The following is a 57671-nucleotide window of genomic DNA, read 5'->3' as shown; positions in this document are numbered from 1 at the left end:
ATGGGCCGGCGTAATTTTAACCGCGCCGCTTCCGAACTCTTTATCCACATACTCGTCTCCGACGATCGGGATTTCCCGTCCGATAATCGGCAGCACCAGCGTCTTGCCGATCAGATGCCGGTACCGCTCATCCTCCGGATGGACGGCTACAGCCGTATCGCCAAGCATCGTCTCGGGACGGGTCGTAGCGACGACGATAAACTCCCCGCTGTCCTTTACCGGATAGCGAAGATGGTATAGCGCGCCTTGCACTTCTTTATATTCAACCTCGATATCGGAGAGCGCCGTCCGGGCCGCAGGGTCCCAGTTGATGATGCGTTTCCCCCGATAAATAAGTCCTTTCTCATACAGACGGACGAAAATCTCGCGCACAGCCTTGGAGAGCCCTTCATCCAGCGTAAAGCGTTCGCGGGAATAATCGAGCGACAGTCCCATCTTCGCCCACTGGCCACGGATGGTGTCCGCATAATGCTCCTTCCACTCCCACACCTTCTCGAGAAACTTCTCCCGGCCGAGGTCGTAGCGGGTTAGTCCTTCTTCCCGCAGCTTCTGCTCAACGCGACTTTGCGTAGCAATCCCGGCGTGGTCGGTGCCCGGCAGCCAAAGCGCATCATAACCCTGCATCCGCTTGAAGCGGATCATGATGTCCTGCAGCGTATTATCGAGCGCATGACCGATATGCAGCATGCCTGTTACGTTCGGAGGAGGAATGACGATACTGTAGGGCTCCGCATCCGGCCTTTTGCCTGCCTGGAAGTATTGGCCCTCCAGCCAGAAATCATACCATTTTTTCTCGCTTTCCTTCGGGTTGTAGGTAGTGGGCATCGAGATTTCCGGTGCCGCTTGTTTGTTCTCTTCCATCTGTTTCACTCCTCGGGTAAGGTATAAAGGGACAAACGTGAAAAAAGCCTGTCGCCGCAAAGGACGAAGGCTTACGCATCCGTGGTACCACCTTTATTCCGCATGCAAAGCTGGCGTCGGGCGTCTCCCGCCGGCCCGCGTGCATACGGCTCTTATACAGATAACGGCTGCGACCGGCCGAATCTAAGCAAAGGCTTCAATCCGGCAACTCCAGGGCGACTTCAACAGGTACGTCCTGCAGAACCTCTCAGCTTGGGGCCGGTTCCGCTCTCTGAAGGATTCGCTGCTTACTACTCCCTTTCCACGTTATTACAGCATCTCATGCGTTCTATGATAAACAATCCCAGGGTGAGAGTCAATATGCGCGGGCAAAACCCGCATGGAGGCGGACTCGGATTCGGAGGCAGACCCGGACGGGCGGGACACCTTCAAGACCTGCATGTAAAGGACAAGAGACCTTGCTGCTCAATTCCCTTGCCTGCTGCCGTCCCTGGCTTCAGTATAGCCAAAAAAAGCCCGGAACAGCCCCATTGCGGGGCCGGCCGGACTTCTTTTTTTTCCAGATGAGTCTCAACGATTCAGCGAGGAATATATACGACCTGTCCTACCGCGAGCTCATTGTCCCCCAGCCGGTTGTACAGGACAAGCTCCCTCGGGTTCAGCTCGTATTTTTTGGCGATGGTTTCCAGCGTGTCCTCCTTTTGCACAATAACGAGCCGGACCCTCTTAAATTCATGCTGCTCCCCGCGCCGCGAAAGCAGCAGATTTCGCCACTCCACCTTCTGGGCGGACGCGGCTTCGGCCGCAGCCTGCGCTTGCGCGGCTTCCTCCGCCGCCCGAGCCTCCGACTTGGATGCGCTGTAATTGATCAAGGAAGCCAGTCCGTAGGCTCCCGACTTAGCAGGAGCCGATCCTGCAGCGGAAGGCGCTTCTTCTGCCGCAGTCTGCTTGCTCCCGTAGCCTACCCTCGGCCCTTTCTTCTCTTCTTCAGGAGGGGGTACGGCTGAAGAGATCTCCTCGTTCGCAGGCTCTGCTGGCGGCACATTCGTTGCAGGCTCGGACTCCTGTTTTACCTCCGCATTCTCCACCGGCTGCGGTTCCTCCAGACGGCCGCCAATCAAGCTCGCCGGGGCCGCCGCCGGCACTTGAAAAGCCGTTTGCTCCTCTTCGCGCTGCCTGACTTGCGCATCGGCGATATATTCCTCAAGACGAGTAGACGCAGCCTCATGAACGAAAACAATCTCTTCTTCCGTTTCCCTCCAGGAGGGCTCCTGTTCGTCTCGGGCAGCCTGCACCTCCAGGCCGTTTAGCGATAATACGCCAGTTATATTCAGGCTTCTCGGCGAAAGCAGATCCACGTCGAAATTTTCGATCTCGACGGCAATTTCCTCGACGCTGGCTATCCGGTTCATCGGCAGCGTAATTTCAACTGGAATCAGATGCTCCAATCTTTGCTCCTCGCGATCCTGTTCGTCCACATAGCTGCCGGTAAGCAGCAGATTGCCTCGCAGTACAGCTTGTTCTCCCTGGGAAAGCACTTGAATATGAGGGACCAGCTCGACCCCCTCCAGCTGCTTGATGCCGAGCACCTCGTCCCCGATATGCACCCGCTCATAAATATCGAACCGCAAACCGTTTGATGGTGTTGTCAATGTCATGTCCTCCCTTTCGTCTTCCTGGAGCCCCATTGTCCTATCCCATTTATATGGCTCTGCCGGAAGGAGCATGACACCTATTTTTCCAGCCGTACTTTCAGCGCTTTCAAATCCTGCGGCCAGGGCGCCGCTACAGTGATTCGCTCGCCGGTAAACGGATGCGGGAACACAAGCTGTTCCCCATGAAGCGCCTGCCGCCCGATCGGGTCCACTGGGCCGCCATACAGCGTATCGCCGAGCAGAGGATGGCCGAGATGGCTCAGATGAACGCGTATCTGATGGGTGCGCCCGGTCTCCAAGGATAGCCTGACAAGCGTAGCCCCTTTATAGGTTTGCAGCCGCTCGTAGCGCGTCACCGCACGGTCTCCTGTGGGCGATACCCGACGACGCGTGGGGTGATGCCTGTCCCGGCCTATGCTTCCGTCGATACGGCCCTTCGGCCGGACGACCTGACCCTGTACGAACGCTACATACGTACGGTCGATTCGCTTCTCGCTCATCCATACGTCCAGCCGGCTTTGCACCCAGGCGTATTTGGCAAAAAGCACCGGTCCCGTCGTATCCTCGTCCAGCCGGTGAATATGCCGGGGAAGGCACGGCCGCCCCTCCGCCTCAAGCCTCCGGGCTACGGCCTGCAGCAAGGTCCCGCTTTCTCCCGGCTCAGTGGGATGCACCTTCATCCCGGCTGGCTTGCCCGCAACGAGGCAAAAATCATCCTCGTACAGCAGCTCCACGGCTTCAGCCGTCTCCACTGCCGTCATGCTCGAATCCGCAGTTTCGAGCGGAAACAACCGCAGTCGCAGCCTGCTGCCATTCCATACCAGCTCCTCCCGATGAAGCAGGGTCCGGCTCCATTTGTCGCCAATCAGCCCGCCTGCGAGCTCTCTCGCCTGCTCCCGGCTGTCGATAGCCTCGCTATGCCGCCATTCCAGCCACTCGCCTTTTCTCTGCCAATTCATGCCGGGTCCCTCCCCTCTCTCGAAGACGTGCGGCCTGGTTTCCGCTGCCTTCTATGCTCGAAGTACGCATAGCCCACAATCATCACGAGCGCAAGCGCAAAGCCTCCGAAAACTAGCAGCATCTCAAGAGTCAAGCCAAAAAAACTGTATCGTTGCAGCACATGCCCCGCTCCATTCATTCATATAGATTGACTACCTGCTATTTTACCAAAGCTTCGGCGCTTGTCCAAACGATGCCAGCCTCTAATTTCCTTCATCTTACTCTAGCATTTCCTGTTAAATACAGACGATTTATGATAGAATAGCGTGTGGATTCATAGATACAATAGGCCATTCGGCCTCTAATGGGAGAGGAATGCATTTGAAAGGCAGTATGCAAGCGATTCGTCAGTGGAGCATCTTCAAAAGGACGTTGTTTGTCGTGGCGCTGCTTACCTTTGTCACATCCAGCTTCTTATACTTGACCCCACCCGGCGACAAGATCCGTCAGTGGCTCGCAGAGACCGTCATTACGACGCAGCACCGCAGCTGGGCGTGGATTTTCGTCGGTGCCGAACGCCGCGATCTGATGGTTAAGAAGATGCAGGAGGATATTGAGCTCGCCGCCAAGGAAAAGCAGGATCTGCAGCTCGTATCGGTACGTGCCAATCTGGAGAAGCACCGTTCCCTAGATGAATTGATCAAGGTCGAGGATATTTCGTCGCAATTCTATAAAGGCAAGAAAATGTATGTGTACGACCCGACGACCATTAAGATAATGACGCCGAGCAAAGTCGGCGAGGGCGAGCGTATCAGCTCGATGGTAACCCGGACCGGCGCCGTGGCGGGTCTCAATGGCGGTGCCTTCAACGACCCTGAAGGGCTTGGCAACGGCTTTGCCGCGCTGGGCATGATCATCTCGGAGGGGGACATTATTTTTACCGACCAGGACGGTTCCATTCCTCAGCATATTGTAGGCTTTACCAAGGAAGGCCGACTTGTCGTCGGCAAGTATGATGCGTTCGAGCTGAGAGACATGGGCGTCACCGAGGCCGTATCGTTCTACCCCCGCCTGATCGCCAATGGCAAGCCGCTCATTACTAGCGGCGACGGAGGCTGGGGCCGCGCGCCCCGCACTGTTGTAGGACAGCGCGCAGACGGAACGGTCATCTTCATCGTCGTCGACGGCCGGCAGTCGCATAGTGTCGGCGCTACGCTCAAGGAAATGCAGGATCTGCTGCTGGAGGAGGGCTGCGTGATTGCAGGCAATCTGGATGGCGGCGCCTCCTCGGAGCTTGTCGTGGATGGAGAGCTCGTCACGAAGCCATCCAGCCGGTACGGAGAGCGCAGGCTGCCTTCGGCCTTCCTGATCTACGATAACCCGGACACGGTCCATGCTCCGCGCATCTGGGACGGCGTGGATAAGATCGATGCCGGCGGCTCGTATGACCACCCGGATTTCCTGCGCGAGCAGGCCGAGAAGAAGGCGAAGCAGAAGCAAATCCCGCCGGCGTCAACGTCCACGCCAGCGTCTACGGTCAAGCCTTCCGGCGACGAGACGGATAAGACAAAATCCTCAGATGCCAAGCAAGACTCCTCCGTCCGACAGGACAAGGATAAGACGCCAAGCGGCGGGACCAAAACCACCGACGGCAATCGGGCGACCCCTGCGACCCCTGCGACTCCTTCGGCCCCTGCGGGAAGCAAGAATGCACCGCCGACCGGAGCTGCAGGCAACAGCAATGGCAACGGAAACGGCAATGTCAATGGGAACGCAGGCTCGACAGGAGCCGCACCCGGCAATAACCATGCGGAAGAAACCGGTACGAACAATAACACACGTTCAGGCGGAAATACGAATGGCACCGATCCGCATAAAGAAGGCAATGCCCAGGAAAGCAAGCCGGAATCGGGCAATACCCAAATTCCGGTCCAATCGGAATCGAACGGCCGGGTCCCCGCCGGAGCAGATCCAGGCCATCCGGCTTCCAAAGAAAGCGCGAGCGGAACGAATGCAGCAGGAACAGGAGCCGCCGGCTCCTCTTCCGTCCCTGCAGGAAGCAGCCAAGCACCGGCGGGTAATCCCCCGAAAGCTGCAGACAATGAACCGAGCGCGCCCGCAACCGGTGCTTCGCCGTACATAGCTCCCGGGACAAGCAGCCCGGCCGCACCCTCCGCAGAAAAGATCACCGATACGTCCTCCGCCTCTTCCGGCAGCAAGGACCGGTAGGCGGCCGGCGTGCACAACATATCCGTGTCATCAGTCAAGAGCCTGCCGGGAGATGGATTCCGCAGGCTCTTTTTGTTGAATGAACAGGCTGCTGGCCTACAAGGAAGCCCCTCAGGAGAATCGATTCTCCTGAGGGGCTTCCTGCTTGGCTCAAGGACTACAAAGACCCCAGCGCCTCGCGATGCGCGGCGATCGTGGCCTCGATATCCTCTTCGCTGTGCGCTGTCGATATAAACAGTCCCTCAAACTGGGACGGCGGTATGCTTACCCCTTGGTCCAGCAGCTTGGCGAATACTTGGTTAAACCGATTCAGGTCGGAGGTTTTGGCCGATTCATAATCGGTAACCGGCCGGTCCGTGAAGAACGGGCATACCATAGAGCCGACGCGGTTGATCGTCAGCGGGATCCCCCGCTCAGCCGCATTGGCCAGGAAGCCCTCCTCCAAGCGGGCGCCCATGCGCTCTAGCTGCTCATAAACTCCCGGCTCGCCAAGCAGCTTCAACGTCGTATAGCCTGCCGCCATCGCCAAGGGGTTCCCCGACAAGGTGCCCGCTTGATAGATCGGGCCTGCCGGCGCTATCTGCTCCATGATATCCCGTCTGCCGCCGTAGGCGCCGACCGGCAAGCCGCCGCCGATCACCTTGCCAAGACAGGTCAAATCCGGCGTGATGCCGTACTTTCCTTGCGCACAAGTCAACCCCACCCGGAAGCCTGTCATAACCTCGTCAAAAATAAGCAGACTGCCGGCTGCCTTCGTCAGATCGCGCAGCCCTTGCAAAAATCCGGGCTGTGGCGGTACGACTCCCATATTCCCCGCAACCGGCTCAACAATCACGGCTGCAATCTCTTCGCCGAACTTATCGAAAGCGGTACGTACCGCAACCAAATCGTTATACGGCACCGTGATGGTATTGACGGCCACGCTCTCGGGTACGCCCGGACTATCGGGAAGTCCCAGGGTAGCCACCCCCGACCCGGCTTTGATAAGCAGCGAATCGGCATGGCCGTGGTAGCAGCCCTCGAATTTCACAATTTTGTTTCTTCCCGTGTAGCCGCGAGCCAAGCGGAGAGCGCTCATCGTCGCCTCCGTCCCTGAGCTGACCATCCGCACCAGCTCGAGGGAAGGCACCCGCTCAATGACCAGCTTGGCCATCTCCGTCTCAAGCTCAGTAGGGGCGCCGAAGCTTGTCCCATGCTCGGCCGTGCTTTTTACAGCTTCAATAACTTCCGGACGGGCATGACCGAGGATCAACGGTCCCCAGGAGCCGATATAATCGATAAACTCGTTGCCATCGATATCGAAGACGCGTGAGCCTGCTCCTCTTTTCATGAACATGGGGGTCAAGCCAACCGATTTGAAGGCGCGTACGGGGCTGTTGACTCCTCCCGGGATAACCTGCTTCGCTTCTTGAAAAGCTGCTGCGGATCGGGCTTCCGACCGCTCACGGCGTTCATTCATTCCTTCCACACCTTTCCCATAAATTAACTTGAAAACAAAATTCAACCGCTATATAATAAACCGGAAATTAGGTCTTTAGATCGAACTAGTACGGCAGCCTCTATTCCGATTGAAAGGAACATCCTTAAAGTAGGTATATGGATAGAATCATTGGATAGAAACGAGGAGAAATCATGATTGATTTTCTAAAGAAGGTTCCCCTGTTCAGCAATCTGAATGCCCATCAGCTCGAAAGCATCGCCGCCATCTGCAGTAAAAAAACGTTCCCCGCCGGGGTCGTTCTGTTCGAGGAAAAGGAGCCTGGCTCGGTGTTCTACATCGTATTCAGCGGCTCGGTCAAAATTTATAACCGTTCGCTAAGCGGCGAGGAGAAGATCTTGTCCGTCTTCAAGCCAGGCGAGAGCTTCGGCGAATTATCTCTGATCGACGGAAAACCCCGCTCCACCTCTGCTCAAACGCTGGAAAGCTGCGTTCTGATTACGTTAACCGCCTCGAGCTTCCTCGATCTGCTCCGGATGAATTTCGATATTTGCCTGCTGATCATGCAAGAGCTATGCGGTCGTCTACGCGAAACCAACCAGCATGTCTATGATCTGACCTTCCTGGATGCGCGCTCCCGCGTCATCAAAAGCTTGATCAAGCTCGCCAATAAAAACGGCATTCGTCAAGGCAATACGGTAACGATCCGCACGATGCTGGATTATAATGAAATCTCCCAGCTCGCCGGCGTCGAGAAGCTTGCCCTGATGCAGGTCATGAGAGATCTGCAGGAGAAGCAGATCCTGGCCTTCAACGGACAGGAAATGATGCTGAATCTCGGCAATCTGGCCAACTAGCCGTTCTCTATCCGCCGGACGTGCTGGAAGCCTTTAGTTTCTTCGCCAGCTCCAGCCCTGTCTCCTTGCCTTGTCTGATGCAGTCCGGCAGTCCTACCCCGTAGAAGGCGGCTCCGGTCGCCAAGACGCCGGGCAGGCCCGAAGCCAGCTCGGCGCGCACACGCTTTATCCGTTCCAGGTGACCGACCGGATATTGCGGCATAGACCGCATCAGCGGCGTCATCTCGGTAAAGAGCGGTTCTGCCGAGAGCCCCATCGTTTCCTTCAGATCTTTGCGAACGGCCCGAATGACCTCATCCTCGGTCATATGCATCCACCGGTCATCCCCCGAACGGCCTACATAGCAGCGCAGCAGCACTTTGCCGTGGGGAGCGGTATGCAGCCATTTGACCGAGGTCCAGGTACATGCCGTAATAAATCTTTCTTCCCCTCTCGACACGACGAAGCCGCTCCCATCAAGCTTCTCCTTCAGATCGCTTTCATCGAAAGCCAATACGACATTGGCCACGGACACATGCTCAATGGCTCTAAGCTCGGCCGCAGCCTCGGAAGCCGCGTCTTCCAGCACTCCGGCCATCGCGTAGGCCGGCAGCGTTACGATCACGCCGTCCGTCTCATCGGCCTCACCGTCCTCCCGGACAAGCCGGTAGCCCTCCCTTGAAGGCGTCACGGAAGAGATGCCGCAGCCTTTCACGAAACGCACATTGTCCAAGGCATCGATCAGGCCGTGTACGATCGTCTCCAGACCGTCCTTGAACGTCAAGAAGGTCGTGTTTTTGGCCGCCTCCGGCAGCGTACGGCTCTCCTCGCCGCCTTCCTTGCGGTTTTTCATCATGCCCAGAATCAGACTGCGATGCTTTTGCTCGATGCTATGAAACTGAGGAAAGGTCCCCTTCAAGCTAAGCGCATACGTATCCCCTGCATAAATGCCGGCCAGCAGCGGCTCGGCAATCTGGGACAGCACCTCTCGGCCAAGCCTACGCTCCAGAAAGGAGCCCAGCGACTCGTCTTCCGGTGAAGTCCGCTTGGGCAGCACCAGATCGAGAGCCGCTCTCGCCTTGCCTTTCGCCGACAGCAGGCCTGTCCGCATAAACGGCCCCAGCTGAGTAGGTATGCCGAGCATCAGCCCGGGGGGCATGCGATGCAGCTTCCCTCCGGACAGGATATACGTTTTCTTCGCATTCGGATTCGTCCCTGTCAGGCAATCCTCAAGTCCGAGCTCCCGGGCAAGCTCCACTATAGCCGGCTTTCGGGCCAGGAACGAATCCGGTCCCCGTTCGATAACGAAGCCGTCCCGGTGAAGCGTCTTGATCTTGCCTCCGAAGGAGTCGCTTTTCTCATATATCGTAATTTGGTAAGGAACGCCATCGGCTTCCATCTGCTTTTTCAGATAGTAAGCAGCGCTAAGACCGGTAATGCCTCCTCCGATAATGGCTGCTCGCCTAGGAGTCGTTTCCATAGTCGTCATCTCTCTTCGGCGAACGCCTGCGCATAGACAACGTCGCTCAAGGTCTCCATGTAGAGCGGGTCCGTGTTGAGCGAGCGCGTGCGTTCCAGATGAATGCCCAGCTCCCTTGCTGTATGCTGCGCTTCAATATCCAGATCGTACAGCACTTCCAGATGATCCGATACGAAGCCTACCGGACAGACGAGCACATGCTCGGCCCGGTTTTCCTGCTTCACCGTTCTCAGCACGTCCAGCAGATCCGGTCCAAGCCACGGCACTCCCGTTTGGCCGGCGCTCTGCCAGCCGAACTGCCAGCGCGCGATGCCTGCACGTTCGGCGACTGCCCGGGATGTCTCGAGCAGTTGCTCCGGATAAGGGTCCTTCATCTCCAGAATCTTCTCCGGGAGACTATGAGCGGTAAACAGGACCAGCACCTTATCCTTGTCTGCCCCTTCGAAGCGGGACAGCGCTTCCTCCACCCGGATCGCCAACGCTTCGATCAGCTTAGGATGCAGGTGGTAGCTTCGCACAAAGCTCATCTTCAAGCCCAGCTCGCTTGCTTTCTCCTGAGCCCTCTTGATGTATCCGCCAACGCTCATGATCGAATAATGTGGCGCGAGTACGACGCCTACCGCTTCCGTGATGCCGTCCGCCGCCATGCGTTCGACGCCGTCCTCGATGAAGGGGGACGCATGCTTAAGTCCTTGGTAGCAGACAAACGAAGCATGCGGGTAGGTCTCATTCAGCTTGGTTTCCAGCGCCTTGACCTGCTTATCCGTATTTTCCCGGAGCGGAAATACGCCTCCGACAATCGCCTCATACCGGTCCGTCAAGTCCTTCAGCTGCTCAGGCGACGGGGGATTGCCCCGCCTTATATGGGTATAGTAAGCTTCGACTTGCTCGATACTCTCCGGCGTACCGTAGGACATGACCAGCACGCCGACTTTCCGCCCGCTCGTTCGATGGATCGACTGATCGCTCATATTAAGCGCCGCTCCCTTGGTTGATAGTAGCCTGCTCCTTCAGCGCTTGCCTGGAGTAGTCGTGCACAAAGTCCGTCAGTTCCTTGAGCTTATCCAGCGAGGCCTCAGGGAACAGGCCGTGTCCCAGGTTGAACACGTAGCCGGGCTCTTGGACCCCCTGGTCGATAATCGCTTTCGCCTGTTCCTTGATGAAGGACATCGGCGCGGTCAGCACGAACGGATCGAGATTGCCCTGTACCGCATAGTTGTGGCCCAGGCGGCGTCTGCCCTCGGCAATCGATACGCGCCAGTCCAGACCGATCACGTCAGCTTGAAGGCCTTGCAGCTCAGGGAGCAGCTCCCCGGAGGCCACGCCCGGAAAATAAATTTTCGGCACGTCCAGGTGGCTCAGCTCGCTGAAGATGCGGCGCATCGTCGGCAGCACGAACACCCGGAAGTCTGCCGGCGACAGGGCGCCTACCCAACTGTCGAACACCTGGAACGCTTTCGCGCCCGAGGCGACATGGGCTTTCAAATACGTGATGACCATATCGCCAAGCTTATCCATCAACTGAAACCATACCTTCGGTTCGCCGTACATCAGCGACTTGGTCCGAATATAGCTCTTGGACGGTCTTCCTTCGATCAGATAGCTCGCGATGGTGAACGGCGCTCCCGCAAACGTAATCAACGGCACCTTCAGATCGGCCGCCAGCAGCTCGATCGTACGGATCACATGAGACAGATCGGCCTCTACCTGGATCGGACGAAGCCGCTCCACATCAGCCGCCGTACGGATCGGATTATCGATCACCGGCCCGACGTTCTGCACGATATCGAAGTCAATGCCTATCGAGGCTACCGGATTCATAATATCGGAATACAGAATCGCTGCATCCACTCCGAGCTTCTTCACCGGCATCAGCGTAACTTCGGCCGCCAGCTCAGGCTGCTTACAGATTTCGAGCAGGCTGTATTTTTCCTTAATTTTCCTGTAGTCCGGATCGTACCTTCCCGCCTGCCGCATGTACCAGACCGGCAGTTCAGAGACAGGCTCACGTTTACAAGCACGAATAAACAGATCATTATAACTCATAGATGCATCCTCTTTTCCGCATACTTCCAAGCTATACCTACCATTATGCCCTATTTGGAATCGGGTAACAACGCGTGGAGGCCTTTGTTTCCGACAAAAGTTTGACATCGCCTCCCGGCAAGGTCTAAAGTCCCCCGTCCGGAACGGGAAAAAGGCATCCTGTCTCCTCGAAGGGGGCAGAATGCCTGAGCGAAAGCGTCTAGGCTTGCAGCCAACGGACGATATCTTTGGCAAAATACGTAATGATTAAATCCGCCCCCGCACGCTTGAAGCCAACCATCGTTTCGAGCACAATCGATCTTTCATCGATCCAGCCCTGGGCGGCAGCTGCCTTCACCATGGAGTACTCGGCGCTTACGTTATACGCGACAAGAGGCAGGTCATACCGGTCGCGAAGCATGCGCAGCACATCCATGTAAGCCAGCGCGGGCTTCACCATCAGGAAGTCAGCGCCTTCCGCTATGTCGCTCTCCGCTTCGCGAAGAGCTTCCCGGGCGTTGGCCGGGTCCATCTGGTACGTCCTGCGGTCACCGAACTGCGGCGTCGAATGAGCGGCGTCGCGGAAGGGCCCGTAGAAGGACGACGCGTACTTCACCGAATAGGACATGATCGGCACATGCTCATAGCCGGCAGCGTCCAGCCCTTGACGGATAGCATATACGAAGCCGTCCATCATGTTGGAAGGCGCGATAATATCCGCCCCCGCCTCTGCTTGCGACACGGCCGCTTTGGTCAACAGCTCCAGCGAAGGATCGTTCCGGACGTCGGCGGTACCCTTAGCCTGATCAACATGAACCACTCCGCAATGGCCGTGGTCGGTAAACTGGCACAGGCACGTATCCGCCACGACTAGCAGGTCGGGAGCCCATTGCTTAATCCGCCTCGTCGCTTGCTGCACGATTCCGTTAGGATCATACGCGGAGCTGCCATGGGCATCCTTCTCGTGAGGAACCCCGAACAACAGCACGGCCTGGATCCCTAGCGACACGACCTCGCGGATCTCTTCCTCCAGCCGATCAAGCGAATAGTGATACACCCCCGGCATCGAGGGGATTTCATTCAGAACGTTCGCGCCATGCGTGACGAAGATCGGGTAGATCAAGTCATTCACCGATACGGCATGCTCGCGAACCAGATTGCGCATAGCAGCCGATGCACGCAGCCGGCGGTTTCTTACGATGGGAAAACTCATGATCCTTCTCCTCCTAGCCTATCCATTCTGCTTATCGTCAGGATTGCTCCCCGAGCATGCTGAGTACCAGCGAGTCCACCGTCGCTTCCTCAGCCATATAATCAACCCTTAGCCCTAGCTTCTCGGCCGTCTGAGCCGTCAGCGGCCCGATACAGGCGATCTGGCAGCCCTGCAGCAGCTCCAGCGGCTCCTCCACTCCGAGACGCTTCAACGCCTGCACCAGATTGGTGACGGTCGAGGAGCTGGTGAACGTAATAATATGAATCATGCCCTGGCGCAGCAGGCCAAGCACTTCATCCCCGCCGTCTGTCTCCAGCACATTCTCGTAGATATCGATTTTGACGACATCCATCCCGTGCTCCTTGAGCTTGTCAGGCAGCGTCGTACGAGCGATGTCGGCCGTAGCCAGCAGCACACGCTCCCCTGGCTGCAGTCGGGGCGCCAGCGTCTCGAACAGCGCCTCCCCTTGATATACCGGCGGGATGGCTTCGACGAACAGCCCTCTTGCCTCCAGCGCAGCGGCTGTCTTGGGTCCTACTGCCATGAGCCTAGCCCCGGCGAGGGAACGGATATCCCGGCGCAGCTCCTTCAACCGGTCGAAGAAAGCCTCTACGCCATTCACGCTGGTAAAGATGACCCAGTCAAAGGTGTGCAAATTCTCCAGCGCTTGATCCCGGGCCTCCTGAGCCTCCTGCCCGGTCGGAGGCTGCGTACGGATCACCGGAAACTCGACAGCCTCCCCGCCGCGTTCCTCGATCTGGCCGACCAGCACGCTTGCCTGGCTGCGCGCCCTTGTCACTAGGATACGCCGCCCGAACAGCGGCTTCTTCTCGAACCAGGCGAGCTTGCTGCGCAGCTTGACGACCTCGCCGACGATGGTGACAGCCGGCGATTGGAAGCCCGCCGTCCTGACCTTCTCTACGATATCGGTCAAGGTGCCGGTCAGCGTCTCCTGCTCCATCCAGGTTCCCCAGCGGATCAGGGCGACCGGAGTATCGGGAGATTTGCCTCCCTCCACCAGTTGGGCGCAGATTGTCTCCAGATTGGCGACTCCCATCAGAAAAATCAGCGTGCCGGAAGCTTGCGCTACATTAGGCCAATTGACGCTCGAATAGGTTTTGTTCTTGTATTCATGTCCGGTGACGATCGAGAACGAAGACGTAAAGTCTCGGTGCGTCACCGGGATGCCTGCATACGCCGGCACGGCGATGGCCGACGTTATGCCTGGCACGATTTCGAAAGGAATGCCATTATCGGCTAGCAGCTCGGCTTCTTCTCCCACGCGTCCGAATACGCTGGGGTCCCCTCCCTTGAGGCGAGTGACGGTTTTGCCTTGAAGCGCAAGATCCACCAGCAGCTGGTTGATCTCCTCCTGCTTCATCATGTGCTTGTCGGGCAGCTTGCCGACGAATATTTTCTCTGCTCCCGGCTTCATATGCCGGAGCAGCCGCGGATTGGCCAGCCGGTCGTAGACGACGACATCAGCCCGCTGGATAGCCTCCAGACCGCGCAGCGTAATGAGCTTCGGGTCACCGGGACCTGCTCCTACCAAATAAACGGTCACCTTGCTCATAAACGCTTCTCCCCTTACCCTGTCCATATTCTCAGCCACCCATTAGATCCTCTTTACTTTACCGTCAACCCGGCGGAAGGCGATAGCCTGTCCGCGAGGCAAGCCGGAGGCATTCCCTGTTATTCCCTTGCGGCATCCAGGAGCTCGGCCGCTCCTCGGCCGATCAGCGTTTCCGCAAGACTTAAGCCCAATACGACCGGATCCGCTCCGTACATCGTCTCCTTGAGCATGTTCTTCCCGTCCGGCGAGGCGACCATCCCCGTCAGCTCGATGCGCGGACGTCCGTCGCTGCCTGCTTCTCCCGTCAGCTTGGCATAGGCCCCGATCGGCACCTGGCAGCCGCCGTTCAGCTTCCCGAGGAAGCTGCGTTCCGCTTCGACCGCGATCGCCGTCGCCTCATGGCGGTATTTGGCCAGCAGTGCCAATACGAAATCGTCATCGCTGCGGCACTCGATGCAGAGCGCGCCCTGACCAACCGCAGGCAAGCACAGCTCGGGCTCCAGGTAAGCGGATATGCGGTCATGCCAGCCGATGCGGTGCAGCCCCGCGCCTGCAAGCAGAATAGCGTCAAAGCCCTCCGTTTCAAGCTTGCGAAGCCTTGAATCGATATTGCCCCGTATCGGCTCGATCACGAGATCGGGACGGTAGTGCTGCAGCTGACTTGCTCTACGCAAACTGCTCGTTCCGACCTTCGCACCCTTCGGCAGGTCGTCAATGCTGTAGCCGTCACGCATAATCAAGCAATCCCGCGGGTCCTCACGCTCAGGTACCGCTCCGACTACAAGTCCATCCGGCAGCTCGAAGGGCATGTCCTTCATGCTGTGCACAGCGAGGTCCACGTCTCCGTCCAGCAGCGCCTGCTCGATCTCTTTAACAAATAGCCCCTTGCCTCCAACCTTGGACAGCGTGACATCCAGAATACGGTCGCCCTTGGTCACAATCTTCTTCAACTCGAACTCCGCCTCGATCCCATGCTCTGCACAAAGCTTCCGCAAGTGCTCGATCACTTGCCCGGTCTGCGTTAAGGCAAGCGCGCTTTGTCTCGTTCCCACTACGATTGTCCGCATATCTGATCGCTCCCCGCTTATGTATTGTCAACCTCTTCCATCCATGCCCCGATACGGCGTACGCCTTCCGGCGTCGGATCGCGGCGCAAACGCTCCAGCAGTTCATCCTGCAGCCGCTGCGGCCAGCCTCGGCCGTCTCTCAAGCGTGCGCGTAAATCCCACTCCAGCATGGAGCGGAATATCTTCTGCCGCACTTCCGTGTCGGACACCAGCTGCTGTACGGCCAGCCGGAGCTCCAGCATTAGATCCAGGTAAGCTTCATACCCGTCGTCCAGCCATCCCTGAAGCTCATTGCGTACGAGCCTCGACAAGCCCGGGCTGGCTCCTCCGGTGGATACGGAGATGGTAAGCCGGCCCTGCCGCAGCACGGCGGGCAGCAGGAAGTCACCATGATCCGCTTCATCGGCTCCATTGACCCAGATTCCTTGCGCAGCGCCTTCCTCGCGTACGGCCGCATTGACGGCCGCATCGTCGGTCGCCGCAAACAACAATGCCGCGCCCTTTACTTCGGACATCCCGCGCATAAACACCTGTCTCACCAGCTGCAGAGAGCCCTCTCCGGCAAGCCTCTCCAGCTCCGGCGTCACCTGAGGGCTAATCACCGTCACGGCCGCTCCTGCCTCCAGCAGGCCCGCTGCCTTGCGCTGGGCCACGCGTCCGCCTCCTATGATACAACAGCGCTTCCCTTCCAGCTGCAGCATGACCGGATATAATCGCGTCATCGCTCTTCCCGCTCTCCCTACGACCACTGATGAAAGGTCGAGTAATAGTTAGTCAGGATGAAGTTGATCAGCATGATCGTAAAAGCCGCCAGATTCCACAAGGCCAGTCTGTTCCCCGGCGACTTCAGCAGCATGCGTTGGAACAGATAAAACACATACGCCAGCAGAACAAACCAGGAGTTCAGCACCTTCGGGTCCAGGTACAGGGCGTAATCCCCTTGGATTGAGATCCAGACAATCCCGAGAGAGATCGTCAGGAGCATGAGAGGGGCGCCGATCAGGACCGCTACGAACGCAAAGTGATCCATCCGCTCCAGGCTAGGCAATCGCTGCATCTGCTGCGTCCACTGCTTCTCCTTCAGCTTACGGTGCAGGAACAAGTACATCCCCGAGAAAACCGCCGACACGACAAAGGCCGCATAGCCGGCCGCCGCCAGCGAAATATGGATAAATAAGAGCTCGTCCTTAATATTCCAATGCGAGAGCGCCGGCGACAAGCCCGGCTCGGAGAACATATTCAGCGCCAGTACCGAAAAACCAAGCACATTCACGAAAAACACAAACAGCTCGATCCGAAAAAAACGGCTGACGGCAAGCGATACTGTCACTAGCAGCCAAGCAAATATAAATAAAGTCTCAAACATAGAAAATGCCGACATGCTGGAATGAGAGGTCAGGCTGTAGGCAAGATAACCCGTTTGAAATACCCATACAAAAAGAAGCAACCCTGTCCCCATCCGTTTGGCCCTTCGATTCGGATTGGTGAAATCCGCGAAGTAAAACAGGAGGCTCAGGGCATACATATACAGTATCGCATCATAAAACCAGGTTTGCATGACCATGGTCTTTCCTTTCCGGATCAGGCCTTGGCCAGCAAATCGCCGGGCACGGCTACTCGCACCTTGGCAAGTATGTCTTCTTTGGCACGCTCCTGCGCGGCCTCCGCTTCCCGCTGCCGCAGCTCCTGCTCCGCCCGCTTCTGCCCATCCAATTGCTCCTCAAGAGCGAAGATTTTCGTGAACATATCCAGCGCCTCATCCCCGTGACGCTCTGCGGCCATTTCTTTGATGCGGACTATCGGATCGCGCAGCATCTGGTTAACGATGCTCTTGGTTAATTTGCTGATGACTTTCAATTCACGCTCGTCCAGCTCAGGCAGCTTCTTCATCAGGCTTTCCATCGTTTCCTCATGAATGACGGAAGCCTTGGATTGCAGGGCCTGAATAACCGGGCTGATCCCCAGCGTCTTGGACCACTGCTCGAACGCAACCATCTCGGTCTTGATCATCTCTTCAATCTGGACAGCCGCTTTATGTCTCTCTTCCATATGGGCATTCACCAACGATTGTAAGTTGTCAATGTCGTACAGGAATACATTCGGCATCTCGCCGAGCCGGGGGTCCAGATCGCGAGGGACAGCAATATCCATCATAAACAGCGGTCGCGACCTGCGCCGCTGCAAAATACAGGATACTTGCTCGGCGGTCAGCACGTAGCCTGCCGAGCCGGTCGAGCTGATGACGATATCCGCTTCCTCCAGATGAGTCCCCAGCTTGTCCATGGTGCTTGCCACGCCTCCGAAGCGTTCCGCCAGCTCTGTGGCACGGCTTAAGGTACGGTTGATCACCGTCACCTTGCTGGCGCCGCTGCTACAGAGATGCTTTACGGTAAGCTCGCTCATCTTGCCTGCGCCGATGATAAGCACCTTCTTGTTCTCGTAGCTGCCGAAAATCCGTTTGCCAAGCTCCACCGCCGCGTAGCTGACAGAAACGGGATTATCGCCGATCCCGGTTTCGAAATGAGCCCGCTTTGCCATCGTGACCGCTTGTTTGAACAAGGTATTGAACAGCACGCCGGTCGTCTTCAGCCGCTGGGCCAGAAGGAAAGCTTCCCGCACCTGGCCCAGAATCTGAGTTTCGCCGATCACCATCGAATCCAGTCCGCTGGTTACGCGAAGCAGGTGCTCGATAGCCTTGTCGTGCTCGTAGATATACAGATGCTTGTTGAATTGCTCTTTGGGCACATGGAACCATTTTTCTATAAAGGATCTCAAGTGATGGGCGCACAGCTGCTGCGTGTCGACCGCCACATACAATTCCGTGCGGTTACAGGTGCCCACGATAACACATTCCATCACGCTCCTAGTTGCTTTAAGCTCTTGCAGCGCCAATGGTAGATCACCTTCGGCGAATGTAAATTGTTCACGAATAGACACGGGTGCCGTACGATAATTTAAACCCGCGACGACGATATGCATCTGGTTCACCTGCCCCCTCCTCCGAATTTTCAATTCATTATATCATAGGCTTGCGCGCTTCTTCGACAATATTTATGAATACTTTTCTAACGTTACGAGAATCGATGCCAATTTTAGTTTCTTCTGAAAATGCCTGCCGTATACCTCCTGCGGCTCCGTCCGTGAAAAGCTTCCCGGAATATGCGTGTCGCCATCCATCGCCTCAGGGCTGCTGTTTCCGGTCCAGCAGAGCGGCAAATGCCGTATCCGCAGCCTTCAAGGCCGAATTCTGCGAGCCGATGACCCGGCCGCCGTCATTCATCAGCTTGCCGTACGCCTCGAACAAGCCCGCATACCGTTTGGAAGCCTCCGCGAGCATGGCCTGCTCCTCAGCCTTCAGAGGGCGCGTTCCCCCCACCTGCAGACGCAGCAGGTACTGGAGCAGGCCCGATAGCGACTCCAGCCTGGCCAGCCGCTCCTTGCCGTAGACCTTTACCAGATGCTCGTGCGTATACGAAGCCGAATACACAGCCTGCCTGAGCGCATTCAGCTGATCGGTATCTCTCGCCCTCGCGCTTTCCGCCAAATGACTGCCCAGCAGCTCCATCTGGAAATAGGCGACCTGATAGAGCATTTTATCCGCAGGCTCGCCCGCCTTCTCGCGCTCCGATAGCTCCGCAACCTGAAGCGCCGACCACAGCACGACCACCGCCACAATCGCATACATGAACCATTTCCTGCGTCTTTGCTTCATCGTCCTTCACCCTTCCCCCGTCCACGGCCCGCCTTCTCCGTGCAACGTTACAAGCTCTCTTCTCTGAGATTGTATGGTTTGGGGTTAAAAGAAATAACCTCGGAATATGACCTCCGAGGTTACCATATGTCAGTCTAGTATTATTTAACCAATTGAGCTTGATTCAGAACCGGTGTTTCGACTTGCAATTCGCCAATACCACGAACAATTTTCTTCGCATGTACCGTTTCAGGCTTCAATACAGACAGCATGTGCTCGATCGCGAGTTGAGGATCTACCGTTTCGCCGCACGTATAACAGTCAAGAGCCGCGAATCCTCTCTCAGGATACGTATGAATGGAGAGATGGCTTTCCGAGAGCAATACAAGAACAGTTGCTCCTTGGGGTTCAAATTGCTTCGATTGTACCGACATCACAGTTGCTCCGCATGCCTCAGCTGCTTCTACCATTTGCGCCTGTAACCATTCTGCACTGTTGAGAAGGTCAAAGTTAACTCCCCAAGTGTCTACGGCTACGTGTCTTCCGAAAGTTGAGTATTCCATCTTTCGGTTCCCCCTTCCTAGGAATAAAATGTTTTGAAAATTTCATCCGCTAGGACCTACGTCATTCACTTCTCGAGGGAATAATCTCTCGCAACATTCAATGTCCTGAGTGAATCCTGGTTCCTATTTTGTTTTCAACGAGAATAAAAATAACATCTATTGACCAGAAATGCAATACCTTTTTCAAATATATTTTTTTAAAAGAGTTGCTTCACCGGTACATGAGCACAATATGTTCAAAACTTGGCCAATGTGATCGTTTTTACCATAAAAAAAGAGCCCGCTTCCATCAGCCTTAGGCTGAAGAAAGGGGCTCGCGGGTGCAAGTGTATATGGAATTAAGCTTCGAGTACGAATAATCGGTGCGTCAGCTTGTGCAGACGACCGTCGATATGCTCGCGTAGGCCTTGGTCCGGCAGCTCGTTTCTCAAGTCAAGCAAGCTGTTGATCTGCGCACGTACGGCATCAATCTCGGCTTCCACTTCGTTCTTGTGGAACAGCTTCTCGAGCTGACCCAGCGTATCGCGGAATTCATAAACAATCTTTTCCAGCGTCTCCGTGTTTTCCGTAATCTTAACGACTGCGCCTTGTTTGTACGTATAAATCATCGTATAACCTGCGTAGATCCGGTGAACAACAGCATCTCCCTTGAAGAGGGATACGGCCTTTCGCATGGCGTTGACGATATTTTTGTTGTGGATGCGGCAGGTGCCTTGGCAGACGTACAGGCTCATTTGACGTTCGAATGACAGGACGATATTCTCATCCGCATCATCCTCCAGTACCACCTCTTGGTTACCGTTTTCCAATACTTGCACTTGCATGGAAGCGCCATGGTCCTTAAACATCCGGATAAAACTTTCCATTTCGGCTTCCGTTAACTGTAGGCAGGTTTTGACATATTCAGTCGCTAACCTATTTGCCATAAAAATCCCTCGATTCATTGGTTTCGAACCTTGAAGCCTCATTCTGTTTTGTTGTTCTATATACATTATACTACATATTTATTTAATATTCCTGCTTGCAAGCCTGTGTATTTGGCCGGAATTCAGAAAAATCCGCTTTTTACCGGAATGAGGCTGAAAGAATACGTAAAAAACTCGGTTTCCCTCACGATGCTCCTGCCATTCTTATCCGCCACCTCACAGAGTCCGGCCCAGGGTTGTGATTTTATATTCACCATTTTCCCGCCATTCGAAACAGTCCGGCAAGGCTCTTTTTTACTAAATGGAGCGGACAAACGAGCGGACAAACCAAGCCGGCTCAAAGCAAAAAAGATCCAAACCGGCGGTTGGGATCTTCTTCGTTATGCTCGTATTCGCTATTCTTCCTGGTCACCGGAGTCAGGCTCTACGACACTTGCTTCTCCGATCTCCCGCGATTCTTCGCCTTCCTCGCGGCCATATCCGATGCGCTGCTCGATGACGCTCCAAAGCTCGTCCTTCCCCAGTCCGAGCTCGGAGGAGAACATAATAAACGGGTCGCTCTTATCGGCGCCCAGCGCTTCCTTGATGATCTTGGCATGCTTCTGCCATTTCCCCTTGGGGATCTTGTCCGCCTTGGTCGTTACGATGCAGACGGGCACGCCGTTATGCTTGAGCCAGCTGTACATCGCCTCATCATCCTTGGACGGCGGGTGGCGCAGATCGATGATGAGCAGCACCAGCTTGAGAAATTCGCGTCCGAGCAAGTACTCCTCGATGAACTTCCCCCACTTCTCCCGCTCCGTCTTCGATACCTGTGCATAGCCATAACCCGGCAAGTCGACGAAATAAAGATCGTTATTAATCCGGTAATAGTTTAATTGCTGCGTCTTACCTGGCTTGGAGCTCGTTCTTGCCAGATTTTTACGGTTGATCATCCGGTTAATCAGCGAGGACTTCCCGACATTAGAACGCCCTGCCAGAGCTAGCTCCGGCAAGGCATCCACAGGATACTGATTCGGACGAACCGCGCTGATAATAAACTCAGCTTGATTGACCTTCATTGATGCTCACTCATTTCCGATTCTCAATTCTTGCGGCTTGAGGCCGGTCTACACCCGCGCAGGCTTTACCAGCGCGCGCTCCAGCACCTCATCCATATGCGACACCGGATAGAACGTCAGCTCGCGGCGGACGCTTTCCGGAATTTCCTCAATATCCTTCTCGTTATCCTTCGGCAAAATGATGGTGCGGATGCCGGCGCGGTGGGCTGCCAGACATTTTTCCTTCAAGCCGCCGATCGGCAGCACGCGGCCTCGTAGCGTAATTTCCCCCGTCATCGCCACATGCCGGGAGACCGGTATGTTCGTTAGGGCCGAGATCAGCGCAGTCCCCATCGTAATGCCTGCTGAAGGTCCGTCCTTGGGGATGGCGCCTTCCGGAATATGAATATGAATATCGAACTTCTCATGGAAATCAGGCTGTATACGGAACTGATCGACCCGGGAGCGCGTGTAGCTGAATGCGGCCTGGGCCGATTCCTTCATCACGTCCCCCAGCTTCCCCGTCAGCGTCAGCTTGCCGCTGCCCGGCATGACCGTTACCTCGATGACCAGCGTATCGCCGCCCACCTCGGTCCAGGCAAGCCCTGTAACGGCGCCGATCTGATCCCGCTCCTCGGCAACGCCGAAGCGGAATTTGGCCGGCCCGAGAAACTCCTTCAGGTTATCCACCGTGACCTGCACGCTAGACGTCCCGCCAACCACTTGCTTGGCCGCCTTGCGGCAGACGGAGGAGATTTGCTGCTCCAGGTTGCGGACCCCCGCCTCCCGCGTGTACTCGCGCACAGTCCGCATGAGCGCGGCTTCCTCATAGACCAGCTGGCCATCCTCAAGGCCATGATCGCGCTTCTGCTTCGGCAGCAAATAATGAAGGGCGATATTCAGCTTCTCGATCTCCGTATAGCCCGGGATATACAGCACTTCCATCCGGTCCAGCAGCGGCCTCGGAATATTATGGACCGCATTGGCAGTCGTCACGAACATAACGTTCGATAAATCGAACGGCACTTCGACGTAATGGTCGCTAAACGTTGAGTTCTGCTCGGGATCAAGCACTTCCAGCAGCGCAGAAGCCGGGTCGCCCCGGAAATCCATCGCCATCTTGTCGATCTCATCAAGCAGGAATACCGGATTGCCCGTACCCGCCGTCTTCATGCCCTGGATGATCCGCCCCGGCATGGCGCCAACGTACGTGCGCCGGTGTCCGCGAATCTCCGCCTCGTCCCGGACGCCCCCAAGCGAGATCCGGACAAATTCGCGGCCCAAAGACCTCGCAATCGATCGGGCGATCGACGTTTTCCCTACCCCCGGCGGTCCGACGAGACATAGGATCGGGCCCTTCAGCTTCTTGACCAGCTTCTGGACGGCCAAATACTCCAGCACCCGTTCCTTTGGCTTCTCCAGGCCATAGTGATCCTGATTGAGAATTTCCTCGGCTTTTTGAATATCCAGATCGTCCTCGGTTGTATGCGTCCACGGCAGGCCGAGCAGCCAATCGATATAATTACGAATAACGGACCCTTCCGCCGAGGTAGCCGGCATTTTCTCAAGCCGTTCGATTTCTTTCTCGATGCGCTCGCGCACTTTATCCGGAACCTGGCTTTCGTTCAACTGGTTGCGCAGTTCGTCGGCCTCGCCGGCGCGCCCTTCCTTCTCGCCGAGCTCCTTCTGGATCGCCTTCATCTGCTCGCGGAGATAGTACTCCTTCTGAGTTTTTTCCATCTGCTTCTTCACGCGCTGGCTGATCTTGCGCTCCAGCTCGAGCACTTCCCGCTCGTTGTTCAGAATGCCGAGAAGCTTCTCCAGGCGCTGCTTGACGTCGACGGTTTCCAGAATGTCCTGCTTATCTTTAATTTTCAGTGACAAATGACTGCAGATGACATCGGCCAGCCTTCCCGGCTCCTCGATATCCGAAACGGCAGCAAGCGTTTCCGGCGTCACTTTCTTAGATAGATTGATATAATGTTCGAACTGGGTCAGTACCGTGCGCATAAGCGCATCGATCTCTGGATCGGAGCTGTCCTGCTCCGGAAGCTCACGAACATTTACTTCGTAGTATTCTTCATTGGTCAGGAATTCGGCGATCTCCGCCCGGATGACGCCTTCGACCAGCACGCGGATCGTCCCGTTAGGGAGCTTCAGCATCTGCCGGACCTTGGCGATCGTGCCGATCCGGTATATATCCTCGGTCTTCGGTTCCTCGATATTCACCTCGGACTGCGAGCACAACAGTATCATGCTGTCCTCGACCATCGCCTTCTCCAGCGCGCGAACCGACTTTTCTCTGCCGACGTCCAAATGCAGCACCATACTCGGGTACACAAGAAGCCCCCGCAGCGGCAGCAGCGGCAACCGTCGCATCTTTTGCTTGCCCGGTCCCATAACAACCGCACCTCCAGACTTTACTGACTTGCTGATCGTTCATACTTCCTTTATTTTAGCAAAATTACTTGCAAAACACCAATGAGGGAAACGGCCCTTAACGGAGTTTCTCCCAAAGCGGGCGTGCGTATAAGTGGAAATCCGAGCCCAAGCGAATAGCCCCACATAGTGGGGCCCAAGCTTTGATACCTATTCTTATAGGATTCGGGTCCCATCTGCCCACACGCTCTACTCGCGTGCGTCAGCGTGCAGAATAGTTACCGACGCAGGCGCCGTTCCCTCCGTGGTCAGCAGTTCATGTTCCGTCAACTCTGCAAATTGTAGTCCGAGCGCATGCTGCAGCGCTTCTTCGATGGAATCGACAGGTATGACCTCCAGGCCGTTCAGACCGGCGAATATTTCCTGCCAATTCTCTCTAGGAATAATCACCTTCGTAGCCCCGGCTTGAAAGGCCGCCTCGACCTTGGCGATCACCCCGCCTACGGGCTTCACCTTGCCGTGTATGCTGATCTCTCCGGTCATCGCAATATGATTATCGACCGGAAGCTGCTTGATGGCCGATGAGATAGCCACCGCCATCGCTACGCCGGCAGACGGCCCATCGATGGGAATCCCGCCCGGAAAGTTAATATGCAGGTCGTAATCGTCAGGCCGCAAATTTTTTCGGCGAAGCACGGTCAGCACATTTTCGACCGAGCCTCGGGCCATGCTTTTGCGTCTTAGCGTCCGGGAGCCCCCGCCCATCTCTTCCTCGTCCACGACGCCGGTGATCGTAAATTGCCCCTTTCCCGGCTGCAGAGCAGGAATGGCGGTTACTTCGATGTCCAGCAGCATACCCATATTCGGCCCGTAGACCGCAAGCCCGTTCACCAGTCCGATTTCGGGGCGGCTTTGAATTTTTTTCTCCGGGCGCGGGGAGATTTGCGAGCTGTTGACGACCCATTCCACATCGGCCGCCGTCAGCTCCCGCCGTTGGTCCGTCAAGGCAAGTCCTGCCGCGAGCTGAATGACATTTACCGCTTCCCGGCCGTTCGTCGCATATTTTTTGACGACTTCCACAGCAGCCGGATTATCGGGAAAGCCGATTTTATGCAAAGCCTTGGAGGCGATCAAGCCGATCTCGTCAGGCAGCAGCGGGCGGAAGAAAATCTCCATGCAGCGCGAGCGGATCGCCGGAGGAAGCTCGGACGGATTCCGCGTTGTCGCTCCGACCAGCCGGAAATCGGCAGGCAAGCCATTCTGAAATACATCATGGATATAACTAGGCACATTGTTGTCTTCCGAGTTGTAATACGCGCTCTCCAGAAAGACCTTCCGGTCCTCCAGCACCTTCAGCAGCTTATTCATCTGATGGGGGTGAAGCTCCCCGATCTCATCGATAAATAAAATTCCCCCGTGCGCTTTCGTCACCGCTCCCGGCTTAGGCTGAGGGATGCCCGCTACTCCCATCGCTCCGGCTCCCTGGTAGATCGGATCATGGACGGAGCCGATCAGCGGGTCGGCAATCCCCCGTTCGTCGAAACGCGCCGTAGTCGCATCGATCTCCGTAAATTTGGCATCCGGCCGAAAGGGGGATTCGGGATTTCTTTTGGCTTCCTCCAATACGACGCGGGCGGCTGCCGTCTTGCCTACGCCCGGCGGGCCATACACGATGACATGCTGCGGATTGGCGCCGCACAAGGATGCCTTCAAGGCACGCAAGCCTTCCTTCTGGCCGACGATGTCGTCCATGGATTGAGGCCTTGTCTTCTCGGCAAGAGGCTTGTTCAAGGAGATCGTCCTGAGCCTGCGGAGCTTCTCCAATTCCTTCTTCGATTCCTTATCCACAGCCGAACGGTTGGTTTGTTGATTGCGCAGCAAATTCCAGAAGTACAAACCGATGACGACGGCAAAAAACAGCTGAATAACCATTAAAACCATACTGATATTCATTTTTTCACCCTCCTGCTTGCCAATTATAATTGGTAGTATTGCCCTCCGCTTACAGCATTAATCCCTTTTACGAACAAACTTTTTCGAAAATGCTAAGGAGTGAGCAAGCAAGGTTTATCCTAATCAGATCCGGGTTTCCCGGGAAAGGATGCTACGATGAATCTACCGTTTCTTCGAGCCTTAATCCGCTTGGCTGCAGCCGTCCTTTTGCTGCTAAGCCTGCCGATGCCCGCTATGGCCAGAACTTTTCCGCAGGACGATCCTTTCTTTCTCCCCGAAATCAAATCCGACCACCCCGCTCTCTCCCATGTAGACGTCGTCATTGACGTGGGGCATGGCGGTATAGACGGAGGAACGTCTTACGGAACTATATTGGAGAAAGATATCAATCTTGCCATCGCCAAGCTCACTTATGAGCAGCTCCGGAAGAATGGGTATCTGGTACTGATGAACCGTACAGCCGACTACGCGCTCAGCGGGGAAAATTTGTGGCTGCGCTCCAAGTCCAGACATATTAAAGATCTGGCCCAGAGGGCTCACCTGGCCAACGAGGTTGACCCGAAGCTGGTCATCAGCTTGCATGTGAATGCCGCCAGACGTTCCTCCTCCCGCGGAGCCCTGATCCTGCATCAAAAAAACGAGCGCAGCAAAGCGCTCGCCTTATCGCTTCAAAGCAGCCTGAACGACATGTACGGCATTCCGAATGCCCCCATCTACGGCCGCACCTACTACTTGCTGAAGTACTCCAAGAGCCCTGCCGTAATTGTGGAGATGGGCTTTCTCACCAATCCGGAGGACCGTGAGCTATTGACGAGCAAGAAGGGTCAGCAGGCTATAGCCGCCCGGATAGCGGAGGGTGTGGCGTCCTATCTGAAAGCTCAAAAGCAGGTGAAGCAGCCCTAACTATCACCTATTACCTCATCATCTCGGAGATCGGCACGAATGCCGCCCCCGATTGCTGAATGACCGGAATGATTCCCTTCAGCACTTCGGCCGTATGGTTGCCGGATGCGCCCACATGGCCGATCACGATGGTCTCCTCGCGGGTATGGGCCAGCTTTTGCAGCTGAACTGCCTGCTTGGCAATATGACTGCGGGTGTGTACATCGTCCATAAACATATGATTGTTGGCGGTAGGCACCCCAAGCTCTGCCGCCAGCTTGCCGACGACGCTTTTGTAATTAGTCCGGCTGTCCAGCATGAACATTCCCTTCTCCTTACAAACCGTCAAGACAATTCTCATGACGCGCTCGTCTGCCGTAGCCTTGGAGCCCATATGATTATTGATGCCGACCGCATAAGGAACATCCTCGATGGCAGCCGTAATGCGCTGGCGCACTTCTTCATCCGATAGCTTGGTCGTGATGGCACCGGGACCGAGCCACTCCGGCCTGCCGTTGAACGGCTCCATCGGCACGTGCACGAGCACCGTCTGCCCCTTCCGGTGCGCCCATTCCGCATCCCGCTTGGTCGTAGGCAGAAACGGCATAACAGCGGCGGCAAAGGGGATCGGCAGCTCCATCATTTGCTCGGTGCCCTTCATATCATTGCCGAAGTCGTCAATGACGAGGGCAACCCGTCTCGTTTCGCCGGACCCCGGGATCTTGAGAGGAGAGGCGGAGGATGCAGCGGGTGCGGCAGCGATGATAACAGCTACCAGCAGCCAGGCTGCGGCCAACAAACCATTCTTTCTACTCATCATCATTCCTCCTTCTTCCTTTCTACTGCTGTATGATTAAAGCGTTCGCCAAATCCAAGCAATGTATGCGCAAGAAATTTGCTGTCTTTGCTTGGGGACAAAAAAAAGACCGCACGTTCTGCTGACAGAACGTGCGGTCTTGAACATTCCCCGTATCGGTATTCTACACACCCGCATGGTGCTTGCGTCCAGGAATCTCCCCGGTACGATCGAAGTGCTCGACGATAATGTCGATCTCCTTCTTCAGCTCGGATAACAGCTCGGCTTCCGGCACCTTGCGGATCATCTCCCCATACCGGAACAGCATGCCTTCGCCGCGGGCTCCGGCAATGCCGATGTCGGCTTCGCGGGCCTCTCCGGGGCCGTTCACCGCGCAGCCCAGCACCGATACCTTGATCGGCACCTTCAGCTTCGAAATGTACTCCTCGACTTCATTGGCGATGGAGAACAGATCGATGTCCAGCCTGCCGCAGGTCGGGCAGGATACGAGTGTAGCCGCATTCGTAATAAGCCCGAATGACTTCAGCAGCTCCCGGCATACTTTGACCTCTTCCACAGGATCGGCGCTGAGCGAGATGCGGATCGTAGAGCCCAATCCCATGCTCAGCAGCGCTCCAAGGCCGGCGGCGCTTTTGACGGTGCCCGAGAACAAGGTGCCCGCCTCGGTGATGCCGAGATGGAGCGGATATTTGAACGCGGCCGCTGCCTTCGTATAAGCTTCGATCGCCATCGGCACATCGGACGCCTTCAGCGAGACGATAATATCGTGGAAGTCCAGCTCCTCCAATATTCCGATATGGTACAAGGCGCTCTCTACCATCGCATCCGGAGTTGGATAGCCGTACTTCTCCAGCAGATGATTCTCAAGCGATCCGGCGTTCACCCCGATCCGGATCGGAATCCCCTTAGCCTTGCAAGCCTGCACGACGGCCTCTACCTTCTCGCGCCGCCCGATATTGCCAGGGTTAATCCTGACCTTATCGATCCCGTTCTCGATCGCCAGCAAGGCCAGCCTGTAGTCAAAGTGAATATCTGCCACAAGCGGAATCGATATCTGCTTCTTGATCTCCTTGATCGCCTCGGCTGCTTCCTTGTTGTTAACCGTCACGCGCACGATTTGGCAGCCGGCCTCTTCCAGACGATGAATCTCCGCCACGGTCGCTTGTACATCAGCCGTCTTCGTCGTACACATGCTCTGAATGATGACCTCGTTGCTCCCACCAATGGTCAAGTTGCCGACTTTCACCGGAACGGTTTCGGTTCTGTGGAACATATTGTTTTCTCTCCCATGATACCAAACATCCCCCGCTCCGCTGGCGGAACTTGCCCATGAAGAAAGGAAGTTCCGTCTGCGAATTGGAGGTGCCCGGTGTTTGTATTCGTGCGCTTACGCGCTTTCTTCTTTTTTCTTGACCGGCGGTGTATCAATTGCCGTAATCGGTGGAGCGATCTTTTCCTGCACCGCACTCTTCGTAACGACGCATTGGGAGGATTCGGTACGCGAAGGCGCTTCGTACATCACTTCGAGCATAATTCCCTCGATGATCGCACGCAGTCCCCGTGCCCCGGTATTCCGCTTGATCGCTTCCTTGGCAATTTCCTCAAGAGCTTCGCCTTCGAAATCCAGACTTACCCCGTCGATTTCCAGCAGCTTCTGATACTGCTTGACGAGTGCATTCTTGGGTTCCGTCAAGATACGGACAAGCGCAGCTTCATCAAGCGGCTCCAGTGTCGAGATGACAGGCAAACGGCCGACGAATTCGGGAATCAGACCGAATTTCAACAAATCCTCCGGCAGCACAAGCGACAAATATTCGCCTGGCTTGAGGTCTGCCTTATGGCCATCGGTGCCGAAGCCAATAACCTTCTTGCCGATCCGGCGCTTGATGATTTGCTCCAGTCCGTCAAAGGCTCCGCCGCAAATAAACAGAATGTTGGTCGTGTCGATCTGGATAAACTCCTGATGAGGATGCTTGCGTCCGCCCTGCGGCGGTACGGAAGCGACCGTGCCTTCAAGAATTTTGAGCAGCGCCTGCTGCACGCCTTCGCCCGATACGTCGCGGGTGATGGACGGGTTCTCGGACTTGCGGGCCACCTTATCGATCTCATCGATATAGATGATGCCGCGCTCGGCCTTCTCCACGTCATAGTCGGCAGCTTGGATCAGCTTGAGCAAAATATTTTCGACGTCTTCGCCGACATAGCCGGCCTCCGTCAAGGACGTGGCATCGGCGATGGCGAACGGCACATTCAGGATTTTGGCAAGCGTCTGCGCAAGCAGCGTTTTGCCGCTTCCCGTTGGACCGACCAGTACGATATTGGACTTCTGCAGCTCGACCTCATCGGTTTTGCTGCTTTGCGAGTTAATCCGCTTGTAGTGGTTATATACGGCCACCGACATCGATTTTTTCGCCTGCTCCTGACCGATGACGTAAGAGTCAAGAATGCCCCGGATTTCCTTAGGCTTCGGCACATCCTTCAGATCGAGTTCTTCCTCGTGACCCAATTCTTCCTCAACGATTTCGGTACAAAGCTCGATGCACTCGTCGCATATATAAACGCCGGGACCGGCGACCAGCTTACGTACCTGCTCCTGCGACTTGCCGCAGAAGGAGCACTTCAGCTGACCTTTCTCATCGTTAAATTTAAACATGGAATCACTCCTTTTCTAAGTCAAATCACTGCGAGTGATAACCGAATCAATGAGGCCGTAAGCTTTCGCCTCTTCAGCGCTCATGAAGTTGTCACGGTCCGTGTCGCGTTCAATTCTTTCGTAGGGCTGACCGGTGCGCTCCACGTAAATTTGATTCAGCTTCTGCTTCGTCTTGATAATCCAATCCGCATGAATTTTGATATCCGACGCTTGCCCCCGGACTCCTCCAAGCGGCTGGTGAATCATAACCTCGCTGTTCGGAAGCGCAAAGCGCTTGCCCTTGGCTCCAGCCGTCAGCAGCAAGGATCCCATACTAGCCGCCATCCCGACGCAAATCGTGGATACGTCCGGCTTAATGAACTGCATTGTATCATATATACCCATACCGGCCGTTACCGAACCGCCCGGAGAGTTAATGTACAAGCTGATATCCTTCTCAGAGTCCTGTGCAGCCAAAAACAGCAACTGAGCGATGATCAGGTTGGCGACGTCATCGTCAATCGCGCTTCCCAGAAAAATAATGCGGTCTTTGAGCAAACGCGAATAGATATCGTAAGATCGCTCGCCCCGACCTTCCTGTTCCACAACCATAGGTACCAGAGTCACATGTCCCAACCCCTTTACTCCAAGAATGCCAAGCAGAAATTTCGCTTACCCCATATTGTAACACGTTTTACTTGCAAAGTCATATCCGAACCGAGCGTCCGCGTCCCGCAAAAATCCGTCCCTTGTCCATCTCCTCCGCAGAGCGGCAAGTGGGTGTAACTCATATGTATGTAGCTTATTTACTTCCAAAACCTATGTCGATGGTGCTTGTCTTGCCCCTGCAAGCAACAGGGTCTTCCTGTCCGCGCATCTCTTCCGCAGCTACAAAACAAAGGCACGCATAAAAATACACGTGCCTTTGTTGTCTATGTCGCGCCGAGCGGCCTGAGACGGTCGCTTAAGCCGTTTTGCTATTGTCTACGAGGAATTTAACGGTTTTGCGCGCAACGACATCCTGCACCAGGGTGCCGAGCGTGCCGTTTTGTGCAAAAATGCTGCGGATTTCTTCGGCGGAGCGGCCGTACATGCCAGCCAGGTTGTTCAGCTCTGCTTCGATATCCTCTTCCGTTGCTTCGATGCTCTCAGCCTTCGCAACCGCTTCAAGAACGAGGTTGTTGCGAACGCGCTTCTCAGCGTCGCCTGCCATTTGAGCCTTCAGATCCTCAGCCGTTTGGCCGGAGAATTGATAGTACATTTGCAGGTTCATGCCTTGCGTGCGCAGACGGTTCTCGAATTCCTTAACCATTTGCTCGGACTCGTCATCTACCATCACTTGTGGAATTTCCACTTGAGCAGCCGCCGCTACCTTCTCTACGACGTCAGCTTCTTTCTTGCGTTCGTTTTCGGATTGCTTGCGCTCGCCGAGCTTGGCGGCAAGATCAGCCTTGTACTCGTCAAGAGTTTCGAATTCGCTGACGTCTTTGGCGAACTCATCGTCCAGAGCAGGCAGATTTTTACGCTTGATGTCATGCAGCTTGATCTTGAATACGGCTTCCTTGCCTTTGAGCTCTTCCGCATGGTAGTTCTCCGGGAAGGTAACCGTTACATCCTTCTCGCCGTCCTTGGCCAGGCCTACGACCTGCTCCTCGAACCCAGGGATAAAGCTGCCGGAACCAAGCTCCAGCGAATAACGCTCGGCTTGTCCGCCTTCAAACGCTTCGCCATCGACAAAGCCTTCGAAATCGATCACAACGACGTCGCCGTTCTGGGCTTCGCCTTCTTCTACCGGAACAAGCTCGGCGTGACGCTTCTGCAGGCGCTCCAGTTCCGCTGCGATCTCTTCCTCGGACACGCTGACGTCGCCGGCTTCGAGCTCGATGCCTTTGTACTCGCCCAGCTCGACTTCAGGCTTTACGACTACCTTGGCTTTGAACTTCAGGTTCTGGCCCTTGGCGAATTGCTCGACGTCCACTTCAGGACGGTCCACCGGCACGATACCGGTCTCTTGTACGGCTGCTACATAAGCATCCGGTACGATGATGTCGAGGGCGTCCTGATACAAGCTTTCTACGCCAAATTTCGATTCGAAAATAGAACGGGGCACTTTGCCTTTACGGAAGCCCGGTACGTTAACCTTAGCCACGACTTTCTTGAATGCCTTGTCCAGAGCGGCAGCTACTTGCTCCGCGTCCACTTCGATATCAAGAACTCCCACGTTCTTCTCTATTTTTTCCCAACTTGCTTTCATTTTATGCCTTCCCCTCCAAAAATGGTCCATGATCGTTTCACGTCCTGGCTGCCTAGTTCCGCTATCCGGACAAGCCCGCCAATATAACCACTATATTATACCCATAATGTCCGTGGTTTTCAAGGGTGATGCCTTCGCTAGATCAAGAAGCTTTTATACGGTGCGGCCAAACACCGCTGAAGCGAATTGCTGCATGATGCGATACGCTTGCTCCCACTGGAAAATCAGAGCGGAAGTAATGCCATACAGCTCCAGCAGCTCTTCCTTGTCGCCACCTTCGAACACCCTCTCCAGCAGCGTAAGATGAAGCGCGGCGGCCCATACGTCCACGCAAGCCTCCTCCTGACGAAGCATCTGCCGGTAGGCGGAGGTGCCGTAGATATAAGCGAGAAACTCATTCCAGGTCTGCGCGGCAAAATAGGACAGCGCCGGGTGCTTGATTTCGCTAATCTCCTGCACGCGGGCGATGATCTCTTGGATCTGCGAAGGGAACCGGTCAAAATCCGCCGGCGTATCCTCGATATCGCAAACGATGCTTTCGCCGTTTCTATGTAAGGTGACCGAGCCGGCCACGCCTCTTTTTTTGAGCGTTTGGAGCGTTTTGAACTGAATCAGCGGATGAAGCTCCTCCTCATGGAGCCAGCCGGTCAGGGCTGCGTCGATCCCGTCATGTTCCAGAAAGGCAAGCTGGTCAAGGGCGAGCAGCAGCTTATCGGGCGCCTGCTGGGTACGGATGGTCTCCAGAAGCCGTTCGGCATACGCTCCGCTGCTCTCCCCCTTGGCGTGGAGATGATGGCGCAGCAGCCCTTCCTCGGAATCTTCCTCGTCGTCCTCGGCAAGCTGTACGGCCGTCAAGTCCGGAAACATCATCCGCATCCAATCCAGCAGCGACTGCCACTCTTCCCGCGCCGTGTTGTCGTCCGTCTGGCAGCCCAGCAGAAAAACAAGCAGCTGCATCGCGTCGGAGTACCGCTCCGCCTCGAGCAGCCGGGTTAGCTCGTATTGGTAATATTCAACGGTTTTCGGAAATAAGATCACATTGTCATGTGGCAGCGAGCTCATGGTAACACCACCGCCTTTCCTTCAGGACTCTTTGACAGCAGTGTACCGGAAATGAATGGCGAAAGCAAAATTTCTCTCCCCATGCGTTGCCCATGCGATGGTTAATTTCCGCCGCAAGCTTCCGGTACAAACAAGACGGGCGGCCGAGGAGCAATCCCCGGCCGCCCGTCTTATCGTCAGCGGCTATTCCATCTTCATCGCAGCCTGAATCAGCTGCGCTTTAATATTGGGATTCTCGTCGATAAAAGCGTACATGCGATCGACGGAATCTTTATTTTTCAAATAATCGCGTTCATTGCGAATCATCTCATGCGACCATTCGAGCAGTGCTTTCTCGGCTGCGCCCAGGCGGTTCAAAGCCGTATGCAGGCCCGTATCCTCCACTAAGCGCTCCATGACTTCCTGGTCGACTTTACCAAGCTTCTTGGTCGTAGCAAGCTTCTTCTCGAATTCACTGTTCGCGGCCTGGAATAGCGCTTTCGCCTCTTTGTATTCCTTCTGTTGTTCGGACATCGTTTTCTTCATCGTGACGGCCACCTTTCTTGTTGATCCCCTTCAGTCACCAAGTCTCGTCTTAAGCTATAGGTTGGGACAAAAGCGCCCCTTTCTATGCACGGAGTAGTCGTTCAAATAAGTCCCCGATCGATCACGGAATAATCCGCGAGGTCGCTGACGCGTTGACTTTTGAACTCGCCCTTATGGGACGACCGGGAGCTTCCAATATTTCTATTGCTTTTAGTGTAGCTTGTCCGCGTCCGTTTGTCCAATTTTTCCCGATCATTTTACATGGTAAAGGCAGGGCTTGGACAGACATGAGATGCCCCGGCCGCGCATAATCTTAATCATCTCGCGCCTCGCCTGGAACAGGCAGGACCAGCCGTCATTTATGAGACCAGAGAGGATGAAGACCTATGTGTGGCATTACGGGGTGGATGGATTGGAACCGGGATTTAACCCAGCACCCGTCCATTTTAATTAACATGACGGACACCTTGTCGCTGCGCGGACCGGACGCTTCGGGCACATGGATTACGCCTCGCTGCGCACTCGGACACCGCAGACTGAGCGTCATGGATCCGGCCAACGGCGCTCAGCCGATGACCCGCAAGTATGGCGATAACACATTCGCCATCGTATATAACGGAGAGCTGTACAATGCACCGGAGCTGAAGAAGGAGCTGGAGAGCCGGGGACATCGGTTCGCGACCACATGCGATACGGAGGTGCTGCTGGTCTCCTTTGTCGAGTGGGGGCGCGCCTGCGTTGACCGACTGAACGGCATCTTTGCCTTCGCCGTTTGGAATGACGAGGAGCAGACGCTGTTTCTCGCCAGAGACCGGCTGGGCGTGAAGCCTCTTTTTTATTCCTATACCCCCGGCCGTCTGCTGTTCGGCTCCGAGCCGAAGGCGATCCTGGCTCATCCTGATTTTCCCGCGCAAATTACCGGCGAAGGGCTTGCCGAAATATTCGCAGTCGGGCCCGCACGCACGCCCGGTCAAGGTATATACAAAAATATGAGCGAGCTGAAACCCGGTCATGCGATGGTCATGGATGCAGGAGGCATCCGGATCAGCCCGTATTGGCGACTGGAGAGCAAGCCGCACGAGGATGATGTGGAGAGCACGGCCGCCCGGGTCCATGATCTGTTGAAGGACACCGTCATTCGGCAGCTCGCCTCGGACGTCCCGATCTGCACCTTGCTGTCGGGAGGACTCGATTCCAGCGCGCTGACCTCCTTTGCCGCCGCCTATTTCAAGGAGCAGGGCCTGGGGCCGCTGCATACGTATTCAGTCGACTATGTGGACAATGACAAGCATTTCAAGGCAAACGCTTTTCAACCGAACTCCGACGCACCCTGGATCCAGCGGATGACGGATTACCTGGGGACGGTTCATCACGCCAAGGAATTCGACACTCCCGAGCTGGTGGAATCGCTGAAAACCGCCGTGTTTGCCCGAGATACGCCGGGGATGGCCGATGTTGACGGCTCCTTGTACCTGTTCTGCCGCGAAATTAAAAAAGAGGCCACCGTTGCGCTGTCCGGCGAAGCCGCCGACGAAATATTCGGGGGCTATCCCTGGTTTCACCGGGACGACGCATTGAATGCCGATACTTTCCCTTGGTCGCTGGCTACGCCGGAGCGGGTGGCGCTGCTCTCGCCGGAGTTCGTAGATTGGGTGAAGCCCGCCCAATACGTGCAGGAGCGCTACCGCCAGGCGTTATCCGAGGTACCGCGCCTGACTGGAGAGAACCAGAGGCAGAACCGGATGCGGGAGATGTCTTATCTGAATATCACCCGCTTCATGCCCACGCTGCTGGACCGCAAGGATAGGATGAGCATGGCCGTAGGACTTGAAGTGCGGGTCCCGTTCTGCGATCACCGGCTGGTGGAGTATGTCTGGAACATCCCCTGGGAGATCAAGACGGCCGGGGACCGGGAGAAAGGCATCCTGCGGAAGGCTTTGCGCGGCGTCCTGCCGGAGGACGTGCTGACGCGCAAGAAAAGCCCGTACCCGAAAACACATAATCCGAACTACCTTGCGGCCGTCCGCAGCTGGGTACTTGATATTCTGGATGATCCGTCGTCGCCCTTGCTGCAGTTCATCGACGTAAAGAAAATCCGGGAGCTGGCCGCAAGCGACAACGGCCAATTTAACCTGCCCTGGTTCGGTCAACTGATGACAGGCCCGCAGCTCTTCGCCTATCTGGGGCAGGTCGATACCTGGCTGCGCCATTACAAGGTATCGATCCGCTGACCTGCTGTCCTGCCAAGCGAAAAAGCGGAATCGGCTACAGTCCGATTCCGCTTTTTCGCTTGAGCCCCGAGAGCAAGCTAATGCCGCGGGTCTTCCTCCAGCGCGGCCCAAAGCTTGCGGAGCGCCTGGCCCCGGTGACTGACGGCGTTCTTCTCCTCCATCGTCAGCTCGGCCATCGTGCGCCCAAGCTCAGGTACATAGAATAGCGGGTCATAGCCGAACCCGCCTTCTCCCCGCCGCTCGCTGATGACGGCGCCCGGGCATTCGCCCTGAACCTCGGCGATCGGCTCGCCGGCCGCATCGACGAAGGCTATGGCACATATGAACTGGGCGGCGCTAAGCTGAACAGGGCCGCCTTGTTCTCCGGCGCGGCCTTCGGCACCAAGCCCCTGTCCGGACTGCGCGGGCAGCGGGCCCAGCTTGCTCAGCTCATCGAGCAGCTTGCGGTTGTTAGCCTCGTCGTTCGCCGGCTCCCCGGCGTAGCGCGCGGAATATACCCCTGGCGCCCCGCCTAGGCGGTCCACGGCAAGACCCGAATCATCCGCGATCACGGGTACGCCGAGCAGACGCGCCACCGCTCTTGCCTTGATCAGCGCATTCGCGGCAAAGCTATCCCCATCCTCGGGAATATCGGGAATATCGGGATAATCCCTGAGACTGCGGACGGCCGTCCCATCCTCTCCGAACATCGCCTCAAATTCCTTGACCTTGCCGGCGTTTTTAGTCGCGATGACGACCTGTGCAGGTCTAAGCTCGTGCAGACGCATGCGAATTTCCCCTGATCCGGTCAGCGATGGGCCCAAGCGCCTTCACCTGTTCCCCAATCATCGTACGTATGCCCGACTCGGCCAGGGCAAGCAGCGAATCCAGCTCTTCGCGTGAAAAAGGCGCGTCCTCGCCGGTCCCTTGCACTTCGACGAATTTGCCCGTTCCGGTCATCACCACGTTCATATCAACCTTGGCCTTCGAATCTTCCTCATAGTTCAAATCCAGACAAGCCGCTTCCTGCACAATGCCGACACTGATCGATCCCAGAAAATCGTTAATCGGAAACCGGCTCAAGTTTTTCTCCCGGGCTACTTTATCCATGGCGATCGCCATCGCGACAAACGCGCCGGTAATGGAAGTCGTGCGCGTGCCTCCATCCGCCTGGATCACATCGCAATCCAGCGTGATCGAACGCTCGCCCAGCGCCTCCAGGCTGACTACGGAGCGCAAAGCCCGTCCGATCAGTCTTTGAATCTCCATCGTCCGGCCGCCAAGCTTCCCTTTGGCCGACTCCCTCTGGTTGCGCACCGAAGTGGCGCGGGGCAGCATCGAATACTCGGCTGTCACCCACCCCTTGCCCTGTCCTTTCATAAAAGGAGGTACCCTCTCCTCGACGGTTGCCGTGCAAATGACTTTGGTCTCCCCTACTTCAATCAGGACGGAACCTTCCGCATGCTTCGTATAATTCGTAGTGATGGTGACTGGTCTGGCTTGATCGGCACTTCTCCCGTCGCTTCTCATGTGATTCGTTCGTCCTCCTTTATTCATCCGTAACTCATTGTACCAAAGGCATGGGGGAATGCCAAACGTGCCAGGAAGGCCCGAAGGGGAAGAATAAGCCGCTGCAGATCCATGCCTTCAGACCCGGGACGCCCCGATTGTCCGGCTGTTTGTCCAGACGAAGAAAGGACCTGCGCTCCGGGCCAGGTCCTTCCTCCTTCCATCGCATGCAGCGTCGCCCGTGCAGGCCTATAGCTTGCCAGGGTTCACCATCGAAGGGCGGGCGACGGGCTTCGCATAGCTCTGATTGTCCGTAGCATTGACTTTGGCATCGCCATTCACCAGTATTTGCACCCTTTTATCGCTGCCCATATTTTCGGTGATCGACAAGACGACGGACTTGAGCGCTTCAGCCGGCGCCCGCAGGTCCTCGCCCAGCATGTTATCGGAGAAATTAACGGTAATCACGTCCTCCGAGCTGGTTACATTCAGCAGTTCACTGCCTGCGTGCAATACGGCGGCCAGCCCCTTGCTCTCATCGGGGCCTGCGATCAGCTGCTGAATCACGGCCTCCGGCACTTGATCCGTCCGTTTAATTAAGCGGGTAACCGGCACATAATATTGAAAGTCCTCCTGATTGCGGTTCAGGAAATAAAGCGTCACCGGCGTGGCCTGCCCGTACTCTACACTTTCGGGCTTCTCCAGATTGATGCCCATCGCGCGGGTCAGCGGCTCGTCAAGCGGAGTTCCGCCTACCGGCATTTCCTTGATGTCCGCGCCCTCGACGCGAATCTGCACCTTCTCGACGGTCGGATAGCCGGTCAGCGTCCAGGCGACCGCCTCCAATATTTTGCGCTCGTCCTGCACATTATAATCATTGAACGCCGCGGAGAAGTCGACAATCGCCAGCTTCTGATCCGCTATAATATTGATGCCCTTAACCTGGGTTCCCTTGGGCAGCAGGGACGTAAAGCCCGCAGGCATCCGGCCCTCCGCCGGTCCGCCGTCCACCATGTATTCCAGCGCTTTCTTCGCCGTATCCACCGCCTTCTCAATCCGGAAGGTTACCGGAGCGACGTAGCCGAGCTCATCCTTCGCGTACACGGTCAGCTGCATCGGATTGGCCAGTTCGGATACGCCGGCATGACCGCTGGTCGCTTTGGCTTCCACACCGCCCTGGGGAGGATCGATTTGCAGCGACTGTTCCTTCGTATCCAGCAGGGAGCAGCCTGTCGTCATAACCATGATCAGGCCGGTAACGGCGGCCCACCGGATCGGCTTATTCGGTTTCATATGCTTGTTCCTCCTTGGTTTGGAAAGTTGTCCGTTTACTTTTATGTATACGGGAGGAAGGAGGGTTTATGACTGCTGTTTGTCCATTTTGAAAAAGAAACTAATTTGGTTCTCCAGTTGGATACCACCTTGATTTTTCCAGTACCAAAAGCCTATAATTAAAGAAGTGTTTTTCCAATAAGAGGTGATTTCAATGGAAATCCGTCTGCAGGATTCTTTCCCCGACCAGGTGTACCGAGCCGTCGCTCAGCAATCGCCTGACTGGCTGTGGATCTTCGACGCCGCCGGCATCCCGATCGGCGTGTCCCCCGCGCACCAAGCCGGCCAATCCTTGTACCAATTCGTCTACGAACACGACCTCCGAGTCTTGCAGGAGGCTTGCCGCGCGCTTCTGCGCGAGCGGCGTCCCTTCTTCCTCATCTTCCAAGGCGTTATGCCTGACGGTTCCCGCATCTGGCTAGAATCCAGAGGATACCCGGTGCAGACGGAGGAGGATGATGACCTCCTGGCCGCTGTGTCGGCCAGAGACATCACCTTATACAAGCAGCAGGAAGAAAGGCTGACGCGTCTGGCTTACTACGATGCGCTGACCGGCCTGCCCAATCGAAGGTTATTCCAAGACCGGTTCATGCAAGCGATGCACATCGCAAGGCGGTATCATCATAAACTCGGCATTCTCTACCTGGATCTGGACGATTTCAAGCGGATTAACGATATGTACGGCCACTCTGTAGGCGACGAGCTGCTTGCTGCCGCCTCCTCCCGCCTATCCCATTCCATTCGCGAGCCCGATACGGTATGCCGCATGGGCGGAGACGAATTTGTCGTATTGGTTCAGCAGTTCGAGCATCCGGAGGATGTTGTCAAAATCGGCCGGAGGATCAGCGAAGCGCTCGGACAGCCCTTCGATATCGGCGGACATCAGATTCGAATTTCTAGCAGTATCGGAGCCGCGCTTTACCCCGTGGACGGGCTGGACGGAGAATCGCTTCTCCAAAGCGCGGATCATGCCATGTACGCATCCAAACAGCTGGGCAAAAACCAATTCCGGTTCTTTGCGAACCCGGAAGGAGGACGAGTATGAAGTACAGTCTGAATAGCAAGAAAGTAGCCGAAGCCGCTCATGAATGGCTGGCCAATCGTGGGGTGAGGCTCGAGGATATCGCCGACATTACACATACGCTCCAACAGGATTATTACGAATCGCTGACGTTCGAGGAATGCCTCGCAAGCGTCGAGCAGGTGATGTCCAAGCGGGAAGTGCAGAACGCCATCCTGACCGGCATTCAGTTGGACCTGCTTGCCGAGGAAGGCAAGCTCCTTTCGCCGCTGCAGGAGATGATCGAGCATGACGAAGGGCTTTACGGCTGCGATGAGATTCTCGCCTTATCCATCGTCAACGTATACGGGAGTATCGGTCTGACAAACTTCGGCTACATCGACAAGCTGAAGCCCGGCATCGTCAATATGCTTAACGACAAGTCGGGACCCCGCAAGCACACGTTCCTCGACGATATCGTAGGGGCGATCGCCGCTTCTGCCAGCAGCCGCATCGCGCACCGGAAGCAGGAAGAGATCGAGAACAAGGGGCTCGTCCCTCCTGCCCCATAAGCTCCCGGGAGCCCTCTCCCGGCATGCTGCATAAACGGCCAACACGCGGACAGCTTCGTCCGCGTGTTGGCCGTTTGTCATGTGAGTTTAAGGTCCGGCTGGCCTTACAAGCCGCTGCCCGCGCTGACTGAGGATGCTTCTTACTTAAGCGGCTCAAGCGATTCTGCAATGGACTCGAGATCGGACGCGGACAGCTTCTGAAGCGACCGGAGCGCCACATACGTCTCTTCTACTTTAAGATACAGAGCGGGCTTGCCGTCTTCCGTCACCAGCTTGCCGCTCCCGATCTTGAGCTGCGCCGGTTTCTCGGCTTCCGCCTTGCCGGAGGGCTTCAACTCCTTCGCGGATTGGGTTAGCTCCATATTCAGATATTGAATGGTAAAGGCATCGCCCATTCCCTGAATCTGCGAAACCCGGTCATCCTGCGCGCCCTGCTTTGGAACGTAGACCGTCTTCAAGCCTTGAGCTTTAGCCAAGTCCAGTACCGTTTTCTTGTACATATTCGACAGCTCCAACGGGGCCAGCTTGACCGGTTCAGCGGGCTGCCCGGTTGGCCCGCCGGGAGCGCTGCCTCCTGACGGGACTTGCCCGTTAGGGGCCTGCTCGGAAGGAGGCGTCTGCGCTTCTCCGGCAGGCGGCTGCCCGCTCTCTCCGGTCGAGGCGGCCGGCGGCGTCGCCGGAGCAGGTTCCGTTGCCTGCGGTGCGTTTTTGGAGCAGGCTGATGCGATCGTTGCGGAAGCTAGCAGCACGGCCATAGCGCCCATCAGCTTTCGCTTCCAGTTCGGTGCTGATAAGGTTGTCATAAAGCTCCACCTCCGGCTATATGTGCGTTCACATTCAACTGAATGTCGGCTCGAGACCAGGAGCCGCGCCACCTGTCGGCGCTCCAATAACCAGGGAATTGCGCGCGGGTCGCTTCCCCCCACCCCAGCGGGTCTACGCCCATCTGCTGCAGACGGCCGATCAGGGCCTGCGCCCGGAGCTTCAGCCGCTCTTCATAAAGAGCAGCAGCCTGCTTATCCATTTCTCCCGGTACGGAGGAGCGGCCGTTGACGCGCAAATCAATACTCAGGAGCGGGCGCCTCCAGCTGCCGTTCGAAGCGACACCGGTGCGGCAAGAAACACCAAGCAGCCCTTCTTCCCTGAGCGCCGGTCCCTGCTCTCCTTCCGGCTGTTCCGACAATAGCGGGTCTTGCAGATCAGCTCCCCCACGCAGGCAAGCCAGGACCCGGCTCTCTTCCACGGTCAGGCGCCCGACAAGTCCTTGTTTCTTAAACAGAAGCGTCTCTATTGAAACAGGGTAATTTTTTCCATCCCGTGCAGCCGGCATCCCGGCAGGGAGTAAGGGCAGCGCCTGATCAGCTTCATAATCCGGTCTCATCTCGCGGAGGGAATCCCGAACGGACGCATGCTTCCCGATCGCATACCGCCCGATGATCGCCGCATCGGGCCGCCGGACGAACGCCTCGGCTGTACCCGATGCGATGGCGACGGCCGGCCGGCTGCCCTCGCGGAGTCCAAGGCGGCGCAGCTCGGTGACCCAAGCGGCGGGGAAGCCGTGCCGGGTAACCCAGCTTTCGCCGATTACGACAAGCTGCGGCGCCTGCTTGCTGAGCCAGGGCAGCGCTGCCGCATCGGAGAGAGCGACGAAGGAACGGGACTCCACGGCTTGTGCCCCAAGCGGCTGCCAGCCGCCCGTGCTGCCGCCCGAAGCGCCTTTGAAGGCAGTGATGCGAATCCCTCCCGCCCCCTCGTCTATTCCTGCGACCGTAAGACCTCCTCCGTCTCTTTGAAAAAGCGGCTCCTTCGTCTCCGCGGCCGAACAGCCCGAACAGACCAAAGATACAAGGAGCAGCAGCCCGGACACGGGTCGCCACGCGCGGTTCGCTTGCATGCTGTGCATGTTGCCTCCTCCTTAGCTCCATCAGACCGATTTCAATTTCCTGTGAATTCCTACTATTTCCATTCGAAGCGCCGATTATGCACACGCCAAAAAGCGCCGTCAACGGGGTTGTCCCGCTAACGGCGCGATTAAAGCCCGCACCTTCCCTAGTCTAGATCATGCTTGACGTACCGGATAATCCCTTCATGCTCCACAGAGGATAGCTGTCCCGCTTTCTGAAGCCAGACCAGATGAGCCAGCGTCTCAGCCAGACCAAACCGAAGCTGATGCACGCTGAGCCGGTCCCCGAACATCGCTCTGCATACCGCGTAAGCCGTCATCGGCTCAGACAGCAAGGCCTTCATCGCAGCCAGTCGCTCGTCGTGATGTCCGATCAGTTCCTTGGCCCGCTCGGTCAAGCGAGTAAACGGCTCCCGGTGACCCGGATAAGCCATGCCCACCTCATACCGGGATATCGTCTCCAGGCTCTCCAGGAAGCTGGCAAGCGGATTCTCGTCGATGCCACCCGGCAGATAGCTTACGTTAGGCGAGATTTGCGGCAGCACATGATCGCCGCAGAACATCGCCTTGGTCTCCGGCTGATAGAAGCAAAGATGGCCCGCTGCATGCCCCGGGGTATGAATAGCGCGGTACATCCTGCTCCCGAGCGGGATCTCCTCCCCTTCTTCCATCGTCGTAACCTCCGGCTGCGGCGACACGGCCGGAACAAAGCCGTCCATATGCTCCCGCATGGGAGCCTCAAGGTCTTCCGGCAGCCCATGGAGGCGGAACAGCGCCAGCATCCGCTCGGTGAGCGGAGTTCCTGCTCCCCAGAGCAGACGGGCCTGCTCCAGACCAAGCCTGGACAGCAGCACCGGCGCATCGGCCAGCTCCTGCAACCAGCCGGCCAGTCCGTAATGATCCGGATGGTGATGCGTCAAGACGATCCGCTCGATCCGCCTCGGCTCCAGACTAAGCTCCGCGAAGACGGATGTCCATACCTGCTCGGCCTCTTGCGTCCTAAGTCCGGGATCGATAATGGTCCAGCCTGTCGGTCCTTCCAGCACGTAGGCATTCACCCAGCGGAGCGGAAACGGCAGCGGTACCTTGATCTGGTAGGCATCCGGATGCCTAATGATCACCTCTTGCCGCACAGGCCGGGAGTTATTCATGATCGGCCTTCCCCCTTCGTCCAACGAAAATCATCCGCTTCGAATCGGCTGGAGAATAGTCCGAAGCATCGTATCCGCCATACACGGCGTCCACCGCCAAGCCCGCCCTCTCCAGCATACTCCGGAATGACTCCAGTCCGATCAGCTTCACTCTCTCCTCATAGACGCGCGAGTCTGCCGATCCTTCTTCCTGCAGTACGATCGTTTTGCAGACGTATCCGTCCTTGATCCTGCGGGTCTCCTCGATACGGAGTCCTTCCTCCACTCGCACGGAATGGGGAACAAGATGGCTGCGGACATAGTCCGGATTCAGAAAATCAATGATGAACCGCCCTTCGCTGCTCAGCAGCCGCCGGATTTCGCCAAGTACCCGCTCATGATCCTGATCGTCCTCGAAATAGCCGAAGGACGTAAACAGGTTGACGACGGCATCGAAGGGACCCTCAAGGGGAACCTGGCGCATGTCGCCCCGCACCCACGTGACTTCTCCGCGCTTATCCAGCTTACGCGCCTCCGTCAGCAGCACCTCCGACAGATCGACGCCTGTCACATGAAACCCGAAGCCGGTAAGCGCCATCGAATGCCGCCCCATGCCGCAGCACAGATCCAGCACCTCCGAGCCCTCCGGCAGCTCCAGCCACTCCATCATGCGTCTTACTTCCTCATACGCTCCCTGCATATCGCGATGCTTATAGACGATCAGATAATCGTCCCCGAAACTTTTAGTATACCAATCCGACATACGATTCTCTGCTCCTTTGGGTTCGAACAAACTACCCTTTATACTACCAGATAGCCGATTGGAAAATCTATGGTTAAGCCTCCTCCGCTGTAGTATAATGGATGCTTGAACAATGCCCTGTCTACAATGGAGGAATTCCTATGGACCGATTACGAATCGAACAGCTGATCAACGGACGCAAAGCTAAAGAAATATATGAGCATATCCGCAAGCATGGGGTCGTATCGAAGATTGAGCTGCTTGAGCGAAGCGGGCTGACCGGAAGTACGCTCACCCGAACGCTGGAGGAGCTGACGGCGCAGGGCTTCATAGCCGAGGCCGGCTTCGGAGAGTCGACAGGCGGACGAAGGCCTATTCTTTATACGATCAATTCCGATTATGCCTATGTGTTCGGATTGGATATATCTCGAATGCACTCCAAGCTGATGCTTTTCGACCTGCAAATGAACCCCCTCGAGGCGAAGCGCTGGGCCATGGACGAGCGGATGACGCCGCAGGTGCTGCTCGGGGAAATCGCCGCCGAAGCGGAAGCCATGCTGGCCCGCCGTCAACTCGACGTCTCTCAGGTGCTCGGCATCGGGATCGGCGCGGTCGGACCGCTGGACCGGAGTACGGGCGTGCTGCTCGAGCCGCTTCACTTCCCCGCCCCCGGCTGGACCCAGGTGCCTCTTACCGCGTGGCTGGAAGAGCGCCTTGGCATCCCCTGCATGCTGGATAATGGCGCCAACACCGCGCTGATCGCCGAATCCTGGTCGGTGCGGGAGCGGGATTACCGCCATCTGCTGTACGTGCATGTGGGCGTAGGTCTCCGGTCGGCCATGATGACGGGAGGGCAGGTCGTCTATGGCGCCGTCGATATGGAGGGCTCGCTCGGCCAAATGATTATTCAGACGGACGGCCATCGTTTGTGGGGACAGGGCAATTACGGTGCGCTGGAATCCTATGTCTCCATCCATTCCCTTGAGCAGCAGGCGCAGACCCGTCTGAAGCAGGGACGCGACAGCCTCCTGCTGCGTCTGGAGCCGGACCCGGATCTTATTCAGTTTGCTCATCTTCAACAGGCGCTGCAGGAGAATGACCCGCTTACCGTGGAGCTGTTTACGCAAGCGGCCACCTATTTCGGAATCGGTCTGGCGAATTTGCTGAACATTCTCCATCCCGAGAAGGTCATTCTGGGCGGGGCTCTGATCAGCAGTCACCCGGGATTTTTCCATACGGCCACCAAGACGGCGATACAGCGGGCCTACTACTATCCCAAGTATCAGGTCGTCTTCAGCCAAGGCTCGCTTGGCGAGGACGCTCTGGCTGCCGGGGCCGCCCTGATGGTCATAAACCGGCTGACCCTGCTGTAGGCCGGACAGCTTCACAAATCCGAAACATGACACCGCTTAAAGTCAAACAGGCTGCTTCGAAATCTCCTCCCGGAAATTTCGAAACAGCCCTTGGTTAGTCCAGCATAATCTACCCCGGCTCTCGTTAAGCCGTCGCTTCGTCCTCCGCCGGATCCGCTCCTCCATGCAGCTCCTGGAACAGCTGTACCAGCCGTCCATGCTTGCGCAGCGACTTCTCGTGGATCAGATTCAGCTTGCCGTTGTCCAGCAGGCCGAACCGTTCCACCAAGTGCTCATTGCCATGAGACCAATCGAAGCCCTCAAAAATGTTCAGGCAGGCCGTCCAGTTCTTCGTGTACTGTCCATCGGTGAACAGGTAGCGGTGAGCGAACAGCGCGATACTCTCCTGCATAGCGCGAGCGGAAGAGCTGTATTGCGGCAGTCCCGGCTGCTCAGGCATAAGCGGAAGCAGGGTCGTATAAAATTGATGCAGCATCTCGATATAAGCGCTCGGATCCTTCTTGATTCTGCGGGCGAGCTCGTAGGACGGCTGCATCTTGCCGGTAAACAGCATAGTCGCTGCCGAGTACAGCCAGCTGAACGACGTAAAGTTCTTGTTGTACGCAGTGAGGTTCGCCCGGCGCTCTACGCCTGCCCCCTTCAGGAACACGTTGTGATCGACCACCTGCTGAATCACCAGATTTAGCGGATCGATCGAGTCGAACGAATGGCCAAGCTCTTTGCTGACAAGCTGAACCTTCGAGTTGATGTCTCCGAACAGCTGCTTTTCTTCTTCCTCGCTAAGTCCGATATAGATCTGCACCGCAAGCTCGCTCTCCATCAGCTCCAAGCGGCGGCGCTCCAGCGCTTCCAGTTGGCCGCTCAGCAGTTCAAGCTCGGTTACCCCTTCTTGATTTTCCGGATTTTTGCGAATCGCAACCTTCAATGACGCCAGCTTACGCTCCAGCCGTCTCGACTCCTTCAGCAGCTGCTCGTTAACGTAGCCAAGCGCCAAAATCCGATGCTGGCCATCCAGTATGCTCAGCTTGGAGCCAGGACGCAAGGCAAGCCCTTCGCTCGATTTCGTCAGGCTGGCGACATCCCGCAGCGACAGCGTCACGGGCCCGAAGAATACACGGTCCAGTTCCCTCTCCTGCAAATAATTCGAAATCTTACGGCGCTGTCCGCTGCTCAGCTTGCGCTGAACCATCGGATCGATAGTCGTATAATTAAGCAGGTCCTGCACCTGAATCGGCATGGTCGCCAAGCCGAAGCGTTCACAGAACGGATGAATCGTCATGTTTAACTTTAAGCCGTCCATTAGCCGACATCCTCCTTCGCATCCAAGTCCTCCGGCAGCTCATCCGCCATATCCGACTCCCGGATCAGGAACAGATGATGCTCCTCGTAGAAGCCTTTGACATACTGGTACGCTTTCATAATACGGGAACGTCTCGGCAAGCGGTCCTTCTCATCCCCGCTATAGATCGCACTCCAGTCCAGATGAGGCAGGATATGAAGCGCATAATCAAGCGCGTACTTATTGAAGCTTCCGCTCTTGGTCGCCTCGCCGTGGAAAAACATCGCCAACGCGATCTGCAGATTCTCCGACCAGCAAAGCTCGCCCTTCTCGGGGGCCGGCAGCAGGCGAAGCAGTCCTTCGAAATAATGCGCAGCCACCTTCATTTTGTCATCGATTTCTTTCTCCTCGAAGTAATACCCATTCCCACGGGAAGCGGATTTGAGCCGCCCTTCGAACAGCCCGATCAGGATTTCGATCAGCAGATGATACGAGAACATGAACTCCGGCCCCTTGCCACGTTCCGTGTACATATCGACCGGAATCCGCTTCATGACCGGAGCTTCGTCCACCAATCGGGTCGCCAGCACATGGTAAAATCTCCGCTGCTCACGCAGAACGGCAAGGTTGCCGCCGATCTTCCGCGGCAGCTTATTGATATCCGAGAACAGCTGACGCTCCTGTCTGGCATTAATGTCAAGGTAGATCATCGTCGACATCGGGAATTGATACAGCTTGCTCAGCTTCTTGCCGATTTCCTCCATCCGGTCATATTCCCGACGGTCCTTGGCCCGAGCCATGGCGCTCTGCAGCGTTTCCATCAAACGTCTGAACGCAGCCAGCCGATGCTGTCCGTCCACCACATACAGCTTCTCGATCGCTTGCAGGCGATAGGCGCCGGATGCCGAGTCATACTCCCCGGCTCCGCGTGCGGATAAGATCAGGCCCGGAAAATAAATGCCTTGCCCATGATCCAGATACAGCATAATGTAATCCATCATTCGCGACAAGTTCTGGGGGACAATGGCTCTCTGTACTTCAAGATCCACTTCATAGATAGCAAACAGCTTGCTCATCGGAAGCGTAGTGGACAATGTAGCTTGCCCGAACGTCCTGGATAGCGCTCCGGGAATTTCGATAAAGGACGAAGCTTTTTGAACAGCTAGCAACTCGGATAGCGATGAGATTTGATCCATGACTTATTGAACTCCTCCTACCTTTAAGAGAATAGAATCATATATGCTAACAGTATACACTTAATATTCAACAAACATTCAACTACGTCCTTTATTTCTCTCTTTTTTGAATTCTAGCGGATGAGCAGGTGCCGAATAGTATAGAACTTTTCCGGCCATACCTCAACACGGATACCCCCCACAGAAGCAAGGGGATCAGCACCATATTAAGCGTCAGCATATACCGGATCCACCCTATCCGCATCAACTCTTCCGATGGATTATACTTGAGAATCATCCACATGGTTAGAAGAAAGGTCATTCCAGCTACAGGCCCTACGAACCTCTTCCAGTTCCGGGCCTTCCCGACCCATTGAGCAAGTCCGTAGCTGATGATAAATAAATAGACGGAAAGCTTGATGAAAATGCTGACCAGCCAGATCGACATCACCAGAATATCCATGTTCTGAATAAATTCCATCAGATACACCAGCTTCACCATCTCAAAGAAAGGGAATTGCAGCTTGGCGCTAATCTCCGGTCCGAAGGTGAGCAGCACCCATAACCCTCCGATGAGCAAAATAAAAGAAGAAACCAGTACACCTGCCAATGCCGCACGCTGCGTCCCTTTACCCGGGTTTTCCACAAAAGGAAACAGCATCATAAGGAACACCGACTCGCCGAGCAAATAGGCCGGACCCAAGGTTCCCTTCCCTATGCCTGCTATCCCGGTGTCTGCATATACAGGCAGAAGCAGCCTCCACTCCAGATTATTGACGGTTAAAGTAAAGGTCAGCGCCAATATCAGCAGCAGCAGGGGCGCCCATAGCTCAGCACAGCGCCCGATCGCTTCAATCCCGCCCTTATACACCGCATAGACAATGATTGCAAGCATACAGCTTATAATCAGCCATGACGGCGTTTCGTACAGTACATTCAGACGAATAAACAAAAATTGATCCCGCAGAATAAGGTTAAGCACCCAAAACCATTGAAACAGGTACGGGATAACAAGGAGCTTCCCGGGCCATTTGCCAAGCACCGTTACGGCGAATTCAATCAGTGTCTGATCCGGATGCCGGAGACTGACCTTCACCGCTATATAGGTGATCAGCCATCCGCACAAGCCTGCGACGAGGTAGCATATCCACACATCCTGTCTGCCATGTTCGAGCACAGCCCTGATGGAGATGAGAAGATTGATCCCGACTTCCAGCAAAAGCATGATCCAGAAAACCTGTCTGTTCGTTATTTTCATCGGAATTCCCCCTTCTCGGGGCTTGGCAACAGAGATTTCCCTGTGATACCTATGCTGGTCAAGGTAAGCTTCACCTCGACGCTTATATCGGCGGAAGGAAACAGCTTCGCCCACTCCTGCTTAAGCTCCTTCCACTGATACGGATGCCGGCGGTGAATGCTATCGCCAAATCCGAATATATCGCATTTATAGCTCTTCTGCACCTTATTGAGCGTTTTCCGCGTCTGGCGTTCCAGGTAACGGCTTATCCGGTCTTGAACGGCCTCCATATCCTTCCGCTTGGTCAAGTCAAGAGCCGAATCGTTCTCCACAATAAAACCCTTTCCCTCCAGCAGTACTTTGAAGGATACCGTGTGACCGTCCAGCACGGGCACGATACGGCTCTTGAAGCTGTTAACGTTCACCGTTACCGTCTCCCTGGATCCCGACATCGCATAAGTGAAGGCCCGATAGCGCAGCTTTCCTAACAGCCACAGTCTCACCCAGAACTCATCGGGACCCAGGTAACCGGCGAGCTTCATCTGCTGGGTAAAGATGGCGGCGCCTGTTAGCTCCAGAGTCGTTTTTGGGGGGTTATCCGTCGGCTTCTCGACTTTATACTTTTTTTCCGGATGTGAAATTTCTAAGGCCGGCATCACCCCGCAGCTGCCCGTATTGGCCATCATATAAAAATCAAGCAGGGAACGGCTGATGGGCGCGCCCACTTTTTCCTGTATTTTTTGAACGGCCGTCGAAGGATTGGACTCCAATTGATAGGATAAACTCATCGCTTGCTGGGCCGTGCTTCCCTTAACGACAAAAATATTCGTGCGCGGTCGAACGGTCGGATTGCGGCTGTACTCGTCCAGAACGGAAGCGACTCCCGCCTTGGCCAGCTTTTCTCCGATAAAGATATTCCGGCGGTGACCCGGGAAAATGATGCGGGACAGTTTTTTTTGCATATTTTGCGCAGCGTCACTGTTATCCTTGCCATAGGCGCTTTCAGTCAAGAAGCCGGTCTTCCCGCTCTGCCCCCCTCCTCCATGCTCGGAACCCTGCTTGCCGGAAAGCGGCAGCACGATATTGGCCGTCGCCAGGTAGACGCCATCCTCGGCCAGGTCCATTCCCCATCCCAAAATAATTGCACGGTCATTCAGCTCGAGCCGATCCCAGCAGCCGGTCAACAGCAAGGAGGCACCCAAACATACGCCTGCCAAAGCCAAAACTTTATTGAGCATGACTCCGTCCTTTCCGCAGCTATGGCCTCTTTCGTTTCGGGAACCGTTCCAGATTGCGCCCGGCCAGCCACCGCATCCTTTTTCGCATGCTCCATTTTGGAGCCCTAATCAGCACATCGTTTAAATTCTCGGGAACCATCGGCGCATAGGGAGCCATGTAAGGAACGCCAAACGGCTTCAGCATAACCAAGTGAACGCTGAGCGCGATTAGAAACAGAACGATGCCGTAAAACCCCAGCATTCCCGCAACGATCAGAAGCGGAAACCGGAGCATGCGGAAAGCGGTGCCGGCGTTGTAAAGCGGAAAGGCGAAGGAAGCTATACCCGTTAACGATACAATGATAATCAAGGGCGTAGATACGATACCCGCCGCCACGACGGACTGACCGATAACCAGCGCCCCGGCAATGCTCACAGCCGGACCTACCTGCTGGGGAAGCCGGATCCCGGCCTCCCGCAGCCCTTCGAATATAAATTCCATAAGAAAAGCCTCGATCACCGCCGGGAACGGAATGCCCTCGCGCGCGGAGGCAATGCTAATGACAAGCGGGGTAGGAATCACCTGCGGATGAAAGGTCGTCAGCGCCACATACAGAGAAGGCAGCAGCAAAGACACGTGTACGAAAGTGTACCGGACCCAGCGGACAAAGGTGGCGTATAGATAATGCCCCGTATAGTCATCAGCCGCCTGAAGAGCGGACCAGTAAGTCATAGGGAGCACAAGGACGAACGGAGAATTATCCACGATGACTACGACTTTGCCTTCCATCAGAGACGAGGCCGCGACATCGGGACGCTCGGTATTCTGGATTTGCGGAAAAGGAGAGATGACGTTATCCTCGATCAGCTCCTCCACATTGCCCGAGTCGAGTATTCCATCCACGACGATGCGGCCCAGCCTCGTTCGAATCTCATCGACCAGCGTTTCCTTCGCGACACCCTCTATATAAACAAGCGCTATGTTCGTCCGAGTCATTTCCCCCGCTTGAAGCGATTCTACCTTGAGCAGCGGGGTACGCAGCCTGCGGCGGATAAGCGAAACATTGGTACGCAGGGACTCCAAAAATCCGTCGCGCGGACCACGGACCACTTTTTCGGATGTAGGCTCTTCCACAGAACGCTTCTCCAGGCTGACCAAGTCGGCAACAAGCGCATACGATTCGCCCTCCAGAAGAATCGCGGTCTCTCCCCTTAGTATCGCCTTTACTACCTCGTCCCGGCTGTGCGCCTTGTTCACTTGCATGGTCGGGAGCCACAAGTTCTCGTGGCCAGCCTTCTCCCCGGCTTCTTCGGCATCGGCCTGCTGCCGGAAGTGATTCATGAGCGGGCGCAGCACGGCCTCATCCAGCCCTTGAACATCGCTCATCCCGTCGATGTAAACAATAATTGCTTTCAAAGTCCCTTCCATGCAGCATTCACGGTATATGATATCCGAACAGAGTGAAAATTCCTGTTTGAGTTTTTCCTGATTGCGCAGCAGATCGGTATCCAGCGGTTCTCCCTGCAGTGCTTCGGCTTGCGGCATATCGCGATCACCCCACCTGTAGGTATTCTCCTATACTGGGAATAATATGTATGACCGGGTGAAAAACATAGCGATCCGCATCGTCCTTGTTCCTGCCGCCTGAAGTCATCGCGGGGCAAGCGTGCCTTTACAGCAAAAAGGAGGACCGGATAGTCCTCCTTTACGCAAACGCCCTTTAAACTTATGGCTTGATCACACTCTTTAATACATCCTCTATCATCCGGGTATTGGCGATCGTGCCGGTATATAGCCAGCTCTTCTCCAATCCGAATTCATAGATCTGTCCTTTTTGAACAGCGGGAATGTTTTTCCACAATGGCCTCTGAAGCTCCTCCGAGGCGTCCTTTCCGTTGCTGTTGACCAGGAAGATATAATCGACATCCATGTCAGCCAGCTTCTCCAGGGAAAGGGCGTTCCAGTTGTTTTTACTGGACGCCGAAATTTCCTTCACGGCAGCTGGCACCGTAAATCCAAGGTCTCTATATAGGACATCTCCGCTGGACATTTTTTCATGGACGACGTAAAAGTTTTTCTTGCTGTGCCAAATCGCCACCGCCGACTTCGTGCCGATCGACTTGTTCAGCTGCTCTTTGGCTTCCTTGACTTTGGCTTCATAAGTATCCAGCGCCTGCCGGGCTTCCGCGTTTTTATCCAGCACTTTACCGATTTCGAGCAGCTCCTGCCTCCAATCGTTGTTTTTATCCATGCCTACCGTGTAAGTAGGCGCAATCTTGGCGTATTGGGCGTACTTATCGCCCGCCACCATTTCGGCGGAATCGATCAGGATCAGATCGGGCTGGAAGCTGGTCACGACCTCAAGCGGCAGGTCCGAAGGAATTAGCGGAACGTCCTTCAAAGCTTCCTGCAGGTAAGCCTGTACGTTGGTTTGCTTGACCGACCACTGAGCAACAGGCTTGACACCGAGTGCGACCAGATGGTCTTCCAGGTAAGAGCCGATGATGCGCTGCGGCTTCGACGGAACCTTAACTTCATTCCCCAGACTGTCCTTGAGCACGCGCTCGGCAGCGGCAGGCTCGGGTGTATGACTGGCTGCCGGCGTCTGGCTTTCCCCGGCTGCGCCCGGATTCGTTCCACATGCGCTGATCAGCAGCGTTAAGCTTAGCAGCAAGCTTAATACGGTCAATCGTCTTGTACTGCGGTTCATAGTAAATACCCCTTCTCGATCTTTATGATAATGATTATCAACCTCATTAACATTATAGGGTTGCGGGTAAGACAGGGCAATAGAGCTTCTTGCCAAAGGTAATGGACAATATGGACGTGCGGACCGCTCCGCATGCTGTTTATACCCGCTTGGAGTTACACCGGCATGCTTCTTGAACATTCGGCTGAAGTAGTAGCGATCCTGGAAGCCGACCTCGGAGGCGATTTGAGACAAAGAAGCCTCGGTATGCAGCAGCAATTCCTTGGCCTTATCGATGCGGTATCGGATCAAGTAATCGATCGGGCTGCAGCTTGTCCTTTCCTTAAACATCCGGGATAAATGCCGGGGGCTGCAGTCCAGCATACTGGCCAATTCCTCCAGGGTCAGCGAGTCGGCGTAGTGCTCGTGGATATAACGGATCGCCTGCGCCGCCGTATCCGCCTGCACCTGCTCTTGGAGCTGACGCATCAGTTCAAAGATAAACTGATGGAACAACGCTTTGACATGCAGGCGCTCAAGCCCGCCTTGCTGATGCCAGCTGTACTCCATGAGCTCGGTCAGACGAAGCAGCGCAAGCGGATGCCGGGGGGAGATTCCGTACCGGCTTTGAAACGGATTGCCATCATCCATCAAGCTCTTCACCATAGGAATTCGCCAAGGCGGCAGAAAGGCTTTGTACAAAATCAGATAAAAGTGGAGCTGCTCTTCCGTTACGACAATATCCAGGCAGGCCCCCTTTCCGGCATGCAGGACGTGGAAGTTCTTCGCGGTATAGGCCACACCGTCCAGTCGCAGCTGCGCCCCGCCGTTCACGGTGAATAAAAACCCGCTTGCGGGCAGTCGGTAGGTAGCGAAGTCTTCTCCCCGTTTGACCGTCCGACGGCGTATATCCAGCACCTTATGTACAGCGTGCGTCCATAAGCGGATATGGCCGGCTATATTGAAGTCAATATCCATGTGTTCCTCCCTGTTGTACACGAAATCCAAGGTTCATATTTGAGAATAATTATCATTTACTAGTTTAATGCAAGGGGCCACACTCTTCAACAAGAACCATTCGCCGAGGCGTACAGCATGCCAAAGAGCCTTCTCGTGACGTCCCTCAAGGAAGGCGTGTCAAGAAGGCTGAATGTGGTCAGTCGTTCCGTTCAGGACTCGTGTCATGACGATCGTGATGTGGTTTGAAACACACCCAAAATTAAAGAGTTCCTTATTCAATCAGCTTTATTCAACCTTAATGACCTACGTCATCCTAGCCGCGCTTCAGGATTATACCTCCTGTCGGTCCTTGGCATGGAGTCCCCGACTTTCGTGCGGGTATGCCCTGAATCAAAAGACGGTTTCATACAATGACAGGCAACACACAAATGGGATGTCCTATAATTCTTATTTATTTTTCATACGTATGCTCGTAGCTTTCAAATACCTCTTCAGGTGGCAGTGGAGATGGGGGCGGCGGCGGATTGTTTTTCAAATAAAGGGCGCGCCTCTCCATACGCTGTATCGATTTGAATTTCAGGGTCAGCCATATCTGGCTGGCGATGTAAATGGAGGAATACATTCCGACAACCAGACCTAACGTCATTGCCAAGGAGAACAGATTAATGGAATCACTGCCCCAAACCAACAAAGCGATCGAAGCGATCAATACGGTTACAGCTGTATTAACGGAACGTACCAGCGTTTGATTGATACTCAGATTAACAAGGCTTGTTAAATCCCCCCAGGTTTTGGCTCGGGCAAATCGGAGATTTTCACGTATTCGGTCAAAGATGACGACGGTATCGTTAATGGAGTAGCCCACAATCGTCAGGATCGCGGCAATAAAAGGTAGATTGACCTCCAGCTTTAGGATGGAAAATACGCTGATAACGAAAAAAGCATCGTGCACCAGGGCGATGATTGCTGCAACAGCGAAGCCCCATTCGAAGCGTATGGCGACATACAGCATAATGCCAATGCTGGCAACAGCTACAGCGACGATGGCCTGAAAGGCCAATTCCTTGGCGATCCCCGGGTCAACCGTGTTTTCCTCCTTACCGATGCCGTTTCCATATTCCAAAGCAAAAGCTGACAGGATGCGGTCGGATTCGCCAATATCCGCATTGAGCACCCGATCAAACCGCACGGTGACCCGATCCTGCTGGCCTCCGCCTACAGTAACGACAGATGGATCAAATCCGGCTTTTCGAACAATTTCTTCCGCTTTATTTTTTTCAATTGGTTTGCCCAGGGCAATATCTATGGTTGTACCTGCCTTAAAATCTACTCCGTAGTTTAAACCATGTACCAGCAAGCTGCCAATTCCAATGACAGTAACTAGAATAGAAATAAAGAAATACAGTTTTCTATGGCTGACAAAATCAAAAGACCTGTGCACAAGTGGCATCGGTTCATTCTTGCCAATGGCAACCACTTGCTTTCGCGAAACTCCAAAAAACAACGGATTGTTGAAAGCCTCTGTTTTGGCCAGCATTCTAAGCAGCCATTGAGAGAAGTAGACATTGGTCAGGACACTCAGTCCAATACTAAGCACAAGTGTAAGCGCAAAACCTTTAATCGCGCCTGTTCCGACATAAAATAAGACAATAGCGGCAATAATTGTTGTAACATGTGAATCCATAATCGTCCGAAAAGAATTTTTATAGCCTTTGCGCAGTGCCGACTGTAAGCTGAGGCCCGTGCGCATTTCATCCTTAAGTCGTTCATAAGTAATAACATTGGCATCTACGGCCATTCCAATGCCGAGCACAAAAGCGGCAATTCCCGGTAAGGTCAGCGTCGCTCCCAGCCAATTCATGATCCCCAGTAGCAGCCATGAATACGTAATTAGCGTAAAGCTGGCAATAAATCCTGGGATACGGTAAAGAACGAGCATAAATAACAAAATAATAATAGAGGCATAAGCTCCCGCCTTTACAGTTTGCTCAAGCGAAAGCTGACCTAATGAAGCTCCAACAGATTGTGCGTATTTTTCTGTAAGCTTTAGTGGAATCGCGCCAAGATTGATCGTATCTACAATTTCCTTGGCTTGGTCGTAAGTGTAATTACCGGTTAAGGTAGAAATTCCTTCGGTAAGAACGACTAGTATGACAGGCTCCACCAGAACCGTTTCATCCAGTTGAAACGTTATCTTTTGATGCAGCAGCCTGGTTGAAATCTCTAACAGCTTCTGTTTATCCTTGACCTCAACCCGTATTAGCGGTTTTTGCAATTCCCCGTACACGATGTGCGACGCACCCTCCAGAAAATCGCTTCCGTTTAATTCGATCGCACCGTCCGGGCCCCGGACAGTCAGCTGAGCTGGCTTCTTGAGAATTTCTCTTACCTTCTGCTCATCCTCTATACCTGCCAGCCGAACCCGGATTCGATTGGATCCCTCCGTCCAAATTTCCGGCTCTGTAATACCTAGAGCATTAATGCGTTTTTCTAAACTTTTTGCCGTTTGCCTTAAAGCATCCAGCGTAACGGCTCCATTATCCTCAAAGGTCGATGCTTCGTATAACACCTCAAAGCCGCCCTTCAAATCGAGACCAAGCTTCACGTTGGAGAGTACGTTCGGAATGGTCACTCCTATAAGACTTAAGGTAATGGTAATAGTTAATAGAAAGGCAGTTATTCTTGTATAGTTAAGCAAACAAAGTCTCCTCCCGACAAATCCTCCCGCGTGCTTGCAGGAATATGGACTCTTCTTCACGAAAATATGACATATACTGCGATGATAAAGATATATCACCAGTCGAAATGCTATATTAACATCATGCACTGCAGTGCTCAATTTGACTAACCCATAGGAGACAATTTATGACGACACAAGTTGGGCAGACAACCAGGATAACGTTGTCAATGATAGTAAAAAACGAAAGCGGACGTTATTTAAAACAGGCCCTGGAACGGCATCGCCTGTATATCGACGATGCGGTTATTATTGATGACGGGAGCACGGACGATACCATAGATATTTGCTTACAGGCTCTGGCTGGGATCCCCGTTAAGTTAATCAAAAATGAAGCATCGAAGTTCAGCAATGAAATAACGTTGCGCAAGCAGCAATGGGAGGAAACCATAAGCGTTAATCCGCAATGGATTCTTAATCTTGATGCCGACGAATGGTTCGAGGATCGATTCACCACCGAGATACGCCAGCTTCTCGAACAATCGAACTCCTATGTTATCAGCTTCCGGTTGTATGATTTTTGGACGAACTCAGCCTATAGGGAAGATAGCAACTGGCAAGCGCA

The 57671-nt window shown here is 55.3% G+C and carries 49 protein-coding genes and 1 other annotated feature (2 of these 50 running past the window's edge); of the genes, 9 read left to right on the top strand and 40 right to left on the bottom strand.

What is annotated here, in order from left to right; all coding sequences use genetic code 11:
* The 3 genes from GSF01_RS00990 to GSF01_RS00980 all read right to left on the bottom strand — a co-directional run.
* Positions 1–861: the 5' portion of a valine--tRNA ligase gene (locus tag GSF01_RS00990; protein WP_159881147.1), read on the bottom strand. It extends 1809 nt beyond the left edge of the window; the window shows 861 of its 2670 coding nt (coding positions 1–861); its start codon is at positions 859–861; its stop codon lies off the left edge, out of view.
* Positions 862–917: 56 nt separating this feature from the next.
* Positions 918–1174, bottom strand: a binding site (T-box leader).
* 265 nt (positions 1175–1439) lie between these two features.
* Positions 1440–2513 carry a LysM peptidoglycan-binding domain-containing protein gene (locus GSF01_RS00985; protein WP_159881146.1) on the bottom strand — a complete coding sequence of 358 codons (1074 nt, stop codon included), beginning with the start codon at positions 2511–2513 and terminating at the stop codon, positions 1440–1442.
* A gap of 80 nt (positions 2514–2593) precedes the next feature.
* The gene (locus tag GSF01_RS00980; protein WP_159881145.1) at positions 2594–3475 is read right to left on the bottom strand and encodes an RluA family pseudouridine synthase; all 882 of its coding nucleotides are present in this window, start codon (positions 3473–3475) and stop codon (positions 2594–2596) included.
* A 355-nt stretch (positions 3476–3830) separates the two neighbouring features.
* Here GSF01_RS00980 and GSF01_RS29485 point away from each other — a divergent pair, with 355 nt between their 5' ends.
* A complete protein-coding gene (locus tag GSF01_RS29485; protein WP_407945731.1) occupies positions 3831–5684 on the top strand; it encodes a phosphodiester glycosidase family protein in 1854 nt (617 codons plus the stop codon).
* A gap of 157 nt (positions 5685–5841) precedes the next feature.
* Here the strand turns inward: GSF01_RS29485 and hemL are convergent, their stop codons facing one another.
* Positions 5842–7143: a glutamate-1-semialdehyde 2,1-aminomutase gene (gene hemL, locus GSF01_RS00970; protein WP_159881144.1), complete on the bottom strand. Its 1302-nt coding sequence runs from the start codon at positions 7141–7143 to the stop codon at positions 5842–5844.
* Positions 7144–7316: 173 nt separating this feature from the next.
* On the opposite strand from hemL, the gene GSF01_RS00965 reads away from it, so the two are divergent.
* Positions 7317–7979, top strand: coding sequence for a Crp/Fnr family transcriptional regulator (locus GSF01_RS00965; protein WP_159881143.1), 663 nt, complete (start codon positions 7317–7319; stop codon positions 7977–7979).
* Positions 7980–7986: 7 nt separating this feature from the next.
* Here the strand turns inward: GSF01_RS00965 and hemG are convergent, their stop codons facing one another.
* From hemG to lonB, 15 genes are all read right to left on the bottom strand, one after another.
* Positions 7987–9438, bottom strand: coding sequence for a protoporphyrinogen oxidase (gene hemG / locus GSF01_RS00960; protein WP_159881142.1), 1452 nt, complete (start codon positions 9436–9438; stop codon positions 7987–7989).
* 5 nt (positions 9439–9443) lie between these two features.
* Complete coding sequence (gene hemH / locus GSF01_RS00955) at positions 9444–10409, bottom strand: ferrochelatase (RefSeq protein WP_159881141.1); 966 nt, start codon at positions 10407–10409, stop codon at positions 9444–9446.
* Between the two features lies 1 nt (position 10410).
* Entirely contained in the window at positions 10411–11484 is a 1074-nt protein-coding gene (hemE, locus tag GSF01_RS00950; protein ID WP_159881140.1) for a uroporphyrinogen decarboxylase, read from the bottom strand.
* A gap of 199 nt (positions 11485–11683) precedes the next feature.
* Positions 11684–12676, bottom strand: coding sequence for a porphobilinogen synthase (gene hemB, locus GSF01_RS00945; protein ID WP_159881139.1), 993 nt, complete (start codon positions 12674–12676; stop codon positions 11684–11686).
* A gap of 37 nt (positions 12677–12713) precedes the next feature.
* A complete protein-coding gene (gene cobA, locus GSF01_RS00940) occupies positions 12714–14249 on the bottom strand; it encodes a uroporphyrinogen-III C-methyltransferase (protein WP_159881138.1) in 1536 nt (511 codons plus the stop codon).
* 119 nt (positions 14250–14368) lie between these two features.
* Entirely contained in the window at positions 14369–15316 is a 948-nt protein-coding gene (gene hemC, locus GSF01_RS00935; RefSeq protein ID WP_159881137.1) for a hydroxymethylbilane synthase, read from the bottom strand.
* 17 nt (positions 15317–15333) lie between these two features.
* Positions 15334–16038, bottom strand: coding sequence for a precorrin-2 dehydrogenase/sirohydrochlorin ferrochelatase family protein (locus GSF01_RS00930; RefSeq protein ID WP_159881136.1), 705 nt, complete (start codon positions 16036–16038; stop codon positions 15334–15336).
* A 17-nt stretch (positions 16039–16055) separates the two neighbouring features.
* Positions 16056–16880 carry a cytochrome c biogenesis protein CcsA gene (gene ccsA, locus GSF01_RS00925; protein ID WP_159881135.1) on the bottom strand — a complete coding sequence of 275 codons (825 nt, stop codon included), beginning with the start codon at positions 16878–16880 and terminating at the stop codon, positions 16056–16058.
* A gap of 17 nt (positions 16881–16897) precedes the next feature.
* Positions 16898–18295: a glutamyl-tRNA reductase gene (hemA, locus tag GSF01_RS00920; protein ID WP_159881296.1), complete on the bottom strand. Its 1398-nt coding sequence runs from the start codon at positions 18293–18295 to the stop codon at positions 16898–16900.
* Positions 18296–18497: 202 nt separating this feature from the next.
* A complete protein-coding gene (locus GSF01_RS00915) occupies positions 18498–19028 on the bottom strand; it encodes an S-adenosylmethionine decarboxylase (RefSeq protein WP_159881134.1) in 531 nt (176 codons plus the stop codon).
* 140 nt (positions 19029–19168) lie between these two features.
* On the bottom strand, positions 19169–19570 hold the full coding sequence (gene speD / locus GSF01_RS00910; RefSeq protein WP_159881133.1) for an adenosylmethionine decarboxylase: 402 nt from the start codon (positions 19568–19570) through the stop codon (positions 19169–19171).
* A 338-nt stretch (positions 19571–19908) separates the two neighbouring features.
* Entirely contained in the window at positions 19909–20496 is a 588-nt protein-coding gene (locus GSF01_RS00905) for a non-ribosomal peptide synthetase module (RefSeq protein ID WP_201305290.1), read from the bottom strand.
* 395 nt (positions 20497–20891) lie between these two features.
* A complete protein-coding gene (gene yihA / locus GSF01_RS00900) occupies positions 20892–21557 on the bottom strand; it encodes a ribosome biogenesis GTP-binding protein YihA/YsxC (protein WP_159881131.1) in 666 nt (221 codons plus the stop codon).
* 48 nt (positions 21558–21605) lie between these two features.
* Entirely contained in the window at positions 21606–23936 is a 2331-nt protein-coding gene (gene lon / locus GSF01_RS00895; RefSeq protein ID WP_159881130.1) for an endopeptidase La, read from the bottom strand.
* A gap of 228 nt (positions 23937–24164) precedes the next feature.
* Entirely contained in the window at positions 24165–25868 is a 1704-nt protein-coding gene (gene lonB / locus GSF01_RS00890) for an ATP-dependent protease LonB (protein WP_159881129.1), read from the bottom strand.
* A gap of 156 nt (positions 25869–26024) precedes the next feature.
* On the opposite strand from lonB, the gene GSF01_RS00885 reads away from it, so the two are divergent.
* Complete coding sequence (locus tag GSF01_RS00885; protein ID WP_159881128.1) at positions 26025–26771, top strand: N-acetylmuramoyl-L-alanine amidase family protein; 747 nt, start codon at positions 26025–26027, stop codon at positions 26769–26771.
* A gap of 10 nt (positions 26772–26781) precedes the next feature.
* Here the strand turns inward: GSF01_RS00885 and GSF01_RS00880 are convergent, their stop codons facing one another.
* From GSF01_RS00880 to GSF01_RS00855, 6 genes are all read right to left on the bottom strand, one after another.
* The gene (locus GSF01_RS00880) at positions 26782–27567 is read right to left on the bottom strand and encodes a divergent polysaccharide deacetylase family protein (protein WP_159881127.1); all 786 of its coding nucleotides are present in this window, start codon (positions 27565–27567) and stop codon (positions 26782–26784) included.
* Positions 27568–27730: 163 nt separating this feature from the next.
* The gene (gene ispG, locus GSF01_RS00875; RefSeq protein WP_159881126.1) at positions 27731–28840 is read right to left on the bottom strand and encodes a flavodoxin-dependent (E)-4-hydroxy-3-methylbut-2-enyl-diphosphate synthase; all 1110 of its coding nucleotides are present in this window, start codon (positions 28838–28840) and stop codon (positions 27731–27733) included.
* Between the two features lie 114 nt (positions 28841–28954).
* Entirely contained in the window at positions 28955–30220 is a 1266-nt protein-coding gene (gene clpX, locus GSF01_RS00870) for an ATP-dependent protease ATP-binding subunit ClpX (protein ID WP_159881125.1), read from the bottom strand.
* Positions 30221–30235: 15 nt separating this feature from the next.
* Positions 30236–30826 (bottom strand): ATP-dependent Clp endopeptidase proteolytic subunit ClpP, encoded by a 591-nt coding sequence (clpP, locus tag GSF01_RS00865; protein WP_159881124.1) that lies wholly within the window; start codon positions 30824–30826, stop codon positions 30236–30238.
* A gap of 337 nt (positions 30827–31163) precedes the next feature.
* Positions 31164–32453: a trigger factor gene (tig, locus tag GSF01_RS00860; protein ID WP_159881123.1), complete on the bottom strand. Its 1290-nt coding sequence runs from the start codon at positions 32451–32453 to the stop codon at positions 31164–31166.
* Positions 32454–32606: 153 nt separating this feature from the next.
* Positions 32607–33515 (bottom strand): hypothetical protein, encoded by a 909-nt coding sequence (locus tag GSF01_RS00855; RefSeq protein ID WP_159881122.1) that lies wholly within the window; start codon positions 33513–33515, stop codon positions 32607–32609.
* 55 nt (positions 33516–33570) lie between these two features.
* Here GSF01_RS00855 and GSF01_RS00850 point away from each other — a divergent pair, with 55 nt between their 5' ends.
* Entirely contained in the window at positions 33571–33723 is a 153-nt protein-coding gene (locus tag GSF01_RS00850) for a hypothetical protein (protein ID WP_159881121.1), read from the top strand.
* Here the strand turns inward: GSF01_RS00850 and GSF01_RS00845 are convergent.
* A complete protein-coding gene (locus GSF01_RS00845) occupies positions 33699–34040 on the bottom strand; it encodes a hypothetical protein (RefSeq protein ID WP_159881120.1) in 342 nt (113 codons plus the stop codon). The genes GSF01_RS00850 and GSF01_RS00845 overlap by 25 nt on opposite strands.
* Before the next feature lie 386 nt (positions 34041–34426).
* Between GSF01_RS00845 and asnB the strand changes: the two genes are divergently transcribed.
* Complete coding sequence (asnB, locus tag GSF01_RS00840) at positions 34427–36271, top strand: asparagine synthase (glutamine-hydrolyzing) (RefSeq protein ID WP_159881119.1); 1845 nt, start codon at positions 34427–34429, stop codon at positions 36269–36271.
* 77 nt (positions 36272–36348) lie between these two features.
* Here the strand turns inward: asnB and GSF01_RS00835 are convergent, their stop codons facing one another.
* From GSF01_RS00835 to GSF01_RS00825, 3 genes are all read right to left on the bottom strand, one after another.
* The gene (locus tag GSF01_RS00835) at positions 36349–37038 is read right to left on the bottom strand and encodes a non-canonical purine NTP pyrophosphatase (RefSeq protein WP_159881118.1); all 690 of its coding nucleotides are present in this window, start codon (positions 37036–37038) and stop codon (positions 36349–36351) included.
* Positions 37019–37780, bottom strand: a complete 762-nt coding sequence (gene rph / locus GSF01_RS00830) for a ribonuclease PH (RefSeq protein ID WP_159881117.1) — start codon at positions 37778–37780, stop codon at positions 37019–37021. The genes GSF01_RS00835 and rph overlap by 20 nt, the downstream gene beginning before the upstream one ends.
* 228 nt (positions 37781–38008) lie before the next feature.
* Complete coding sequence (locus GSF01_RS00825) at positions 38009–39052, bottom strand: GerMN domain-containing protein (RefSeq protein ID WP_159881116.1); 1044 nt, start codon at positions 39050–39052, stop codon at positions 38009–38011.
* A 193-nt stretch (positions 39053–39245) separates the two neighbouring features.
* Here GSF01_RS00825 and GSF01_RS00820 point away from each other — a divergent pair, with 193 nt between their 5' ends.
* Together GSF01_RS00820 and GSF01_RS00815 are read left to right on the top strand one after the other, a co-directional pair.
* Positions 39246–40136: a sensor domain-containing diguanylate cyclase gene (locus GSF01_RS00820; RefSeq protein WP_159881115.1), complete on the top strand. Its 891-nt coding sequence runs from the start codon at positions 39246–39248 to the stop codon at positions 40134–40136.
* A complete protein-coding gene (locus GSF01_RS00815; protein ID WP_159881114.1) occupies positions 40133–40663 on the top strand; it encodes a phosphatidylglycerophosphatase A family protein in 531 nt (176 codons plus the stop codon). Before GSF01_RS00820 ends, GSF01_RS00815 begins: the two co-directional genes overlap by 4 nt.
* A 140-nt stretch (positions 40664–40803) precedes the next feature.
* Here the strand turns inward: GSF01_RS00815 and GSF01_RS00810 are convergent, their stop codons facing one another.
* The 4 genes from GSF01_RS00810 to GSF01_RS00795 all read right to left on the bottom strand — a co-directional run bounded on the left by GSF01_RS00810 (position 40804) and on the right by GSF01_RS00795 (position 44459).
* Positions 40804–41466, bottom strand: a complete 663-nt coding sequence (locus tag GSF01_RS00810; protein WP_159881113.1) for a superantigen-like protein SSL4 — start codon at positions 41464–41466, stop codon at positions 40804–40806.
* The gene (locus tag GSF01_RS00805; protein ID WP_159881112.1) at positions 41463–42566 is read right to left on the bottom strand and encodes a Ger(x)C family spore germination C-terminal domain-containing protein; all 1104 of its coding nucleotides are present in this window, start codon (positions 42564–42566) and stop codon (positions 41463–41465) included. Before GSF01_RS00805 ends, GSF01_RS00810 begins: the two co-directional genes overlap by 4 nt.
* A 146-nt stretch (positions 42567–42712) precedes the next feature.
* The gene (locus tag GSF01_RS00800) at positions 42713–43717 is read right to left on the bottom strand and encodes an MBL fold metallo-hydrolase (RefSeq protein WP_159881111.1); all 1005 of its coding nucleotides are present in this window, start codon (positions 43715–43717) and stop codon (positions 42713–42715) included.
* Entirely contained in the window at positions 43710–44459 is a 750-nt protein-coding gene (locus GSF01_RS00795) for a class I SAM-dependent methyltransferase (protein WP_159881110.1), read from the bottom strand. The genes GSF01_RS00800 and GSF01_RS00795 overlap by 8 nt, the downstream gene beginning before the upstream one ends.
* Before the next feature lie 140 nt (positions 44460–44599).
* Here GSF01_RS00795 and GSF01_RS00790 point away from each other — a divergent pair, with 140 nt between their 5' ends.
* Complete coding sequence (locus GSF01_RS00790) at positions 44600–45811, top strand: ROK family transcriptional regulator (RefSeq protein ID WP_159881109.1); 1212 nt, start codon at positions 44600–44602, stop codon at positions 45809–45811.
* A 124-nt stretch (positions 45812–45935) separates the two neighbouring features.
* Here the strand turns inward: GSF01_RS00790 and GSF01_RS00785 are convergent, their stop codons facing one another.
* The 7 genes from GSF01_RS00785 to secD form a co-directional block, all read right to left on the bottom strand.
* The gene (locus GSF01_RS00785) at positions 45936–47111 is read right to left on the bottom strand and encodes a DNA sulfur modification protein DndB (RefSeq protein WP_159881108.1); all 1176 of its coding nucleotides are present in this window, start codon (positions 47109–47111) and stop codon (positions 45936–45938) included.
* Positions 47111–48286 (bottom strand): DNA sulfur modification protein DndB, encoded by a 1176-nt coding sequence (locus GSF01_RS00780; RefSeq protein WP_159881107.1) that lies wholly within the window; start codon positions 48284–48286, stop codon positions 47111–47113. Before GSF01_RS00780 ends, GSF01_RS00785 begins: the two co-directional genes overlap by 1 nt.
* A gap of 91 nt (positions 48287–48377) precedes the next feature.
* Positions 48378–49523 carry a GerAB/ArcD/ProY family transporter gene (locus GSF01_RS00775; RefSeq protein WP_159881106.1) on the bottom strand — a complete coding sequence of 382 codons (1146 nt, stop codon included), beginning with the start codon at positions 49521–49523 and terminating at the stop codon, positions 48378–48380.
* The gene (locus tag GSF01_RS00770; protein ID WP_159881105.1) at positions 49520–50740 is read right to left on the bottom strand and encodes a Ger(x)C family spore germination protein; all 1221 of its coding nucleotides are present in this window, start codon (positions 50738–50740) and stop codon (positions 49520–49522) included. Before GSF01_RS00770 ends, GSF01_RS00775 begins: the two co-directional genes overlap by 4 nt.
* A 19-nt stretch (positions 50741–50759) precedes the next feature.
* Positions 50760–52265 (bottom strand): spore germination protein, encoded by a 1506-nt coding sequence (locus GSF01_RS00765; protein WP_159881104.1) that lies wholly within the window; start codon positions 52263–52265, stop codon positions 50760–50762.
* A gap of 181 nt (positions 52266–52446) precedes the next feature.
* Complete coding sequence (locus GSF01_RS00760) at positions 52447–54387, bottom strand: AraC family transcriptional regulator (protein ID WP_159881103.1); 1941 nt, start codon at positions 54385–54387, stop codon at positions 52447–52449.
* A 433-nt stretch (positions 54388–54820) separates the two neighbouring features.
* Entirely contained in the window at positions 54821–57067 is a 2247-nt protein-coding gene (gene secD / locus GSF01_RS00755) for a protein translocase subunit SecD (RefSeq protein ID WP_235941198.1), read from the bottom strand.
* A 167-nt stretch (positions 57068–57234) separates the two neighbouring features.
* Here secD and GSF01_RS00750 point away from each other — a divergent pair, with 167 nt between their 5' ends.
* A protein-coding gene (locus GSF01_RS00750) for a glycosyltransferase (RefSeq protein ID WP_159881102.1) crosses the window boundary here: on the top strand, positions 57235–57671 show its 5' portion. The gene runs 280 nt beyond the window's last position; 437 of the gene's 717 nt are visible here — the first part of the coding sequence; it begins with the start codon at positions 57235–57237; its stop codon lies beyond the right edge, outside the window.

It is taken from the genome of Paenibacillus puerhi (assembly GCF_009846885.1).
In the GTDB taxonomy this organism is placed as follows: domain Bacteria; phylum Bacillota; class Bacilli; order Paenibacillales; family NBRC-103111; genus Paenibacillus_G; species Paenibacillus_G puerhi.
Note: the sequence above shows the minus strand (reverse complement) of the source record. Positions and strands in the feature narration are given on the sequence as shown.

Coding starts and splice junctions, on each gene's coding strand:
- GSF01_RS00980 (WP_159881145.1), bottom strand. CDS start 3,475: ATGAATTGGCAGAGAAAAGGCGAGTGGCTGGAATGGCGGCATAGCGAG.
- GSF01_RS29485 (WP_407945731.1), top strand. CDS start 3,831: ATGCATTTGAAAGGCAGTATGCAAGCGATTCGTCAGTGGAGCATCTTC.
- hemL (WP_159881144.1), bottom strand. CDS start 7,143: ATGAATGAACGCCGTGAGCGGTCGGAAGCCCGATCCGCAGCAGCTTTT.
- GSF01_RS00965 (WP_159881143.1), top strand. CDS start 7,317: ATGATTGATTTTCTAAAGAAGGTTCCCCTGTTCAGCAATCTGAATGCC.
- hemG (WP_159881142.1), bottom strand. CDS start 9,438: ATGGAAACGACTCCTAGGCGAGCAGCCATTATCGGAGGAGGCATTACC.
- hemH (WP_159881141.1), bottom strand. CDS start 10,409: ATGAGCGATCAGTCGATCCATCGAACGAGCGGGCGGAAAGTCGGCGTG.
- hemE (WP_159881140.1), bottom strand. CDS start 11,484: ATGAGTTATAATGATCTGTTTATTCGTGCTTGTAAACGTGAGCCTGTC.
- hemB (WP_159881139.1), bottom strand. CDS start 12,676: ATGAGTTTTCCCATCGTAAGAAACCGCCGGCTGCGTGCATCGGCTGCT.
- cobA (WP_159881138.1), bottom strand. CDS start 14,249: ATGAGCAAGGTGACCGTTTATTTGGTAGGAGCAGGTCCCGGTGACCCG.
- hemC (WP_159881137.1), bottom strand. CDS start 15,316: ATGCGGACAATCGTAGTGGGAACGAGACAAAGCGCGCTTGCCTTAACG.
- GSF01_RS00930 (WP_159881136.1), bottom strand. CDS start 16,038: ATGACGCGATTATATCCGGTCATGCTGCAGCTGGAAGGGAAGCGCTGT.
- ccsA (WP_159881135.1), bottom strand. CDS start 16,880: ATGGTCATGCAAACCTGGTTTTATGATGCGATACTGTATATGTATGCC.
- hemA (WP_159881296.1), bottom strand. CDS start 18,295: ATGCATATCGTCGTCGCGGGTTTAAATTATCGTACGGCACCCGTGTCT.
- GSF01_RS00915 (WP_159881134.1), bottom strand. CDS start 19,028: ATGAAGCAAAGACGCAGGAAATGGTTCATGTATGCGATTGTGGCGGTG.
- speD (WP_159881133.1), bottom strand. CDS start 19,570: ATGGAATACTCAACTTTCGGAAGACACGTAGCCGTAGACACTTGGGGA.
- GSF01_RS00905 (WP_201305290.1), bottom strand. CDS start 20,496: ATGGCAAATAGGTTAGCGACTGAATATGTCAAAACCTGCCTACAGTTA.
- yihA (WP_159881131.1), bottom strand. CDS start 21,557: ATGAAGGTCAATCAAGCTGAGTTTATTATCAGCGCGGTTCGTCCGAAT.
- lon (WP_159881130.1), bottom strand. CDS start 23,936: ATGGGACCGGGCAAGCAAAAGATGCGACGGTTGCCGCTGCTGCCGCTG.
- lonB (WP_159881129.1), bottom strand. CDS start 25,868: ATGAATATCAGTATGGTTTTAATGGTTATTCAGCTGTTTTTTGCCGTC.
- GSF01_RS00885 (WP_159881128.1), top strand. CDS start 26,025: ATGAATCTACCGTTTCTTCGAGCCTTAATCCGCTTGGCTGCAGCCGTC.
- GSF01_RS00880 (WP_159881127.1), bottom strand. CDS start 27,567: ATGAGTAGAAAGAATGGTTTGTTGGCCGCAGCCTGGCTGCTGGTAGCT.
- ispG (WP_159881126.1), bottom strand. CDS start 28,840: ATGTTCCACAGAACCGAAACCGTTCCGGTGAAAGTCGGCAACTTGACC.
- clpX (WP_159881125.1), bottom strand. CDS start 30,220: ATGTTTAAATTTAACGATGAGAAAGGTCAGCTGAAGTGCTCCTTCTGC.
- tig (WP_159881123.1), bottom strand. CDS start 32,453: ATGAAAGCAAGTTGGGAAAAAATAGAGAAGAACGTGGGAGTTCTTGAT.
- GSF01_RS00855 (WP_159881122.1), bottom strand. CDS start 33,515: ATGAGCTCGCTGCCACATGACAATGTGATCTTATTTCCGAAAACCGTT.
- GSF01_RS00850 (WP_159881121.1), top strand. CDS start 33,571: ATGGCGAAAGCAAAATTTCTCTCCCCATGCGTTGCCCATGCGATGGTT.
- GSF01_RS00845 (WP_159881120.1), bottom strand. CDS start 34,040: ATGAAGAAAACGATGTCCGAACAACAGAAGGAATACAAAGAGGCGAAA.
- asnB (WP_159881119.1), top strand. CDS start 34,427: ATGTGTGGCATTACGGGGTGGATGGATTGGAACCGGGATTTAACCCAG.
- GSF01_RS00835 (WP_159881118.1), bottom strand. CDS start 37,038: ATGCGTCTGCACGAGCTTAGACCTGCACAGGTCGTCATCGCGACTAAA.
- rph (WP_159881117.1), bottom strand. CDS start 37,780: ATGAGAAGCGACGGGAGAAGTGCCGATCAAGCCAGACCAGTCACCATC.
- GSF01_RS00825 (WP_159881116.1), bottom strand. CDS start 39,052: ATGAAACCGAATAAGCCGATCCGGTGGGCCGCCGTTACCGGCCTGATC.
- GSF01_RS00820 (WP_159881115.1), top strand. CDS start 39,246: ATGGAAATCCGTCTGCAGGATTCTTTCCCCGACCAGGTGTACCGAGCC.
- GSF01_RS00815 (WP_159881114.1), top strand. CDS start 40,133: ATGAAGTACAGTCTGAATAGCAAGAAAGTAGCCGAAGCCGCTCATGAA.
- GSF01_RS00810 (WP_159881113.1), bottom strand. CDS start 41,466: ATGACAACCTTATCAGCACCGAACTGGAAGCGAAAGCTGATGGGCGCT.
- GSF01_RS00805 (WP_159881112.1), bottom strand. CDS start 42,566: ATGCACAGCATGCAAGCGAACCGCGCGTGGCGACCCGTGTCCGGGCTG.
- GSF01_RS00800 (WP_159881111.1), bottom strand. CDS start 43,717: ATGAATAACTCCCGGCCTGTGCGGCAAGAGGTGATCATTAGGCATCCG.
- GSF01_RS00795 (WP_159881110.1), bottom strand. CDS start 44,459: ATGTCGGATTGGTATACTAAAAGTTTCGGGGACGATTATCTGATCGTC.
- GSF01_RS00790 (WP_159881109.1), top strand. CDS start 44,600: ATGGACCGATTACGAATCGAACAGCTGATCAACGGACGCAAAGCTAAA.
- GSF01_RS00785 (WP_159881108.1), bottom strand. CDS start 47,111: ATGGACGGCTTAAAGTTAAACATGACGATTCATCCGTTCTGTGAACGC.
- GSF01_RS00780 (WP_159881107.1), bottom strand. CDS start 48,286: ATGGATCAAATCTCATCGCTATCCGAGTTGCTAGCTGTTCAAAAAGCT.
- GSF01_RS00775 (WP_159881106.1), bottom strand. CDS start 49,523: ATGAAAATAACGAACAGACAGGTTTTCTGGATCATGCTTTTGCTGGAA.
- GSF01_RS00770 (WP_159881105.1), bottom strand. CDS start 50,740: ATGCTCAATAAAGTTTTGGCTTTGGCAGGCGTATGTTTGGGTGCCTCC.
- GSF01_RS00765 (WP_159881104.1), bottom strand. CDS start 52,265: ATGCCGCAAGCCGAAGCACTGCAGGGAGAACCGCTGGATACCGATCTG.
- GSF01_RS00760 (WP_159881103.1), bottom strand. CDS start 54,387: ATGGATATTGACTTCAATATAGCCGGCCATATCCGCTTATGGACGCAC.